The 50441-nt window shown below is 35.2% G+C and carries 49 protein-coding genes, 1 tRNA gene and 1 pseudogene; 27 read left to right on the top strand and 24 right to left on the bottom strand.

Going from position 1 to position 50441, the window contains the following annotated elements; genetic code table 11:
* The first annotated feature begins 257 nt into the window (after nt 1-257).
* The 12 genes and pseudogenes from A9G23_RS01965 (at nt 258) to A9G23_RS01915 (ending at nt 7973) form a co-directional block, all read left to right on the top strand.
* A complete protein-coding gene (locus A9G23_RS01965; RefSeq protein WP_065586021.1) occupies nt 258-1139 on the top strand; it encodes a VENN motif pre-toxin domain-containing protein in 882 nt (293 codons plus the stop codon).
* Complete coding sequence (locus A9G23_RS01960) at nt 1136-1639, top strand: hypothetical protein (protein ID WP_065586020.1); 504 nt, start codon at nt 1136-1138, stop codon at nt 1637-1639. Before A9G23_RS01965 ends, A9G23_RS01960 begins: the two co-directional genes overlap by 4 nt.
* 302 nt (nt 1640-1941) lie before the next feature.
* Nucleotides 1942-2295, top strand: a pseudogene (locus A9G23_RS11805) (VENN motif pre-toxin domain-containing protein); the annotation flags it as partial.
* A gap of 75 nt (nt 2296-2370) precedes the next feature.
* A complete protein-coding gene (locus A9G23_RS01955) occupies nt 2371-3420 on the top strand; it encodes a toxin glutamine deamidase domain-containing protein (RefSeq protein WP_065586019.1) in 1050 nt (349 codons plus the stop codon).
* A complete protein-coding gene (locus tag A9G23_RS01950; protein ID WP_065586018.1) occupies nt 3420-3701 on the top strand; it encodes a YrhB domain-containing protein in 282 nt (93 codons plus the stop codon). Before A9G23_RS01955 ends, A9G23_RS01950 begins: the two co-directional genes overlap by 1 nt.
* Before the next feature lie 20 nt (nt 3702-3721).
* Complete coding sequence (locus A9G23_RS01945; RefSeq protein ID WP_176700585.1) at nt 3722-4027, top strand: EndoU domain-containing protein; 306 nt, start codon at nt 3722-3724, stop codon at nt 4025-4027.
* 43 nt (nt 4028-4070) lie between these two features.
* On the top strand, nt 4071-4490 hold the full coding sequence (locus A9G23_RS01940) for a hypothetical protein (RefSeq protein WP_065586016.1): 420 nt from the start codon (nt 4071-4073) through the stop codon (nt 4488-4490).
* Between the two features lie 519 nt (nt 4491-5009).
* Complete coding sequence (locus A9G23_RS01935; protein ID WP_141674888.1) at nt 5010-6281, top strand: VENN motif pre-toxin domain-containing protein; 1272 nt, start codon at nt 5010-5012, stop codon at nt 6279-6281.
* The gene (locus A9G23_RS01930; RefSeq protein WP_065586014.1) at nt 6268-6537 is read left to right on the top strand and encodes a hypothetical protein; all 270 of its coding nucleotides are present in this window, start codon (nt 6268-6270) and stop codon (nt 6535-6537) included. Before A9G23_RS01935 ends, A9G23_RS01930 begins: the two co-directional genes overlap by 14 nt.
* 335 nt (nt 6538-6872) lie before the next feature.
* Nucleotides 6873-7037 carry a hypothetical protein gene (locus A9G23_RS11435; RefSeq protein ID WP_176700584.1) on the top strand — a complete coding sequence of 55 codons (165 nt, stop codon included), beginning with the start codon at nt 6873-6875 and terminating at the stop codon, nt 7035-7037.
* Entirely contained in the window at nt 7007-7336 is a 330-nt protein-coding gene (locus A9G23_RS01920; protein WP_065586012.1) for a DUF7878 domain-containing protein, read from the top strand. Before A9G23_RS11435 ends, A9G23_RS01920 begins: the two co-directional genes overlap by 31 nt.
* Nucleotides 7337-7682: 346 nt before the next feature.
* Entirely contained in the window at nt 7683-7973 is a 291-nt protein-coding gene (locus A9G23_RS01915; RefSeq protein ID WP_065586011.1) for a hypothetical protein, read from the top strand.
* Nucleotides 7974-8095: 122 nt separating this feature from the next.
* Here the strand turns inward: A9G23_RS01915 and A9G23_RS01910 are convergent, their stop codons facing one another.
* From A9G23_RS01910 to glmU, 5 genes are all read right to left on the bottom strand, one after another.
* On the bottom strand, nt 8096-8647 hold the full coding sequence (locus tag A9G23_RS01910) for an MltR family transcriptional regulator (RefSeq protein ID WP_065586010.1): 552 nt from the start codon (nt 8645-8647) through the stop codon (nt 8096-8098).
* 6 nt (nt 8648-8653) lie between these two features.
* Nucleotides 8654-9817 carry a mannitol-1-phosphate 5-dehydrogenase gene (locus A9G23_RS01905; protein WP_065586009.1) on the bottom strand — a complete coding sequence of 388 codons (1164 nt, stop codon included), beginning with the start codon at nt 9815-9817 and terminating at the stop codon, nt 8654-8656.
* Between the two features lie 79 nt (nt 9818-9896).
* Nucleotides 9897-11774, bottom strand: a complete 1878-nt coding sequence (locus A9G23_RS01900) for a PTS mannitol transporter subunit IICBA (RefSeq protein WP_065586036.1) — start codon at nt 11772-11774, stop codon at nt 9897-9899.
* Nucleotides 11775-12168: 394 nt separating this feature from the next.
* Entirely contained in the window at nt 12169-14001 is a 1833-nt protein-coding gene (glmS, locus tag A9G23_RS01895; protein ID WP_065586008.1) for a glutamine--fructose-6-phosphate transaminase (isomerizing), read from the bottom strand.
* A 3-nt stretch (nt 14002-14004) separates the two neighbouring features.
* Complete coding sequence (glmU, locus tag A9G23_RS01890) at nt 14005-15390, bottom strand: bifunctional UDP-N-acetylglucosamine diphosphorylase/glucosamine-1-phosphate N-acetyltransferase GlmU (protein WP_065586007.1); 1386 nt, start codon at nt 15388-15390, stop codon at nt 14005-14007.
* A 141-nt stretch (nt 15391-15531) separates the two neighbouring features.
* Between glmU and hemG the strand changes: the two genes are divergently transcribed.
* Both hemG and typA read left to right on the top strand, forming a co-directional pair.
* Complete coding sequence (gene hemG / locus A9G23_RS01885) at nt 15532-16065, top strand: menaquinone-dependent protoporphyrinogen IX dehydrogenase (RefSeq protein ID WP_218058786.1); 534 nt, start codon at nt 15532-15534, stop codon at nt 16063-16065.
* Nucleotides 16066-16230: 165 nt separating this feature from the next.
* Nucleotides 16231-18057 (top strand): ribosome-dependent GTPase TypA, encoded by a 1827-nt coding sequence (gene typA / locus A9G23_RS01880; protein WP_065586006.1) that lies wholly within the window; start codon nt 16231-16233, stop codon nt 18055-18057.
* 34 nt (nt 18058-18091) lie between these two features.
* On the opposite strand, the gene A9G23_RS01875 is transcribed toward typA, so the two are convergent.
* Together A9G23_RS01875 and A9G23_RS01870 are read right to left on the bottom strand one after the other, a co-directional pair.
* Nucleotides 18092-18508, bottom strand: coding sequence for an RnfABCDGE type electron transport complex subunit B (locus A9G23_RS01875; RefSeq protein WP_065586005.1), 417 nt, complete (start codon nt 18506-18508; stop codon nt 18092-18094).
* Complete coding sequence (locus tag A9G23_RS01870) at nt 18508-20220, bottom strand: formate--tetrahydrofolate ligase (protein ID WP_065586004.1); 1713 nt, start codon at nt 20218-20220, stop codon at nt 18508-18510. The genes A9G23_RS01875 and A9G23_RS01870 overlap by 1 nt, the downstream gene beginning before the upstream one ends.
* 156 nt (nt 20221-20376) lie before the next feature.
* On the opposite strand from A9G23_RS01870, the gene sohB reads away from it, so the two are divergent.
* A complete protein-coding gene (gene sohB / locus A9G23_RS01865) occupies nt 20377-21486 on the top strand; it encodes a protease SohB (protein WP_065586003.1) in 1110 nt (369 codons plus the stop codon).
* A gap of 170 nt (nt 21487-21656) precedes the next feature.
* On the opposite strand, the gene A9G23_RS01860 is transcribed toward sohB, so the two are convergent.
* The 8 genes from A9G23_RS01860 to A9G23_RS01825 form a co-directional block, all read right to left on the bottom strand.
* Nucleotides 21657-22388 (bottom strand): 3-ketoacyl-ACP reductase FabG2, encoded by a 732-nt coding sequence (locus A9G23_RS01860; RefSeq protein WP_065586002.1) that lies wholly within the window; start codon nt 22386-22388, stop codon nt 21657-21659.
* On the bottom strand, nt 22354-22866 hold the full coding sequence (locus tag A9G23_RS01855; RefSeq protein WP_065586001.1) for an ApeP family dehydratase: 513 nt from the start codon (nt 22864-22866) through the stop codon (nt 22354-22356). The genes A9G23_RS01860 and A9G23_RS01855 overlap by 35 nt, the downstream gene beginning before the upstream one ends.
* Entirely contained in the window at nt 22866-24047 is a 1182-nt protein-coding gene (locus tag A9G23_RS01850) for a beta-ketoacyl-[acyl-carrier-protein] synthase family protein (RefSeq protein ID WP_065586000.1), read from the bottom strand. The genes A9G23_RS01855 and A9G23_RS01850 overlap by 1 nt, the downstream gene beginning before the upstream one ends.
* Nucleotides 24048-24078: 31 nt before the next feature.
* Nucleotides 24079-24495: an acyl-CoA thioesterase gene (locus A9G23_RS01845; protein ID WP_065585999.1), complete on the bottom strand. Its 417-nt coding sequence runs from the start codon at nt 24493-24495 to the stop codon at nt 24079-24081.
* Between the two features lie 686 nt (nt 24496-25181).
* Complete coding sequence (locus A9G23_RS01840; protein WP_065585998.1) at nt 25182-25544, bottom strand: ApeI family dehydratase; 363 nt, start codon at nt 25542-25544, stop codon at nt 25182-25184.
* Nucleotides 25541-26920 carry an AMP-binding protein gene (locus tag A9G23_RS01835; protein ID WP_065585997.1) on the bottom strand — a complete coding sequence of 460 codons (1380 nt, stop codon included), beginning with the start codon at nt 26918-26920 and terminating at the stop codon, nt 25541-25543. The genes A9G23_RS01840 and A9G23_RS01835 overlap by 4 nt, the downstream gene beginning before the upstream one ends.
* A 557-nt stretch (nt 26921-27477) precedes the next feature.
* A complete protein-coding gene (locus A9G23_RS01830; protein ID WP_065585996.1) occupies nt 27478-27735 on the bottom strand; it encodes a phosphopantetheine-binding protein in 258 nt (85 codons plus the stop codon).
* Nucleotides 27736-28332: 597 nt separating this feature from the next.
* On the bottom strand, nt 28333-29052 hold the full coding sequence (locus A9G23_RS01825; protein ID WP_065585995.1) for a beta-ketoacyl synthase chain length factor: 720 nt from the start codon (nt 29050-29052) through the stop codon (nt 28333-28335).
* A 126-nt stretch (nt 29053-29178) separates the two neighbouring features.
* On the opposite strand from A9G23_RS01825, the gene A9G23_RS01820 reads away from it, so the two are divergent.
* From A9G23_RS01820 to A9G23_RS01810, 3 genes are all read left to right on the top strand, one after another.
* Complete coding sequence (locus A9G23_RS01820) at nt 29179-30258, top strand: class I SAM-dependent methyltransferase (RefSeq protein ID WP_065586034.1); 1080 nt, start codon at nt 29179-29181, stop codon at nt 30256-30258.
* A 784-nt stretch (nt 30259-31042) separates the two neighbouring features.
* Nucleotides 31043-32743 (top strand): aspartate-alanine antiporter, encoded by a 1701-nt coding sequence (aspT, locus tag A9G23_RS01815; RefSeq protein WP_065585994.1) that lies wholly within the window; start codon nt 31043-31045, stop codon nt 32741-32743.
* Nucleotides 32744-32772: 29 nt separating this feature from the next.
* A complete protein-coding gene (locus tag A9G23_RS01810) occupies nt 32773-34368 on the top strand; it encodes a bifunctional aspartate transaminase/aspartate 4-decarboxylase (protein ID WP_065585993.1) in 1596 nt (531 codons plus the stop codon).
* A gap of 264 nt (nt 34369-34632) precedes the next feature.
* On the opposite strand, the gene A9G23_RS01805 is transcribed toward A9G23_RS01810, so the two are convergent.
* Both A9G23_RS01805 and A9G23_RS11695 read right to left on the bottom strand, forming a co-directional pair.
* Complete coding sequence (locus A9G23_RS01805) at nt 34633-35148, bottom strand: hypothetical protein (protein ID WP_065585992.1); 516 nt, start codon at nt 35146-35148, stop codon at nt 34633-34635.
* A 463-nt stretch (nt 35149-35611) separates the two neighbouring features.
* A complete protein-coding gene (locus A9G23_RS11695) occupies nt 35612-35791 on the bottom strand; it encodes a transposase (RefSeq protein ID WP_081296894.1) in 180 nt (59 codons plus the stop codon).
* 234 nt (nt 35792-36025) lie between these two features.
* Here A9G23_RS11695 and A9G23_RS11335 point away from each other — a divergent pair, with 234 nt between their 5' ends.
* On the top strand, nt 36026-36553 hold the full coding sequence (locus A9G23_RS11335) for a hypothetical protein (RefSeq protein ID WP_141670015.1): 528 nt from the start codon (nt 36026-36028) through the stop codon (nt 36551-36553).
* A gap of 962 nt (nt 36554-37515) precedes the next feature.
* Here the strand turns inward: A9G23_RS11335 and A9G23_RS01790 are convergent.
* Nucleotides 37516-37603: transfer RNA gene (locus A9G23_RS01790), tRNA-Ser, on the bottom strand.
* 193 nt (nt 37604-37796) lie between these two features.
* Here A9G23_RS01790 and A9G23_RS01785 point away from each other — a divergent pair.
* From A9G23_RS01785 to A9G23_RS01760, 6 genes are read left to right on the top strand one after another with little or no spacing between them, the layout of a single operon-like run.
* Nucleotides 37797-38114, top strand: a complete 318-nt coding sequence (locus tag A9G23_RS01785; RefSeq protein ID WP_065585989.1) for a TusE/DsrC/DsvC family sulfur relay protein — start codon at nt 37797-37799, stop codon at nt 38112-38114.
* Nucleotides 38115-38135: 21 nt separating this feature from the next.
* Nucleotides 38136-38432, top strand: a complete 297-nt coding sequence (gene ftsB, locus A9G23_RS01780) for a cell division protein FtsB (protein ID WP_065585988.1) — start codon at nt 38136-38138, stop codon at nt 38430-38432.
* Entirely contained in the window at nt 38432-39133 is a 702-nt protein-coding gene (gene ispD / locus A9G23_RS01775; RefSeq protein WP_065585987.1) for a 2-C-methyl-D-erythritol 4-phosphate cytidylyltransferase, read from the top strand. The genes ftsB and ispD overlap by 1 nt, the downstream gene beginning before the upstream one ends.
* Nucleotides 39134-39160: 27 nt before the next feature.
* Nucleotides 39161-39646 (top strand): 2-C-methyl-D-erythritol 2,4-cyclodiphosphate synthase, encoded by a 486-nt coding sequence (ispF, locus tag A9G23_RS01770; RefSeq protein ID WP_065585986.1) that lies wholly within the window; start codon nt 39161-39163, stop codon nt 39644-39646.
* Between the two features lie 21 nt (nt 39647-39667).
* Nucleotides 39668-40690, top strand: coding sequence for a tRNA pseudouridine(13) synthase TruD (truD, locus tag A9G23_RS01765; RefSeq protein ID WP_065585985.1), 1023 nt, complete (start codon nt 39668-39670; stop codon nt 40688-40690).
* 5 nt (nt 40691-40695) lie between these two features.
* Entirely contained in the window at nt 40696-41322 is a 627-nt protein-coding gene (locus tag A9G23_RS01760) for a protein-L-isoaspartate(D-aspartate) O-methyltransferase (RefSeq protein ID WP_065585984.1), read from the top strand.
* Between the two features lie 124 nt (nt 41323-41446).
* On the opposite strand, the gene pnuC is transcribed toward A9G23_RS01760, so the two are convergent.
* Nucleotides 41447-42139: a nicotinamide riboside transporter PnuC gene (gene pnuC, locus A9G23_RS01755; protein ID WP_218056179.1), complete on the bottom strand. Its 693-nt coding sequence runs from the start codon at nt 42137-42139 to the stop codon at nt 41447-41449.
* Between the two features lie 3 nt (nt 42140-42142).
* Nucleotides 42143-43375, bottom strand: coding sequence for a multifunctional transcriptional regulator/nicotinamide-nucleotide adenylyltransferase/ribosylnicotinamide kinase NadR (nadR, locus tag A9G23_RS01750; RefSeq protein ID WP_065585983.1), 1233 nt, complete (start codon nt 43373-43375; stop codon nt 42143-42145).
* Between the two features lie 244 nt (nt 43376-43619).
* On the opposite strand from nadR, the gene A9G23_RS01745 reads away from it, so the two are divergent.
* Both A9G23_RS01745 and recD read left to right on the top strand, forming a co-directional pair.
* Complete coding sequence (locus A9G23_RS01745; protein WP_065585982.1) at nt 43620-45203, top strand: mucoidy inhibitor MuiA family protein; 1584 nt, start codon at nt 43620-43622, stop codon at nt 45201-45203.
* 25 nt (nt 45204-45228) lie between these two features.
* Nucleotides 45229-47079 carry an exodeoxyribonuclease V subunit alpha gene (gene recD / locus A9G23_RS01740; protein ID WP_065585981.1) on the top strand — a complete coding sequence of 617 codons (1851 nt, stop codon included), beginning with the start codon at nt 45229-45231 and terminating at the stop codon, nt 47077-47079.
* Nucleotides 47080-47181: 102 nt separating this feature from the next.
* Here recD and A9G23_RS01735 read toward each other — a convergent pair whose 3' ends face one another.
* From A9G23_RS01735 to A9G23_RS01720, 4 genes are all read right to left on the bottom strand, one after another.
* Nucleotides 47182-47907 carry an amino acid ABC transporter ATP-binding protein gene (locus tag A9G23_RS01735; RefSeq protein WP_065585980.1) on the bottom strand — a complete coding sequence of 242 codons (726 nt, stop codon included), beginning with the start codon at nt 47905-47907 and terminating at the stop codon, nt 47182-47184.
* Nucleotides 47904-48584, bottom strand: coding sequence for a glutamate/aspartate ABC transporter permease GltK (gene gltK / locus A9G23_RS01730; protein ID WP_065585979.1), 681 nt, complete (start codon nt 48582-48584; stop codon nt 47904-47906). Before gltK ends, A9G23_RS01735 begins: the two co-directional genes overlap by 4 nt.
* On the bottom strand, nt 48581-49321 hold the full coding sequence (locus A9G23_RS01725; RefSeq protein ID WP_065585978.1) for an amino acid ABC transporter permease: 741 nt from the start codon (nt 49319-49321) through the stop codon (nt 48581-48583). Before A9G23_RS01725 ends, gltK begins: the two co-directional genes overlap by 4 nt.
* Before the next feature lie 93 nt (nt 49322-49414).
* On the bottom strand, nt 49415-50323 hold the full coding sequence (locus tag A9G23_RS01720; RefSeq protein ID WP_065585977.1) for a glutamate/aspartate ABC transporter substrate-binding protein: 909 nt from the start codon (nt 50321-50323) through the stop codon (nt 49415-49417).
* Nucleotides 50324-50441 lie beyond the last annotated feature (118 nt).

Raw genomic sequence — 50441 nt, 5'->3', positions numbered from 1 at the left:
GGGGAGATTATAATATTCGAGTAGTATGTAGGGAAATTAAAGTTATTGAATTAGGTATCTATCCTGAAATATAGTAGCTCAAACCCCAACCCAAACCCAAACCCCCAACCCGATAATCCTAGCTTATGTTAGAGTATTCGTTATTAAAAAGTGGCAGTTAATACTGTCACTAAATCCTGTAATTAATTTTTTAATTGCTAATTTTGGCTTAGCACCACTTAGTCGCCAACACGGTCAGTCATGCCATACTCGGCGCGGTGGTAGCCGAGCTACAAGGCAACTCTGCCCTAGTGGGCGGCTTAGGTGCTGCCGCAAGTGAACGCAGTGCGGATGCTATTGCGGGTATCCTTTACCCCGATAAAGACATCAAAGACCTAAACCAAGAAGAAAGACAACAAATCAGCGCCCTAACCCAACTCGCGACTGGCCTAGCTACCGCCGCGGCCGGTGGTGATATCCAAGATATCAATACTGGCGTTGCTGCAGGGAAGAATGCGGTTGAGAATAATAATTTAGCTAGAGCTGCGTGGTATCTAGTACGCCCAAGTGAAATTGGTGCATCAGTCAGTATTAATGTGGTAGATGTTTTAATGGCTGAAGGTCTTACCGCAGCGGAATCAAAAGCGTTTTTAGAAAGTTTAAATTTGGAACAACGAAGACTAATTGAACTTGCGTTAGTCGATCCAATGGGAGATCAATTCCTTGAAGATGCAGTACTAAAAACTTATGAACGTTATTATAATGATTACCTAAAAGAGAAAGGTAGTAAGAAAGATAATGATAATCCGTTAACAGGAACTGGAAGTAGTTCAGCAGGTGGGGCTTCTGGATTACCACCTGATGATGACGATGAAAATAATAAAGCTTCTAATGAGAAAAATAATTCAGAAACTAAAAATGAATATGCCAATTATAAAGGTAAGCTAGAAAAAGGTGATAAAATAGATCTTAAACAATTTAATAAAAGAGTTTCTGGTTCAAATAAAAAAGGTGAATGGGTAGATCCTAAAACTGGGTGGAGAATTTCTCCTGAAAGATCATCAAGTAGCCCTCACGGAGGAAGTGCGTGGAAATTATTTGATAAAGCAGGGAATAGAATGGGTACTTTAAATGAAAACGGAGTATATTTAAGACCATGATAGAAAAAAACTTTATAGATTTTTTGTTGTCTACAAATTTAGATGATAATGATCTTTTAAAAAAATATTATTTGAATATTCATGTTTCTTACTTTGATCATTTTTTGGATGAAGATGAATATTATAGTACTGAATTAATCGCATATGTTGATGCGATTAAGGATCCTAACAAATTAAATCTATTTAATTCCATTGAACAAAAGTTTGTAAATTTCTATAAAAAATTATACGAATTATCTAATAAAAAAGTCAGTTTATACAATGATGAAGGTAAGATTATTCCAATTGATACATATAATAAGTTTAACCATTATATCCTTGATGCTATGAAAGAAAAACCTTTATGCACAATAGTTTTTCCATCATTAGAGTTATTTACATTAACAGGTTTTGATTTGACTCATTCTTTTTTTATATTAAAGCATAAATGTGAACAGGAGTTTATTATAAAGAGAAAAATAGAAGATATAGCAAATTCTGTTGAGTTACATGTTATTTAATGATCCCATCCTATATTTTGTGTTTTTGCTATTTTAAAAGTGACAGTTAATTCTGTCACTAAATCCTTTTTAAGTAGTAATTTTGATTTAGCATCACTTTAGTGATTATTATTTTTATGCACCATTGTAGTAATTAAAGCCTACTTAACTATACTGCTCATTGTGTCATATCTCCTTCTATTTAAAACATAAAAAACACACTATTTATTTACAAAAAATCGGTCAGGTAAAGTGTTTATTTTATTTAATTTTTTTCTTGGTGTTTTTTTGCATTTTTCTGTGTCAGCAAAGATGGCTTTGACATAAAGGTCGAAAACAATACCGACTTAAAAGCAACAGACAAAGGTATCTTCTTAACTGACGAGCAACATTGCCAACACGGTCAGCCATGCCATCTTGGGCGGGGTGGTTGCGCAGCTGCAAGGCAACTTAGCCCTAGTGGGTGTGGCATAGGCGCTGCCGTAAGTGAACGCAGTGCAGAAGTTATTGCGGGTATCCTTTACCCCGATAAAGACATCAAAGACCTAAGCCAAGAAGAAAGACAACAAATCAGCGCCCTAACCCAACTCGCGACTGGCCTAGCTACCACCGCGGCCGGTGGTGATATCCAAGATATCAATACTGGCGTTGCTGCGGGGAAAAATGCGGTTGAGAATAACTTCTTAACTACGAAAGATATTGAAGAAGCAGATAAAAAATATGCGGCTTGTAAGGGAGATAAAGAATGCCAAATGCAAGTCGTTAAAGAAACAAATGAATTAAGCAAGAAAAAGGGTCTTGAATTACAAGAACTCATTAACCAGCTCAATAATGAAATGGCTGTTGAACTGCGTGAAGCCGCTCAATATTGTGCAGGAGATAAGCAATGTCAGAAAGAAGAATATGATAGAATTAGGCAAGAATTTAATGATAAATTTAATTCATATAGAGAGTTAGTTTTAGACGGAACCGATTGGCAAAAAATAGAGTCTCAATACTATCCTGATAACACGAAGATAAAAGCGCTTTGGGAAGGAATTAAAGATGCACCGGGTAAATGGGGTGAGGGCGTAATTGACAGTGCAGGTAAAGCAATAAGATATATTGACGATAATACGTTAAATCAAATAGGTAGTGATGCTTGGGAATTTGGTAAAAAAATAGCCCAAATTCCAATGGAATGGTTTAATAAGGAAATACCAGCGGATTCATTTGAAACAGCATTAACTGAATTAAGTAGCATGACAGGCCATGATGTTGGAGAGGCGACCTTCTATAATGTGGCTGGAGTTGCTACAGCATCATTAGGTGGTAAAACGATACAATGGATTGGTGGTAAATGGGTTAAAGTTGAAGGTATTGCTAAAGCTGGAAAGGGAGAGACTAATACTGCCGTTAATGATGTAGCTGGCACTATACGTGGTGTAAATCCTGGCTATCCTATAGAGGGGCGAACTCATAACTGTGTCAATTGTGCTATAGCTACTGATGCAACATTAGGTGGTAACCCAGCCTCTGCTTTACCTATTAATTCAAAAAATGGGGTTCCAATATCCGTATTAGAAAAACAATTTGGAACAAAATTTCAAAATGTTAGTGGGCATAATAATATTATTGAACAAATGTCAAATGCAGGACCTGGCGCAAGAGGTGTTGTATTTGGTTCTTATGGTCCGGGGCAACCGGGGCATGTTTTTAATGTTGTAAATCAAAATGGAAAAATACGTTTCTTAGATGGTCAAACAGGTAAAGCTGCAGATATAAGCAAATTTAAATCTTTCAAATTTTTAAGGACTAATTGATGATTACTTTTATTGAAGCGATAAATAAAGCTAAAAGTTATTTATCTGAATACGATATTCCTGTAGAAATTACTGTGATAGACAGGTTTTCTGAAGGATGGCTTTTTTGTTTTCAATCCAGAGAATTTTTAGAAACTGGTGATTTTTCAACACAATTAATCGGTAATTGTCCATTCATAATTGATAAAGATAGTGGGAAAATATATGAGTTGGGAACAGCATACCCTTTAGATATATATATACAAGAATATGAAAATAAAAAAAACAAATCTGAGTTTTAAACTCATAATGGATTATGTATGTGCATATTAAAAATTATAATTTAACCAAATTTTATATAAGTAATTCAAGTGTGGGGGAGACATTAAAATATATAACTCAGTTTGAGGATGGGTATTTGTCAAAAATAAAAACAAGCACCTTATTTCCTGAAAGTTGGTCAGATAAGAGTATTATTGATTCTGTTAATAAAATTGGAAATACTAAGCCTATAGGAGTAAGACCTTCAACTGGTGAAACTCTTCATCGAGGGACTGTTAATGGAGTGGAAATCGATGTTATTAAAAAAGGTAATAATATCACGGCAGCCTATCCAATTGGGGGGTAAACCTGCGCCAGGATTTGATCCTATAAAATTAAAGAGATAAATTATGTATAATAAATTTGATGTTTGTATATCTGATTTTAGCCATGAAAGTGAACCTGGCGATTATTGGTATGATTGTGCCATTTTGGAGGCTACTGAAATACTTAATAAATTTAATAATAATGATTGGGAGTTATTATTAGCTCAGCTAAAGTTTAAGCCTATTTTTTGGCAAAAAAGGCTTGTAGAATGTTTGGGTGATTTACATAACTCACATGAATTAGAAGTTCTCCTAAAAATTATTAACACAAGTAATGAGAACTTATTTATCTCTTGCATTGATTCATTAAGGCTTTTAGATTTATCTAATCTAGATAATTCTAAGAAAGAGTTACTATTATTAAAAATAGATATTTTATTGCAGAATGCTAGCTCACCGGTAAAGCGTGTTTTAGAAGAGTTCATTAAAAAGCTAGTTGAATGAAAGTTAAATCCCCCATCTAATCAGCGGGGGAGGATCTTTTATTGCTTTTTAGAACTTGCCCGCAAGTTCAATAATCAGCTTGTTCTACTCAATTGTAGTAGTTCAAACATAATCCGACAATACTATCCTATATTAGTATATTCATTATTAAAAAGTGGCAGTTAATTCTGTCACTAAATCCTTTTTAAGTGGCAATTTTGATTTAGCATCACTTTAGTGATTATTATTTTTATGCACCATTGTAGTAATTAAAGCCTACTTAACTATATTGCTCATTGTGTCATATCTCCTTCTATTTAAAACATAAAAACACACTATTTATTTACAAAAAATCGGTCAGGTAAGGCGTTTATTTTATTTGATTTTTTTCTTGGTGTTTTTTTGCATTTTTCTGTGCCAGCAAAGGTGGCTTTGACATAAAGGTCGAAAACAATACCGACTTAAAAGCAACAGACAAAGGTATCTTCTTAACTGACGAGCAACATTGCCAACACGGTCAGTCATGCCATCTTGGGTGGGGTGGTTGCGCAGCTACAAGGCAACTCCGCCCTAGTGGGTGGCTTAGGCGCTGCCGCAAGTGAACGCAGTGCAGAAGTTATTGCAGGTATCCTTTACCCCGATAAAGACATCAAAGACCTAAGCCAAGAAGAAAGACAACAAATCAGCGCCCTATCCCAACTCGCGACTGGCCTAGCTACCGCCGCGGCGGGTGGTGATGTTCAAGATATCAATACTGGCGTTGCGGCGGGGAAAAATGCGGTTGAGAATAATGGATTAAGTTGGGCTGATGGTGGATTTGGTGGCGATTTTATTGGTCTTTCACCTGAAACAGGGGCAAATTATGACAGCATACTTCATGCTTCAGCTAATGGTTATCTAACCCCAGAAGAGGCTTCGCAAATCATAGATGATATGAATTCAGGTAAATTTATGTATGATCCTTTAAGAGAGGATTTGATGCGATTGCCAGAAGATCTAGCTATATTGGTGACGCCATATGGTGATTATATCGCCTTTAGGGATGCAGATAGTTGGGGTGACTACGCAATAGCAGCAGCAGGAGTATTACCTTTTGCAAAATTTATCAAAGTAGCGGGAAAAGTAATTAAAGTTGAAACTAAAACTGCACAAGTTTTGGTAAAAGAAGCGGAAGTAGCATATAAAGCGGGGAATGTTGCTGAAGGTAACCGCTTGATGAATCAAGCGGCAAGCCAGTCAAAACAAATTGAAACAACAGTTGTAAAAAATAGTGCAGCTGGAAAGGGAATAGGTGCGAACAAACCATTAGATAAAACAGTCTTAGAAACGCAACATGGAAAAGGAAGTGTTGCACAAGATGGTGGAAATTATAAAGAGATTAAGTATAAAATACATAATAGCCAAGCAGCCAATCAAAAAGGAAATGAGAGTAGCAAATTTGGCGAGCATGTAAAAAAAGAACAAGAAATTAATGCTAATTTAGGTAAGCGCCCAGAAGATAAAATTTGGACAGAAACAAGTAAAAAACAGCCTGTTACAAATGCTTACGATCATTGGGATAAACATAAACACGAGTTTCCAGAATTTCAAAACTCAAAACAATACGTTGATGCGACACATAATTTTGTTAATAATCCTCCTTTAGGCACATTAAAAATAATAAGGAAAAATGGTGATACAGTTCTTTATAATCCTCAATCAAATATATTTGCTGTGAAAAATGCCGATGGGACACCGAAAACAATGTTTAAACCAAATCCAGCAGATCATGGATATAAGACTAATTTGGAGTATTTTAATGCACAAAAATAATGAAGCATATATATGTCGTGTTTGTGGGCTCGAGCAATCAGAGCCTCAATGGGGAGAGGATGGTCAATCTCCTACATATAATATTTGTGAGTGTTGTGGAGTTGAGTTTGGATACGAAGATGCCATTTTAACGGGTATTAAGAAATATCGAGATAAATGGATACAATCAGGAGCAAAATGGAATTGCCAAAAAAGTAAACCTATTGATTGGTCTGTTGATGCACAGTTATTAAATATCCCTAAAAAATACTTATAATAATTTGGTTATTATAAGATTTGAAGTAGCATAAACTATAATTCCCGATCTTATTCTTAACGGAGATTATAGTTTCATCTGTAGTAGCTCAAATTTAACCCGACAATCCTAGCTGGAAAAGGGAGGGTGGTAATCTTGCTAAACAAGAAACTATTGTTCAAAATAATAACTGGGGTGTGTTAGATGACGCTTCTAAAACAGCTTTCAATGCATCAAAAAATAATCTTAACACATGGGTACCAAAGGATAAACATATGGTTGGAACTTCAGCTACAAGATCAGCTCAATTCAATACAAATAATGTTTCAGAAATATGAAAGATTGTTAAAGAAACGTTGGATTCTTCAAAAGCAAGTTTTATTCCAAATAATATTGAAGGTTCTTTCCGCGTAGTTGTTGATATGGGGCGCCAAATTGACACAAAAGAGCAAACAAAGATTAAAGTTATTATTGGAAATGATGGAAAAATATGGAATGCATTCCCTGTAAATTCTCACTAGAGATCAATTATACCAATTTGAATGTTGGTAATATAACCCACGGATCTCGGCTTTTTTCTGTGGTTGAAGGTCAATTAGTAATCTATATAAATAATAAAATTATTTTATCAGCAAAAGGAATTTTGCTACTTGAATTAGCAAAACAATTAAAAAATTGGATCAATAATTCTGATAATGGCTTTTATTATGAATCTATGGATTACGAAAAAGCTCCTATTTTATTATTTAGACACATAAGTTTAAATAATTGGCAAATTAGTGGGGTTAGGATGGATAAAATTTATTCAAATATCAAGTAATCGGATTTGATCGTTGCATCTAATAAATTTAATGAAAAATTAATTTCTTATCTAAATTTGAAAAAAATTAATACCGAAGATTTATTTTAATATTTGAGTTTTTTGACCCTATCTAAAATTTTGTGTATTTACCAGTTAAAAGCGACAGTTAATTCTGTCACTAAATTCTATAATTAATTTTTTAATTGCTAATTTTTGCTTAGCATGCATTTTAGTGATCATTATTTTTATGTACCATTGTATTAAATAATGGCTACCTGTTGTATTGCTTATTATGCCATATCTCCTTCTGTTTAAAACATAAAAAACACACTATTTATTTACAAAAAACCGGTCAGGAAACGTATTGATTTTATTTAATTTTTTATTGGTGTTTTTTTGGTTTTCCTGTGCCGGCAAAGAGGGCTTTGACATCACGGTGGGCAACCATACCGACTTAAAAGGGGCGGTGATAGCCTCAGCAGCAAAAGACACGAGCAAAAACAAACTTGACACAGGCACAATCAGCTTTAGTGATATAAAAAACCAAGCGGACTACAAGGTAAGTAGCAGCAGTGCAGGCGTCAACACCCGTGGTATGCCATCAATACCAACGGGTCTTAACAAACAAGCAAGTAAAAACAATAAAAGATTTTAACCAAAGATCAGTAACAAAAAATTTATATTTCTTTTATATAACGCATGCTGTGATAGCTATTTTTAGTTTACTTTATTTATTTTCAGCCGAAATAACAAAAGATTTAGTAAAGGAGTTGGTTATTATGGAAAGTAGTTGATATGTTCTTTATTTATGATGCGTAACGTTAGATCCGTGATAGCAATAATTAACGCTGAGCGTATCATTTGTTGATAGCGGTTTTGGTACATGGAAGATTTTAACGTATCGACAATGCCAGATTGTTTGGCTTTTTCGTGTTGCGATTCCCAGCTTGGTGGTAATACCATATCATGTAATAAACTAATAGGACCTAAGATTTCATCATCTAAATAAGTATATTGCCTGTCATCTTGCTCTAGCTCGTCCAAAATAGCGATCAGCAGTTCTATATCTTCGTAATCTTCACGAGAAATAATCCCCAATACATAAAGCAGTTTTAAGCAAACAGAAGTATCATTGAGTGGTCCATTTTTACCAACTAATGAAGGAATGACAAATTTAATGGCGTGAGGTTCTTTTCGAAAGACTTTAAGAATTAATTTGTTGACATTATCATTGATTAATTTTATGGCAACAGTGAGCAAGCTGTGAATATCAGCTTGCTGGTTGAGTTTTTCTAATATCGTATCTTCTTGTAATATCGATTCTGGCATTAGGTGTTATGTAAATTGGCGATTTTGCATTGTAGTATAAATTTCTTCAATTTGCTTAACAATAGAATTGTTAACATCAATCCCAGCGATTTGACAAAAAGCGTGTTTAACACCTTTGTCAGTAATGAGTTTTGCCAGTTCAACTGCTTGCTCATCATCACTATTACGATAGTTGAGAGCGGCTGCGATACCGATTAGTAAGTTAGTATTTTTAACTTGATACTCAAAAGTACCGAGTAATGGCTTAATTAAACGATCGCCAGCGCCTAATTTACGCATTGGCTGACGTCCAACACGTGAAGTATCATCATGTAAATACGGGTTTTCAAAGCGGTTTAAGATTTTTTCGATATAAGCCATGTGTTTTTGTTCATCAAAATTGTAACGTTTGATAAGGACTAAGCCGCTTTCTTCCATGGCTCCACGAACAATTAAACGAATTTTTTCGTTTAAAATTGCATCGCGAATGGTGCCAAAACCATAATAGAAACCTAAATAAGCCGTAATTGCATGACCTGTATTTAAGGTAAATAGTTTTCGCTCAACAAAAGCCATTAAATTGTCAACGGGCTGCATACCTGCAATGGTTGGAATCGGCCCCACAAATTGCGTTTCATCAACAATCCATTCTGAAAAAGTTTCGACAGTGACTTCTAGAATATTACCTGTTTTTGATGTTGCAGGCGGTACAATGCGATCCACTGCTGAATCGACAAAACCGACATGGGCGTTTGTCCATTGATGCAGTTCTTCTGGTAGTGATTTGAAGATTTCTTGTTTAAATTGGCTTGTACCACGAACCATATTTTCACAAGCAATAATATTCAGTGGTTTGGTGTTGCCTTGTTGATGTCTTGCCATAATTCCTTGCGCAACACTTGAAGCAATGCGCGCTAAAATTTGCGGACCCACGGCGGTAGTGATTAAATCAACTTTGGCAATATAATCGATCACTTCACTAGAGGTACTGTTAATACCATCGACATTTTTGACTATTTCGGTGATAGATTGTTCGCCAACAACATTGACAGGGTATTGATGACGCTGGGTCATTGCATCAATGATTTGTTGATTGACATCGGCAAATGTGACCTGTATGCCGGCATCTGATAGTAATTTTCCAATAAAACCTCGCCCAATGTTACCTGCGCCAAAATGTAATGCTTGCATTATAATAATCCTTAATTAAATTTAATTTTAAAAGTGGTAATGGTTTCCCACTTGTTAAGTGGGAACGATAATTGTGATATTAACTTAAAATAGCAAGTACCTCTTCAATACTTGTTGTGTTAACCAGTTTGGTAATAATGGCTTGATCATCAAGAGCATTAGTGAGTTTTGCAATGACATCAAGGTGTTCATTATTACGTGCAGCAATACCTATTACAATTTTCGCTTGGTCGTCGTCGCCTTCACCAAATTGAACACCTGCTGGGTATTGGCAAAATACGATGCCAGTTTTAATAACGTCGTTTTTTGATTCAATAGTACCATGTGGAACGGCAATCGATTCTCCTAAATAAGTCGACGTTAATTCTTCACGCGCTAACATTGCTTCAATGTAGGCAGGGGTAACATAACCATTATCGACCAATTTTTGCCCGGCAAAACGAATGGCTTCCTCTTTGTTTTTAGCGGTTAGTCCTAAAAAAATATTTTGTTCTGATAATTTAAATAGAGGTGCATTATCAGTGGATTGATTGCTGCTAGCTATTATTTCACTTGCTAAACTACTCGCTTGAGAACTTAAAAGATCCGCAACCAGTTGGCTATATAATTGACTGTCTAAAAAGTTAGTTAATGAAATATGATGTGCGTTTGGCGCATGTTGTTTGGCGCGATCGGTTAAGTCTTTATGCGTGATAACTATGTCAACATCATTGGGCAGATTATTAATTGCTAAATTAGTGACCAAAATATCGAGATCGGCATCTTGTACTTTTTTGCGTAACACACCTGCTCCCATAGCACTAGATCCCATTCCTGCATCACAAGCCACTATGATTTTTTTCACTTTAGCTAAATCAAGTATTCCATTTGTAATACCTTTTGCTTCGTTTTTCATTGCAGAAACATTCGATTTTGCCTCTTCTAGGCTTTTGTCTGTCTCTTTGGTTGTTTTTAATAAAATCGCAGAAACGATAAAAGTAACCGTAGTTGCAGCAATGACAGAAAAAATTACGCCAAGCATAGATGATTTTGGTGTGACAGCAAGAACGGCGATGATTGATCCGGGTGATGCGGGTGAACTTAATCCTGCTCCAAATAATGTTAAAGTAAATACGCCTGTCATTCCACCTAAAATCACCGCAATAATAAGACGTGGATTCATTAATACATAGGGGAAGTAAATTTCATGGATTCCACCAAAGAAGTGTATGATTGCGGCGCCACTGGCTGAACTTTTTGCCGATCCTTTACCAAAGAACATATAAGCGAGTAATAAACCTAAACCAGGACCAGGGTTGGCTTCGATTAAAAAGAAAATAGATTGAGAATGTTCAGCCGCTTGTTGAATACCTAATGGTGAGAATATACCGTGGTTAATGGCATTATTTAAGAAAAGGATCTTAGCGGGTTCAATAATGATCGACGTTAAAGGTAATAAATTATGCTCAACTAAGAAATTAACGGCTATAGTTAATCTACCGGATGCAATAACGACAGCAGGACCAATTGCGAAAAAAGCAAGCAACGCAAGTAGCATACCGATAATACCCGCTGAGAAATTATTGACTAACATTTCAAAACCGCTTTTGATTTTACCGTCTACGGCTTTATCAAATTGCTTTATTACCCAGCCAGCAAGTGGGCCGACGATCATGGCTCCTAAAAACATGGGAATATCTGAACCAACAATGACGCCCATAGTTGTGATTGCACCAACCACTGCACCTCGTTCACCGTGAACTAATTTACCGCCTGTATAGCCAATCAATAGTGGTAATAGGTAGGTAATCATCGGTCCAACTAGCTTGGCAATCGTTTCATTGGGGTACCAGCCTGTTGGAATAAAAATCGCAGTAATAAACCCCCAAGCAATAAATGCGCCGATATTTGGCATGACCATATTACTTAAGAATCGCCCAAAATTTTGGACTTTCAATTTGATGTTTGAGGTTGTCATAATATTCATCTTTCCTTATTGATTGGTATAATCATTATGCAGTTATTGTAGAGGGATTTCGTTATTCGATTCATCAAAAAAAATTGATAAGTGTGATGAATATCACATTGCTAAAACCATTCCATTTTTTATTTTTGTGATTAAGATCACATTTGTAGGTATAAAAAGCACAGTTTTAAGTCCAATAGACTAAAACGCATGTTTTCCTGAGAATTTTTTATAAAATAAGTGATCTTTGCCAAACGCGTTAACAAAGCCTTGCGCCATGATAAAAAATCACTGAAAAACTTATTACATTAAAAATTTTAGTGTTCGTTGATGTTATGTGAAAACTTTAGTTTTGATGATGATATCAAAACCATACCGTCAGTCCTCACATTTAATCTAGCGGAATTTACTCCACGGTAACCGATTTTGCTAAATTACGAGGCTGATCAACATCAGTGCCTTTGAGCAAAGCAACATGATAAGCGAGTAGTTGTGTGGGCACGGTGTAATAGATTGGTGCGGTAAGTTCTTCAATATGGGGTAGATTGATGATGTGCATGGTGTCATCACTGACAAAACCCGCATCTTGCTCGGCAAACACATACAGTTGACCACCACGCGCTCGCACTTCTTCGATATTGGATTTTAGTTTTTCTAGCATTTCGTTGGTTGGTGCCATCACAATCACTGGCATATCCGCATCAATTAATGCAAGAGGGCCATGTTTGAGTTCACCTGCAGCATAAGCTTCGGCATGGATGTAAGAGATTTCTTTGAGTTTTAACGAGGCTTCCATAGCAATTGGATATTCATCGCCCCTCCCTAAGAATAGCGCATGATGTTTATTAACAAATTGCTCTGCTAATTTTTTAATTTGTGGTTCAGACATAAGCACTTGTTCAATGCGGTTTGGCAAGGTTTGTAAGGCGTGGACAATTGCTTGCTCGGTGCTTTGTGCCATATTATTTAAACGCCCTAATTTTGCAACTAGTAGCAATAAAACCGTTAATTGTGTGGTAAAGGCTTTAGTTGATGCAACACCAATTTCAACTCCTGCTTTGGTTAATAGAACGAAATCAGCTTCACGCACGAGTGTTGAGGCAGGCACATTACAGACAGCAAGAGTGCTTAAGTAGTGGTTTTGTTTAGCTAATCGCAAGGCTGCGAGTGTGTCAGCCGTTTCGCCTGATTGGGAAAGGGTAATAAACAGACTATTTTTGCGACGAGCGGGGTTGCGGTAACGAAATTCTGAGGCAATTTCGACATCGCATGGTATACCCGCTAAGGCTTCAAACCAGTAGCGCGCCACCATACCGGCATTATAAGCGGTGCCACAGGCAACAATTTGCACATGCTCTACTTGTTTAAGTATCGCTTCTGCTTGCTCGTCTAGCTCCGATAAATCCACTTTACCATGCGCCATACGACCTTCAAGGGTATTTTTAATCGCATTAGGCTGTTCGTAGATCTCTTTTTGCATATAGTGGCTATAGCCTGCTTTGCTACCCGCATCATATTTTGCATCAGATTCTATACATGGCCTTGTTACTTCATGATGATTCTTGTCTAAGATTGTTACTTTTCGGTGTGTAATAAGTGCGGTATCACCTTCTTCCAAATAGATAAATTGGCGGGTGACAGGTAATAGCGCTAATTGATCGGATGCGATAAAGTTCTCGCCTATGCCACAACCAATAACTAAAGGACTGCCGGAGCGCGTTGCAACTAATATCTCTGGGTTGCGCGTGTCCATAATGACTGTGCCATAAGCGCCTCGTAGTTGCGGGATAGCTTTTTGCACGGCGTCAAATAAGGAGCAATCTTCGGTTGATATAATGTCATGAATTAAGTGGGCAATAACCTCGGTATCGGTTTCTGAACGGAATGGGTAGCCTTTGGCGATCAGCTTTTCACGCAATGGTTCAAAATTTTCAATAATTCCATTATGCACGACAGCAATAAAGCCAGATACATGTGGGTGGGCATTATGTTCAACTGGTTCACCATGGGTTGCCCATCGAGTATGCGCGATGCCGGTGGCTCCTTGTAGTGGATGTTTTGCAATGGCATCTTTTAGTGCTTGCACTTTGCCAACACGGCGAACGCGTTGCAGTTCGCCGTCTGGTGAAATAATTGCCAGTCCTGCTGAGTCATAACCACGATATTCTAATCGTTTTAGGCCTTCTAATAATATTTCAGCAACATCACGTTTAGCGATAGCCCCCACGATTCCACACATAGTTTATTCCTTGTTAATTAACTTTGTTGGTCGTTTCCAACCAGAAAGTTGTTTTTGTTTAACTCGACTTACCACCAATTCGTTAGCATTTACATTATTGGTAACCGTTGTGCCTGCTGCAATGGTTGCGCCTTTACCGACTTTTACTGGTGCAATCAATTGTGTGTCAGAACCGACAAACACATCATCTTCAATAATCGTTTTAAATTTATTGGCACCATCATAATTACAAGTGATAGTGCCTGCACCAATGTTGACGTTACTACCAATTTCGCTATCGCCAAGGTAGCTTAAGTGCCCAGCTTTGGTGGCTTTGCCCAGATGCGCTTTTTTTAATTCAACAAAATTGCCGACATGGGCTTGTTCGTCAAGTCGTGAGCCAGGTCGTAGGCGGGCGAAAGGTCCGATAGTACACTGTTTAGCGATAGTTGAATCTTCAATAATGCTATACGGGCTGATGTTTGAGTTATCATCAATCGTGCAATTTTTTAAGATACAGCCCGCACCAATAAATACGTTATTACCTAGTGTGACATTGCCTTCAATAATGACATTACAATCAATAGTGACATCTTTACCGTGCGAGAGTGTGCCACGTAAGTCAAAGCGATTTGGATCAAGCAGTGTCACACCAGCGAGTAATAAGTGTTGAGCTTGTTGATATTGATACTGCCGTTCTAATGTTGCCAATTGTTGGCGATTATTGACGCCTTCAACTTCAAATGGTTGTACTGGGTGCGAGGTTAATATGTCATAACCATCTTGGTGCGCAAAAGCAATAATGTCGGTTAAGTAAAACTCTTGTTGCGTATTATTGTTGGTTAAACGAGATAACCAATTTTTCAATAATTTACCAGTAACGAGCATGATACCCGTATTAACTTCATTGATTTTTTGTTGCTCGAGGGTGGCATCTTTTTGTTCAACAATGGCAATCACTTTGCCATTTTGGCGTTCAATGCGTCCATATCCAGTTGGGTTATCAAGTATTACCGTCAATAATGCGATGCCTTGTTTTGGTTTGCTAGCAATTAAAGTTTGCAGCGTTTGAACCGATATAAGAGGCGTGTCGCCATATAAAATTAAGATATCTTCATCATCTTGAATATAAGGGATAGCTTGTTGAACAGCATGGCCCGTGCCGAGTTGTTCAGCTTGATAAACCAGTTGCACATGTTGATTTTTAAGTACATCTTCAAGCTGTGCTTTGCCATGACCATAAACAATATTGATGCGATTAGTATTAAGTTGTTGAACTGTATCAATAACATGTTGTAACATCGGTTTTTCGCCGATTTTATGTAAAACTTTAGGTAGGTTAGAGTACATCCGTGTGCCTTTTCCTGCCGCCAAAATAATAGCACTCAGTTTTGGAGGTGAAATTACCATAATCAGTTCCAGTCTGGTTAAATTAGCCTAATACTATAATCAAAGTTTTTAATGAAATCACCACCAATCTTTTAATTTTTATCATAAAAAAAGTAATATTGATATTTACCAAAGGGTTTAACAAAAGAAGGAAGAGATGTTATGAATTCCATGATGAAAGTTTTATTACTCTATACTACATACGAAAAGCAAACACTTAAGATTATGCAACACATCAAAAAGCGACTTAATGGTAAATGTGATTGCGATGTCATTGAGCTGCTACCCAATACTAAAATCGATTTAACACAATACCAAGCAGTTTTATTGGGTTGTTCGATCCGTTACGGTTTTTATAGCAAAGTGATGAAGACGTTTATCGATAACAATTATCAGCAATTAAATAATATGCAGTCGGGATTTTTTGGGGTAAATATGGTGGCGAGAAAACCCAATAAAAATACACCAGAAACGAATTTATATACCAAAAAATTCTTAGCCAAAATAGCATGGAAGCCAACTCTTACTGCGGTTTTTGCCGGTGCGCTTTATTATCCACAATATAATTGGTTTGATCGCAATATGATCCGCTTTATTATGTGGTTAGGTAAGGGAGATACTGATGTAACTAAGCCGATGATTGAATATACAGATTGGACAAAGGTAGATGAGTTTGTCGATCAATTTTATACTTAAATTCATAGTTTTCTGAAACTTCTTTACAAATAAACCAATATTTTCCTAAAGTTATCAAGTGTTCAAGTTCTTTTAAATAAACTTTGTGATATAGATCAACATTTCGGCTAAAAAGGTGTACAATATCGCGCTTATAGAATCTGTCTCCTAATTGGAATTTTAATTGTGATTGAAAATTTAAGAAATATTGCCATTATTGCCCACGTTGACCATGGTAAAACGACCTTGGTTGACAAGTTATTAAAACAGTCAGGTACGCTAGATAATCTACGTGGTGATGATAACGAGCGTATTATGGACTCTAATGCGCTTGAAAAAGAGCGTGGTATTACCATTTTAGCTAAAAATACTGCTATTGATTGGAATGGTTACCGAATTAATATCGTTGATACACCAGGACATGCGGATTTTGGTGGTGAAGTTGAACGTGTTATGTCGATGGTTGATTCTGTGTTATTGCTTGTTGATGCAATGGATGGACCAATGCCACAAACACGTTTTGTAACGCAAAAAGCGTTTGCTTATGGTTTAAAACCTATTGTAGTTATCAATAAAGTCGATCGTCCAGGCGCACGCCCTGATTGGGTTGTCGATCAAGTGTTCGATCTATTTGTTAATTTAGGGGCTACTGATGAACAGTTAGATTTCCCTATCGTTTATGCTTCAGCATTAATGGGGATCGCCGGTTTAGATCATGAAAATATGGCTGAAGATATGACGCCATTATTTGAAGCGATTGTTAAATATGTTGAGCCGCCAAAGGTTGATTTAGACGGTCCATTCCAAATGCAAATTTCTCAACTTGATTATAATAATTATGTTGGTGTTATTGGTATTGGCCGTATTAAACGTGGTCGCGTTAAACCAAATCAACAAGTAACTATCGTTGATAGTGAAGGTAATAAACGAACTGGCAAAGTAGGGCAAGTTCTTGGCCATTTAGGACTACAACGTTATGAAGCTGAAGTTGCCGAAGCTGGCGATATTATTGCATTAACGGGTCTTGGTGAACTCGGTATCTCCGATACAATTTGTGATAATAGCTGCGTTGAAGCATTACCTGCGTTAACTGTTGATGAACCAACTGTAACTATGTTCTTTAATGTCAATAGCTCACCATTTGCGGGTAAAGAGGGTAAATATGTCACTTCTCGCCAAATTCTTGAGCGTTTAAATAAAGAGCTTGTCCATAATGTTGCGCTTCGTGTCGAGGAAACGCCAGATCCCGATGCCTTTAGAGTCTCTGGTCGTGGTGAATTGCATTTGTCAGTACTGATCGAAAATATGCGCCGTGAAGGTTATGAGCTAGGGGTTTCTCGTCCTAAAGTTATCTTTAGAGAAATCGATGGTAAAAAACAAGAGCCATTCGAACAAGTTACGCTTGATATTGAAGAACAGCATCAAGGTTCTGTGATGGAAGCACTTGGTTTACGTAAAGGTGACCTAACAAACATGCTACCAGATGGTAAAGGTCGCGTACGTTTAGATTATGTCATTCCAAGCCGTGGCCTTATCGGTTTTAGAACTGAATTTATGACCATGACCTCAGGTACCGGTTTGCTTTATTCTACCTTTAGTCATTATGATGATGTTCGCCCAGGCGAAATTGGTCAACGTAATAATGGCGTAATGATTTCAAACGGTACAGGTAAAGCATTGGCTTATGCACTATATGGCTTGCAAGACCGTGGTAAATTATTCCTAGGTCATGGTGCCGAAGTTTATGAAGGTCAAATTATTGGTATTCATACTCGCTCAAACGATTTAACGGTTAACTGTCTAACCGGTAAAAAATTAACCAATATGCGAGCATCAGGTACCGATGAAGCAACAACACTTTCACCACCAATCAAAATGTCATTAGAACAAGCATTAGAGTTTATTGATGATGATGAATTAGTGGAAGTGACGCCATTATCTATCCGTTTACGTAAACGTCATTTAACCGAAAATGACCGTAAACGTGCGTTTAGAAGTGGTAATAAAGACTAATTAGTATTAGTGCTATCGTAATACGAAAACCTCGCTATTTAGCGAGGTTTTTTTTGGCTTTTACTCTAGCAATGGCATCGGCTATCGACTTTTTACGATCGGTTATTGTGCTGATCTTGTTTGTGGTTGGCATGGTGCGTGGAAATAAGATTGTTGGTGGCACTAACAGATTATGACCTAATCGCTGTTGCTTTTTCTGAGTTAGCGCTAACTCTTCTGATTCACTCAATACACTGCCTAATGTGCTTAATGTAATACAGTCTGTTGGACAGGTACTGATACAATTACTACACGAGGTACATAACTGTGGCAGTATTGTGTGCAACACTTGCTTGCTGCCGACAATAGCATCGGTTGGGCAAACACGGATGCATTTGCCACAGCCAATACAGCTTTCTTCATCAATAAATGCTTTGTATTCTTGTTTAGTTTGCATAATCACTTCTTGCATTAACTTAAACCTACAATATTACCATCTTTGTCAATATCGATTTGTCTATAAGCTGGGTTGGTGCCTAACCCCGGCATGGTCATTACATTACCAGCATAAACACGAATAAAACCAGCACCTGCAGATATTGCTAAATGACTGATGTCAACATCAAAATTAGTGGGTACATTTTTTAAGTTTGCATCAGCACTAATTGACATCGGTGTTTTAGCAATACAAAGTGGCAAATGATCAAGTTTTAATGCTTCGATCTCTTTGATGTTTTCCAGTGCGGTGGCTGATAAAAAGGCTTCGTTAGCGCCATATTTTTTTACCATAGTTTGAATTTTATCAGCGAGCGGCATGTTGTCTGAGTAAGGTAGTGTGATTTCGCTTGGCATGTCACACGCTTTGATCACATGCTCAGCCAGTTTTTCAGCGCCTTTACCGCCTTGTGTGAAAACTTCGCTCACTTCACAAGCAAAGGCACCATGTTTAACTGCATATTGTTGTAAGAACGCGAGTTCTTCTTCACTATCATGCGGAAAGCGGTTAATGGCAACGATCACTTGTAATCCATAACTTTTGGCATTGTTGATATGCCATGCTAAATTAGCCGCACCAATTTCAAGTAATTCGACATTAGATTCTGAGATTTCTTTCGGAATTGCTTGCCCTGGTTTGATGTTATATTTACCACTGTTAGATTTTAAGCTACGAACAGTTGCAACCAATACCACACATGAGGCTTTGATCCCTGTTTGGCGGTATTTAATATTGAAGAATTTTTCCATGCCCATATCCGAGCCAAATCCTGCTTCAGTCACAACATAATCGGCAAGTTGCAAAGCAATGCGATCGGCAATGACAGAGGAGTTGCCATGAGCAATATTGGCGAAAGGTCCGGCATGAATGAGTACAGGCGTATTTTCAACTGTTTGCATCAGATTTGGGTTAATTGCATTTTTTAGTAGCACTGTCATGGCACCCGCAACTTCAAGTTGTTCTGCGGTTATGGCTTCGCCTTGAGTATTATAAGCTAGAATAATACGGCCAATGCGCGCGCGCATATCATGTAAATCTGAGGCTAAGGCTAAAATAGCCATCAGCTCTGACGCTGCGGTAATTTCAAAGCCATCTTGGCGCTCAATACCATTAACACCACCGCCAACACCAACAGTGATTTTACGAAGTGCACGATCGTTATGATCTATCACGCGTTTCCATACAATACGATTTACATCGATATTTAAACGAGGCAATCCCGTTTGTGCGGTAAATTCATTGCCTAAACGTTCTTCATGATATAGGCGCGAATCCAATGCAGCCGATGCCAAATCATGAGCTGCGGTAATGGCGTGGATATCACCCGTTAAATGCAGATTTAAAGTTTCCATAGGTAATACTTCGGCTTGACCCCCGCCAGCAGCGCCACCTTTAACGCCAAATACGGGGCCTAAACTTGGTTGACGAATACAAGCAATTGCCGATTTACCAATATAATTTAGTCCCTCACTTAGCCCGATTGTATTCACTGTTTTACCTTCACCAAGAGGAGTTGGTGTGATAGCGGTAACTAACACCAATTTGCCGTTAGTTTTTTTGGGATTAGCTTTAAGTATGGATAGATCGATTTTTGCCACATGTTTGCCATAAGGCAGGACAAATTCTTCAGGAATATTACATTGCTTAGCGATTTCGGTAATTGGGCGTAATGGCATACGAGTTCTCATTTAACAATAAATTGGGTTATCAGTATAAATAATTTAATTTGCCGAATAAAGCGACAATTATATCTTTATTGATTTTCGGCACAATTCGCAATTATCTTGTTATAATATTTCAATACATTCAATCAACGTATATTTAATCAAAGGATAATAAATTAAATGAATTGGTTTTCTGAGTATTCACTTTTTTTAGCTGACACGGCTACAGTTGTTATTGCAATTTTAGCAGTGCTCATTTTTATATTAAGCCAACGCCGTAAGTCAGCAACGGTGGCAGGGCGTTTATCGGTCAAAGATATTAGCCAAGAATACGAACAAGTCAAAGACGATCTGTTAATGTCAAGCATGGATGAGTTAGAAGCTAAACTGTTTATGAAAGATCTTAAAAAACAGAAAAAACTCGAGAAGAAGCAGGCAAAGTTAGCGGCTAAACAAAAAAAGAAACAAGCTAAGAAGCAAGAAAAATTAGCAGAACAAACAGCAACAAATAATTCTGAGAAGTCAGCTGAGAGTAATACAAACCAACAAGTAAAACCTAAATTGTTTGTGTTGTCTTTCAATGGCAGCATCAATGCACATGAAGTTGAAGAATTACGCCAAGAAATCACAGCAGTATTAGCGGTTATTAAACCAGAAGATAAAGTTGTAGTTAAACTTGAAAGCCCAGGTGGTGTAGTCCATGGTTATGGGCTTGCAGCATCACAGCTGTTACGATTTAGACAGCGTGATATTCCTTTTACTGCGGTTGTTGATAAAGTCGCGGCCAGTGGTGGATATATGATGGCTTGCACCGCTAATAAGATTGTGGCGGCGCCATTTGCGATTGTGGGGTCAATAGGTGTAGTTGCACAAATTCCTAACTTTAACCGTTTATTAAAAAAACATGATGTGGATATTGAGTTACAAACAGCAGGTGCGTATAAACGTACGTTAACCATGTTTGGAGAAAACACTGAAGAAGGTCGCCAAAAATTCAAACAAGAATTAGAAGAAACTCATCTTTTATTTAAAGATTTTGTTAAAGAGTATCGCCCAAATGTGGATATCGAACAAGTTGCAACTGGTGAGCATTGGTTTGCAGCGCAAGCCAAAGATAAAGGCTTAGTTGACGAAATCAGTACCAGCGATGACTTTATTTTATCTCATTTAGAAACACATAAAATTATCTCGGTCCGTTATCAACGCCGACAAAAATTATCGGAAAGAATTTCAAAAAACGTCGTAAAAAGTGTCGAAAGATTGTTTTTTAGACAAGAAAACGGGCTGTAATAGCCTGTTTTGTTACTAAGGTAGATAGGGCGATTGTTTTAGATTTGATTTTTGTGAACTTATATACAGGCAGTCATAATTAACTGCTGTATATCGTTGTTATTTAACTAGTCTAGAATCATTTGATGCTAATTGGAGTATTTATTCCACCAGATGCTGGATCAATTTATTTATATCATCCCTCCGTTGATTGAAATGACTTGGCGTGTTATATATCCCGCTAAATCAGACATCAAATAACTTGCTAGTCCTGCTACTTCATCTACTTGCCCCATACGTTTTAATGGTATTATTTTCATTGCCTCTTGTAATACAGTAGGTTCCATATCTAAAATACCGGTATCAATTAAACCTGGTGCAATACAATTTACCGTGATCTTGCGTTTTGCAAGCTCAAGTGCTAGAGCTTTGCTTGCTCCAATTAACCCGGCTTTTGCTGCACTATAATTAACTTGTCCTCGATTACCGATCAGACCAGAAACTGAAGATATAACAATAATTCGTCCACCGTTACGAAGTCCTATCATTGGCATAATGCAAGGATGCAAAACATTATAAAAACTGTCAAGATCGGTATGGATGACATTGTTCCAATCATCTTCTGTTAAAGCGGGGAAAGCACCATCACGAATGATACCTGCATTATTTACAACACCATAATATGCGCCATGAAGTTTGATATCAGTTTCAATATTTTGTTGACATTGTACGCGATTGCTGACATCAAATTGTACTAATCGAGCTGAGCCTCCTAATTGTTCAATAGAGTTTTTTGTATCAATCGCACCTTGTTTATCACTATGGTAGTGGACTGCAATTGCAAAACCATCTTGCGATAGTTTGCAAGCAATCGCTTTGCCAATTCCTTTACTGGCGCCAGTTACCAGAATTGTTCGTTTCATTTTTTTCTTCTCCTAATCGATTTTGGCCAAATAAATAATCTATTTCAGTTTGATCGGGTTCATAAACATTGAGTTTTCCTGAAACGACACATTGTTCATTGATCTTTATTTGACAATCAAAAATAGCTAGTTTGCTATCAAAAAGAACTAAGTTTGCTTGAATAATTAAATCGCTCTCGTGAGGAAAGGTTGGTAGTGAGGTTTTTATGGTTCTTCCCCCTAATAACATACCTAATTGTGGTTTTTTATTGTTAATAATACCGTGGTAACCATTCCATACACCAATGGTTTGGGCCATTAATTCAACAGCATATAAATTAGGCAAAGCATTATCTTCATTTAAAAAAGGTGCCAAAATACCATTTTTATTGACTTGAACACTACAGATGCATTGTTCATCATCAATTAAATGAACTTTTTCTAACATGACCATAGGTTCTTCATGTGGTAAATAGTAAGTCGCTGGATAATATTGCATTATATTTTCCCAATAATTAGAGATGCATTGCTACCACCAAATGCAAAAGAATTTGACATGACTACAGGGGTATTTAAGATCATGCGATTTGTAACAATATTGATTTTATCGAGAGTTTCATCAAATGGTGATGTTGAAAAATTTTGTTGTGGTAAATAAATATCTTGGTTAAGTAGTAGAGCACTAATGGCTAATTCTGTCGCTGCAGCACTACCTAAAGTATGTCCCGTTAAATGTTTAGTTGAGCTGCATGGTGGTAAATTCTGATTGAATAGGCGATAAACGGCTTTACTTTCTGCAAGATCATTCAATATAGTTGCTGTGCCATGAAGGTTAATATAACCAATGTCTTTGGTCGTTAATTTAGCATCATCTAACGCTGCCTGCATTGCTTTTTCAGCCCCTAATCCTTCAGGATGGGGAGATGAAATATGATATGCATCGGATGATTCGCCAGCGCCCAAAATAGCGATATTGCTTGTTTCATCTTTGGTGAGTAAAAATACAGCACTTGCTTCACCAATATTTATTCCATTTCGATTTTGTGCAAAGGGTATACATGGGCTTGTAGAAAGTGATTCAAGTGCATTAAATCCATTAATTGGCATTCGGCTTAGGCTATCAGAGCCCCCAACAATTGCTGCATCAACTATTCCTGATTCTATCAATCTTTTACCACTAATAATTGCTTTAGCACTAGATGTGCAGGCCGTTGATATTGTGTAACTAGGACCTTTTAAATCAAGTAAAGCGGTTAAAAAACATGATGGATCGCCTAATTCTTGTTGATTATAAGAAAAAGTAGACAAATGGCTATTTGTCTGTAAGTAATGTTTTAAATTGACATCCCCTTCAGCAATGCCCGAGGTACTAGTCCCCATAATAATTGCTATTCGTTTATTTCCATAGCGTGATATAGCGTGATCAATTTCAGTTTGGATTTGTAAGTAAGCGCTATACAGTAATCGGTTATTGCGAGTTGCGTATTGTGATAAATGTACGGGTAATTTGGGTAAATCAGATTTGACTTTTCCTAGCCAAGTTTTTTGGTTGTTGAGTAACCAATTGTTTTCTTCAATTAAGCAGTGCGGTGCACAATACTGTTTAGTTAGATTCTGTCTAACTTCATTTAGAGAATTACCTAAAGTATTGATTGCCCCAAAAGATGTAATATAAATCATTTATTTTGCATCCATACTTTGTATTGCAATTTTATAATCTAATTAGTTCTAAAAGAAACGAAGGTGTAACAAAACTCATTTTGTGGGTTGATGTTGACACAGCTACTTGAATTGTGTAGCCAGATGTTATTTTTTTACCTGTTAAACTATCTATTATTGTATAACTGATTTTTATGCGATGTTCATACTCTTCTAAGGTTGCAACAATTTGCAAGGTCTGTTCAGCCAATGATGGTGCAATATATTTCACTCGTGCATCAACAATAGGCCAAATATAACCTGACTCAATCATCTGCTTGTAGCCACAATTGAATTTCTGGAATAAAGCCTCTCTAGCTTTTTCAAAAAATTTTAAATAGTTACCGTGCCAAACGACTCCCATTGCATCTGTATCATGGATTGAAGTGGTATATTCGATAGTTGCACTATGTTTAAAATTATTTTTCATCTTTATCTATATCCTTATTTACGTTATTTGACGTCAGTGAGCTAAATCGCCAGAAATTATAATAGTTAAACCAATCCAGAGGAGAAATAAGACATTAATGTTCTAATTTTTTACATGATCTTGTATTATTTTATTCAGTTTATCTTGACGATTTTGTCTTGGCAACCGAATTTTATCGGAAAAAAGTTTAAAATAATCTTGAAAGCGCCCTTTAGTTTTTGACCCCAAATTAAATAAACAGAAAACCTAAAACTGGAGATAAAATAAAAGAAGCCTTTAGATAAGGTGAAAAGTTACTTAGTAAAAATATGTTATATATTTAGATATTAATCGATTTTTACGCACAAAATCATCAGTGGTAGGCTAGCCCAAAGTTTAAGATATCAGCTGATGAGTTGTGATTGTTCCAGTACCTGTTTAACAAATTTTGGCTATTATCTTGCTCGTCAGCATCTATTTGTCTTGTATTCATGAAGTCTAGGGTATTTGCTAAGTATAATAGTGTTTTTCAAAGATATAAGCCTGAGTCATGTTCAAGTTTTAGTATTGTATTAGTAAGACTACCATCATCAATTAAAATCTATTTTAACTGATAAGGTTCATATTTTTCAGAACGGTAGGTAAATCTTCACTATTACAGTAAGATGAAATAATAAAATAATAGTTAGCGAGTAAGGGCAATTATGTTAATGGCATAATGTAAGCGTCCCTGTGCTTGCTACTTTATTTCTGTTGTTTGGTAAGATAAAAGTATAGATAAATTCTAATTTTTTTATTTTTTCATGCCATGTTAGGTGTAACATAAGGCGATCTTCGGGAATAACTGGACACTGAAATTTGATTACATCGACGGATAATAAACACAATGAGTCGTCAAAATATTTTTGTGTGTAATAAATTACCCAGTTAAGCTGGGCAACTCCTGGTAATAAAGGTTGCGATTTAAAATGACCTTCAAACCAAAAAAGATCAGGTGATATAGTTAGTTCAATATTAGCAGAGTTGTTACTAATATTAATCGTCTTTTCCTTTGCAAATTTTTTTTTCATTGTTTTTTCGGTGTATCAAATAATATTTTTAAATCAATATAAGAACATTTCCCTTGAGAGTTTTTGGGTAAAACGTCAACAAATCGCCATTTTTTAGGCATTTCGATCAATGATAATGTATCTTTCAATAAAAGTCGAAAATATCGTGTTAATTCGAAATGGCTATATTGTTGTAACAGCTGTTTGTAAGAGGAAGATAACTCAATAACAGTACCAAGTATAGTTCGATTATTCTGTTCTAGTGGAATAACAATAGCTTGAGCTACTTCATCAAATTGATTAAGTTGTTTTTCAATGAATGTTAGTGATACTCTGTTCTCTGATATTTTTATAATTTTATCTATTCGTCCGTTTAAATAAAATTGTCTTTCATTCAGTTTCTTAATTTCATCATTTAAAGGTTCAGGTTGGGGTAATAAAGGAGAATTTAATAAAGGTGATTTTGATTGGTTATATTCTATACGAATTAATGAAAATAATTGCCAAGGTGTATCGGCTTGTGTTTGTTGTCGAGTTGCAATAATACCTGTTTCGCTTGAACCATATATTTCATTAGGTAATACACCGTAACTTTTTCGGCATAATTGAGCTTCTTCATAAGTCAGTTTACCACCAGATGAAATTACTTTATCACAATTTATTGTTGGTAATTTATCATCTAAATTTTTGATAATTGATGGTGTTGTGATGTAAATGATTTTTTTATGGCTATAAGTGGTTAGCTGTTCTTGATAAAGTACTGGTTCACAAATAAATGGAATTTTACAACTAAGAGGCAGCATTATTTTGAATGTTAAACCATACATATGGTGATGGGAAACTGATGCAACAAATAGATTATTCTTAAATTTCCCCCAGTCGAATTCCAGCATCTGAATCTCTAATTCAAGTTGAGAAACTGATTTTTCAATTGGTTTTGGTATTCCAGTTGAGCCAGAAGTAAACAGTGTTAATGTGTGGTGTTTAAATCCTGATGTTATTAATTGATGTTCTGTAATTATATTGTTTTTATCAATTTTATTGATGTCGATGAATTGTTTGTCTAGAAACTGTTGTTTAGGAAATTTGATATCATCGATTAATAGAGCATCATAATGATGTTTCATTTCTTTTTGGTAAGGATTTATTAAGATTGGCTGCTTATTAGAATAGAAAAGCGCCAATAGTCCTGCAATAAAATTAAAACTATCTTGCATGTATAATGCCCAATATTTGTTAGGGTGATTATTTAATGCATTAGTTATGTTTAAAACTTGTTTCTTTAATTCGCCTATCGTTAATGATTGGTTATTTCTAAATGCTACAATTTCATGTTCTGGTCGTAATAGTTGTTTTGATAGTAATATTAGTCTTGTACTTCCTGATGTATTGACCATCTTCCCCCCATAAATACACCAATCAAAATATAGCTCATTAAACGTTATAATAATCCGCTAGTTTATATATTGTTTATCAGATAAGTTATCAAAGCTATAGAACCATTGAAAATAAACACCAACTCATTAATACTAAAGATAAACTTATACAAGCAATAAGTTTCACCGTTCAACGAATATTTGAAAATAGATTTGGTAAAGTTATTAACCATAAAACAAAAGAAAAAACTAAATCACAAATAGCTAAATTAACCCGCTATAGCGTAAAGATAAGCAAATTATAAAAGGATAGCTGACAAATAAGGTATTCATCATGATATTAATTATCTACTTATCTTTATTTATATTCATTATTTAGTTTTAACTATATCAACAACACTTTGTACTGTTCTGGCAGATTCGAAAGCTTTTAGATCAACTTTTTTATCAATCTTTGTTCTGAAAATGCGCAAGTAAATTAACAGTATCAATGCTAGTAAGATCTGCTTCTTCGATGAGGTTTAGACTCGGGTTAATATCTTCTGCAGTTACTTCAAAAAGTTGTTGTTATGTCTATTTTATTTTTGTTGTGATGATATAAAATTAGCTAATGATTGAATTGAGTAAAACGCTTTTTTTGTTGCCTCACTTTCTTCTGCTAGAACGATCCCATATTTGTTTTTAATAGCAAGCCCAAGTTCTAAAGCATCAATTGAATCTAGCCCTAATCCATCACCAAATAATGGGGCTTGAGTGTCAATATCATCTGGAGTAATAGATTCTAAATTTAGTACATCAATTATGAGGGTTTTAATTTCTTTATGTAGTTTTTCCATTAGTTTTCCTTTTTCACTGAAGCTGTTTTAATTTATTCTTATTTTAGTAAATACTAGGACAAATTCCTTACTAATCATCTTATAACTCCACTAGTATTTGGGCTAATAACATCAGCAATTGAAATTTTTCCCAGCAATAATATTAAAACAAGCTTTACTATTAAACAACTTTTTATTGATATATATTGCCATTTTTTTAAAAGATAATGAGAAGCAAATTTTAGATGAATGATCCGCATTTCTACTTGGCAACGCAATGTTATATTATCTTTATCTATTTGTAATTTAATATTTTTAGATCTGTTTCTTGGCGGATTGGAGTGAGTTAATCTTCGGCTACCATTTTGCCAATATTTGTTGGCTCTGCAGCAATATTTGTTTGATTCAGCGTAAAATGTATCCCTCAGTTTTTATGATACGGCTGATAAAGATATTGTTGAGATGTTCGCTTTTCATTAAGCAATCAGAACGTGATCAACTTCAAGTAAAGGAGGATTTGCCACAAACAAATTAATTTATCTTGTTTGATTTTTACCAAGTCTAAATCAGTAACCCATAAATGCCAGCATTAGTTTAGATTATAAGTGATATTTTTCGCTACAAATTTAGTGTCCATTGCCAATCTTGAGCATTTCCTGGTATGATAAATTTTCTTTGTTTATTCAAATAAGCATGTAAAAAAGCAAGAGATTGCGGATAATCAGCTTGATAAATATTGGATGTTTTTTCAATACTTTGGCAATTAACTTCATTACCACTTGTTAATATGTATCCAACAGCATAAATAGGAACGAATTGTTTTACATCCGTTCGATAAGGCTCAGGGATAACACCATCAAAGTCTATCAATAGTACTTTTTTATTTTTTTGGCATAATATAGGTAATGCTTCTATTAATCCTTGCTGAAAGCTATCACTATGTGCCGATAACGAAGTGATAGGAACTGTTTGATTGGCAATGATTGTTAGTAATCCAGCAGTTGTATTATGAACTGACAGGGCAAAATCAGTAGGAGAAATTTCACTATTTTGGCTAAGCGCAGATAGTATTTTATAAGTTCTTTCTAATTCACCATGTCTACTAGTAAAAATGGCTAAATCAACGCTGTTATTGTTTATAAGTTCAAGACCGACTTCAACGGCTAAGCGCGACGATGTACTCATTCGACGCGCTTGCATCATAGGCAGTTTATTCAACTTGGGTATAGGTAAATCCCAATCATGTTCTAATTTTTGTGACCACATAGCCCAATCATCTTTATTAGATAATCCTGGGGATAAGGCAAACCAATTTTTAATAGAAAAAGAAAAATTCATTTTATTAATATTTTTTAATTAACTCTTTACTTAACAATATTTTGTAATATTATTTATAATAAATTTACTTAAATATACAATACATTAAAAATTCAAAAAGGCAAGAGATTGACTGAACAAGAAAATATAAAATATGGATATCATAGAGATATTTATACGGCATTAGAAGCAATAACTGAAGCTCAAAAGATCGCATTTTATCCTATCTTTTTTCAAGCAATAGTTTGTATGAAAAACAAAGGTATATTAACGTGCATAGATCAAGCGGGAAAAAAAGGTGTTACTTTTGATGAAATAGCAAAAGAAATTTCTTTATCTCCTTACGCAATTGAGCTTTTGTTGGATGTTGGATTAAGTATGCATGTTATTTATAAAAACGATGGATACTATATTCTTGGTAAAGTAGGGCATTATTTATTACATGACAAAATGACAGAAGTTAACCTTAATTTTACTCAAGATATCTGTTATCAAAGTATGTTTTATTTGCAAGATGCGCTTGAATCTGGTACTCCTGAAGGATTAAAAGTTTTTGGTGATTGGAAAACAATATATCCAGCATTACAGTCATTGCCAGAAAAAGCTAAAAAAAGTTGGTTTGAATTTGATCATTTTTATTCTGATCACTCATTCCCGATTGTTTTTTCCCATATTTCCACTTTAAAGCCTAAACATATTTATGATGTTGGCGGCAATACAGGAAAATGGGCTATTTATTGCGCTAAACACTCTCCTGACCTCAAGGTGACATTATTAGATCTGCCTGAACAGATTGAAGTTGCTGAAAAAAATGTTAAGCATGCTGGTTTTGCTGATCGCATCGATAGCTATCCCGTTGATTTATTGACTGCAGAAATATTACCTAATAAAGCTGATATTTGGTGGATGAGCCAGTTTTTAGATTGCTTTAGTATTGAACAAATTACCCATATTTTAAAATTGATACATCGTAGTATGAAAGATGATGCCATGATATGTATTATGGATCTATTTTGGGATAGGCAGAGTTTTGAGGCCGGTGCATTGAGCTTAAATGCCTCATCTTTATATTTTACGTGTTTGGCGAATGGTAATAGTCGATTTTATCACTCTAGCGTGTTTTACCAATGCCTTAAGAATGCCGGCTTTTATATTGAAAAGGATATTGATAATTTAGGTTATGGACATACTTTGTTAATTTGTAAAAAGTTAATTAGTAATACATAAGGCGTAAATAATAAGGTTTATAAAAAATATTGTTAGTACATTATTTCTTTCGCAATTAATTGGGTGTGCTAGTAACTATCAAAAGTCTAAATATTATGTTTTCAATAAACGGACGGACAAAATAGCAAGTAAAAAAGCTATTCTAACTTTTGCTACTAATGGTCAAACTAGTTGCTTTCAATACATGAATAAAGAATGTTATTGATGGTAATTGGTAACTCTATCCATGGTCGTTTATTCAACCATAAGTTTTAAGCTGTGATAAATATACCTTATTCTTCAAAGAGCTATTCTATTAATTATGTGTCCGTTAGCAACAATTTAAAAAATAATAATGGTAAAATTCATCGAAATTATAATCATTGGATAAATAACCTTGATACCAAAATTCAAGAAAATATTTTTAGGTTTTCTTAACTCTAAAATCAAGCTCATTTGATAAACTGAGCTTACACAACACCTAATACACTTATTTTTGAATTTCTCATCTTTAATAATCAATAAAAATGTTTAACTTTGAATAAAATTTTACTTAAAAGCACGCAAAATTTTGTCTTATTTACAATACAACTAATCTCAAATTTATCTATAATTTACCTAAAAATTTGATAAAAAGAACGCTTATTAACAATTTTTTAACGATAGCATTAATTGTTAAAACTGAATATCTATTAACCTAATTATAATTTAATATAAACTCATATTCATACAAATTTATGGATATAGTTCCATTCTATTTCATATCTTTTTTATTCACAAATCATTACGTTTGGGGACAATTATTATGTTTCAATGGCTTTCAAACTGGATTTTAGATGGACTTAAACACTCTCCAGAAATTTTATTATTTTTATCGTTGAGTTTAGGATATTTGATTGGCGGCATTCGGATGGGTAAATTCCAACTCGGTGGTGTGGCTGGTTCGCTACTTGTTGCTGTCGCTTTAAGCATTTTTGGCGTGACTATTGACGCTGGCGTTAAATCGATTCTTTTTGCACTATTTATTTATGCTGTGGGTTATGAAAGTGGTCCTCAGTTTTTTCGCTCTTTGGGCGTTAAAACATTACGCGAAATCTTCTTAGCATTATTTATTGCGGTTGCTAGTTTTGTGACTGTTGTGGTATTAGCTAAAATATTCAATTTAGACAAAGGTCTTGCTGCCGGTTTAGCGGCAGGCGGGTTAACCCAATCTGCCATTATGGGCACGGCTTCTGATGCATTAAGTCAGCTTGGATTAAGTGCCGAAGAATTAAGTAAAATGCAAGCAAATGTCACCATTGGTTATGCGGTGACTTATATATTTGGTTCTCTAGGTGCCATTATTGTGTGCGTCAACATTTTGCCAAAAATCATGGGTAAAGATATTGGTGATGATGCAATTAAAGCACAGGCTGAACAGCTCCATGGTTCGCTTTTATTGGGCTCTGATCAAAATTTAGCTTTATCAGATATTAGTGGTCGTTTATACCGTATTACCAATAAGATCAATCAAACGGTTGCGCATGTTGAACAAACGGTTAATGGCATCAGTATTGAGCGTATTAAGCGTGGTAATAACATTATTGAAGCAACGCCTGAAACAATATTAAAGTCAAAAGATATTATTTTGGTTGTTGGTCACCGTGATGCAATGATTAAAGCACAAGATCTACTGGGTACCGAAGTTAATTCAGCATCAGGTATGGATGTCGTGATGAATAAGCTAGATGTTGAAATGCGTAATAGTAATTATGTGGGTGAAAATCTGGCACAATTGCTGGCTTCTGACGAAGTGATGAAGTTAAAACATGGCATATACCTTTTAGCTATTCATCGTGATGGTCAACCTTTACCTATTAATAACGATATCTATTTAAAATTAGGTGATGTTATTACCATTTATGGTGCTGATGGAGATCTTCGTCGAGTTGTTGATAAAATTGGTGCACCAATTACCAAAAGCGAAAAAACTGACTGGATATTCCATGGTTTAGGGCTTGTGGTTGGTCTTATTATTGGCTTAATTGTGATTCGTATTAGTGATATCCCGATCACTTTAGGTGCAGGTGGTGGAGCACTTTTATCAGGTCTATTATTTGGTTGGTATCGTTCTCTTCATCAAACTATCGGTAATATTCCAACTGGCGCTGTGCAACTGTTAAAAGACTTTGGTTTGGCAGGTTTTGTGGCGGTTGTGGGGCTCAGTTCTGGTCTTCAAGCAATTAATACTATTAAAGAACAAGGTTTATCCTTATTTTTAATTGGGGTTGTTGTGACCTTATTACCCATGTTGCTTGCCATCTATTTTGGTAAATATGTGCTTGGCTATAAAAATGCAGCAGTGTTTGCCGGTGCGTTAGCTGGATCGCGTAGTGCTAATCCCGCCTTTGGTGAAGTGCTCAATAAAGCTGGTAATTCAACACCAACTAACTCTTTTGCTATTACTTATGCTTTAGCTAATGTGTTCCTAACTTTATTAGGACCATTGGTTGTTGCTTTTGTTTAATTGATATATCAAATTAAGGATACAAATGTATGAAAAACAATACACAATACAGCCAATACGCTAATTTAAGTCCTTTTGAGTTAAAAGATAACTTAATTAAACTGGCACAAAGTCATACTGATCGCGTAATGTTAAATGCAGGAAGAGGTAATCCCAACTTTCTTGCCACTTGGCCTCGACAAGCTTTTTTTCAACTAGGTGTGTTTGCAACCCAAGAATCCGAAATGTCATTTTCATATTTAAATGAAGGTGTTGGCGGCATGCCAATCAAAGCTGGATTAACAGGACGCTTTGAGCATTTTATTTGTCAAAACTATAATACCCCAGGAGTTGCCTTTTTAGGTAAGGCTTTTTCTTATATTCGTGATCAACTTGGATTGGACGAAAATGCCTTTTTACAAGAAATGGTAGAAGGTATTTTGGGATGCAATTACCCCGTACCTGACAGAATGCTACATTTTAGTGAAGATGTAGTTAAAGCCTATGTATTACAACAAATGGGCGCACAATATTTAGAGCGCGATAATATCGATTTATTTGCCGTTGAAGGCGGCACAGCTGCCATGGCTTATATTTTTAACTCCATGAAAGAAAACGGTTTAATCCAAAAAGGCGATAAAATCGCGATTGGTGCGCCAATATTCACACCTTATCTTGAAATTCCCGAATTGAACGACTATCAATTAGTTGAAGTGTTAATCAATGCTGATCCTAATGCAAATTGGCAGTATCCTGAGTCAGAATTGCGTAAATTAGAAGATCCAGCAATTAAAGCCTTTTTCGTTGTTAATCCATCTAACCCGCCATCAGTTAAAATTGATAATAAAAGTCTAAAAATTATTGCTGATATCGTTCAAAAACGTCCTGAATTGATTATTTTGACTGATGATGTTTATGGTACATTTGCCGATGACTTCCAATCTTTATTTGCGATATGCCCAAAAAATACCATTTTAGTTTATTCATTTTCGAAATATTTTGGTGCGACTGGTTGGCGTTTAGGTGTTATTGCCACAGCACGCGATAATGTCATCGACAAAACCCTTAAAGCGTTACCAACTAAAACTAAACAGATCTTAAATAAACGCTATAGCTCAATTGTTACTGATCCAGAAAATCTAAAATTTATTGATCGATTAGTGGCTGATAGTCGTGCGGTTGCACTAAACCATACAGCGGGTCTTTCAACACCGCAACAAGTACAAATGGTTTTATTTGCATTATGCGAAATGATGGATAGCGATCAAAGTTATAAAACCGCTTTAAAATCACTAATCCGACGCCGTGCAGCATCACTTTATCAACATTTAGGTCTTAAACATCAAACAGATGAAAATAGTGTAGATTACTATACGCTAGTGGATCTTGAACATATTTGCCGAGAATTATATGACGATAAATTTGCTAAATGGATTCTCAAAAATAAAAATCCATCTGAAATGTTATTCAGAATTGCTGATGAAGCGGGTGTTGTATTATTACCAGGCAAAGGATTTGCTGTACAGCATCCTTCTGCTCGCGCCTCGTTAGCAAACTTAAATGAATATCAATATGCTGCGATTGGTTTATCAATGCGTAAATTAGCCGAGGAATATTATTCAGAATATAAAGTAAAAAATAAATAGCTATACTAATAAATCCACACAAAAACCCTAGAAAATCTAGGGTTTTATTTGCTCAATAAAACATTACTTCATCATTTATTATAAAAACAAACAAATGTTTTATAAAACAGGTCAGAAAACATATTGATTTTATTCAATTTTTATGAAATAATAAAGCCGTTTACCAAATAGATATCACAGCCCTAGCGGGCAACTTGATCAACAACTTTAATGAGTTAAGTATTGCTGTCCATTTACTAGCCATAACAAATTAGTTTTCTATTTTTATGGGCTAACTTTAGGACCATAACTCCAACCTAACATATGTGGTATGTATTGTTCAACATGACTATTTTCATCATATGAGGCATCCATATCATCTTCTTCATCGCTATAAACACCAACAAAGTCTTTTAAATCACCTTGCTCCGGGATTGGAACTAATTGGTCAGTTGAAACTATGTCATCATTCTTAACATAAGTAATACGCCAAACTAAGTCTTTAGCTGCTTCGCTTCCATATAAATCATCAGCCAATACTTCTAACGGTTTTAATAGGGTAGTGATATCACCACATAAATCAGTTTCAGCAACACAATAATTAACAGAAAGTAATCGATATACTTTTTTGCCAACAATATATCTTGTAACAGCTTGTTTTGTTTCTTTATATTCATCAATAATAACGACAAAACGACCCTCATCAATATCTGCTGAGTAAGTTAAATATTCAATACCATCATTTAAAACTTCATGCTGTTTTTTTAAATATAGAAGCTTCTTCTGTATTTGGGGCTGCAAATATGGTTGCTGTAAAAAATAAAGATAATGCAGTTACTAATTTTAATAGCTTATTCATGTTGTTTATTCCTATGTTTTTTAAGAGCATACCACTAAAAATTAAACGGAATATAAATTTAAGATTAATTACTTATCAAAATAAACTAGGATTTCTGGCTATCCTATAAAAACAATATATTAGCTGATTATTTAAAAATAAATTCAAACAAAAATTGGTCGGGGAAATGTTGATTTTATCTAATTTTTTATTTTGCTATTTTTAAACACAGATAGAAAATCACTTAAATTGATTTGAATTAAAGTGGTATATTAAATAATGCTAATGATATCTCTTATCAAGTTTACGGCTATTGGCTAAATCCAGATCAGCTAAATGATATGTATATTTATAAAAGCAATTGGCTAACAAATGATCCTCACAATAGTAACAGAATGACTTTCTTGCAATTGCACTGCCCAAGCTTTACGTGCCTTGGTAGGCACTAGAGCTTTTTATGATTTCCTCCTGAAGTTGAGCTTTGAAACTGAGCTGGGCAAACATCTGTTTAAGCTTACGATTTTCAGCTTCCAGTGCCTTTAAACGTTTAATGTCAGAGGTTTCCATACCACCGTATTTATCTCGACATTTATAGCGGGTTGTCATAGTGGCGCCTACATTAAAAGTCAACCATATGTTGCAAATAAATTAATTTTTTTACTTGTTTCAAGGCGGTATTATGAACGTTGTACAATACAATAGGATATTAAACAAATCATGCAGATAAATAGAGATAATGGTACGGAATTATCAATGATTGTTAATATATTTTAATTATTTACTTTTAATTTAAACTAACTTAACATAACAACAGTAATCATCATGTTAATAGAATGTTAAATGTTTAAAAAATCATTAGCAGTATTTCTTTGTTTATGCACTTTTTCTTGTTATGCCTCAGAATCAGATATAAAGAGAAATTTTGGCAATTGGTCTTTAATAACCTCAACCAATAAATTAACGAATGAAATTAGGTATTTTGCGAAAACAGAAGATCCGAGTAATTCTCGTTACTTCTCATTCAATAATAAATATTACGCGTTCTTTTGTATGAAAGGTAAATTAACTGAATTGATTTATGTAAAAAATTTGATTACGCTTGATAGTAATAAAGTTAAATTAGATTTAAGAATTGATAAAGAAACACCGTTTCAAAGAAATGCAATTACTTTAGGCCCTAATTTTATAAATATGAATATAACAGCGAAAGAAATTGAACAATTAAAAGGTAAAAACTCAATTTTTATCAGAGCGAATGCACCTACCCAAACTATCGATATGGAATTTAGCCTAAAAGGTTTTGACGAGGCAATTCAGCCCCTTCTTGATGCGTGTAAGATTAAGCAAGCAAAGTTTAACGCCGAATAGGCGGTTTAAAAAGGGGCTACTAAATAAACGTTGATTTTATTAAATAAATTTCATGCCATTTACCAAAAACATTAAGGAGAATGGTATGAAAAATTTGTATTGTTTGGATTAACTGGGCTTATTTTATTAGGTTGTGGTAAAAAAGTAAGTGAGGAAATGCTTATCGGGAATTGGGAATTGGGAATTGGGAATTGGGATTGTAGCACAACCGAACAAAGGGTAAAATAGAAGAGTGGGGCGTTTCAAGACTATTCAACATCAATTGACTATGAAAATCAGTAATTACGTATTTAAAAGAAACGATGACTTTTTCGTAAAATGATCAGATAGTGATGAAAAATAAAGCAGGATTTTAAGAAATTGAGCGGAAGTTACAACAGTTTTTTAGGTGGCATGAGATTTGCTGGCTTATATATCAGACAATAAGTTTAAGATAATTTCTGGGTTAGTAATAACGCAAGATAAGCAAAGAAAATAATGAGAAAAGTAAAATATTAATGTACTGCACTAGAATAAAATAACTATAAAGCGTGAAAGGGCGTATTTTTTATCTAGTTTTATTTTATCAAACCCTCTAAGAGATTTTTTATTATCCGCTATCTTCATCATGAATGCGACCTGTAGTTGCTAAGATAACTCTTTTTGTTGTTTTGGATAAAAAAATCTAATCTTCGCTGTTAATAATGTAATACTCGCAGGACAATTCATTTTCAAAATCTTCGGGCGTTTAACGTATGTAAATTGGTCGTGTGTAGTTAATTGTTATCATGATTAGCGAAAGCGAATTTATTTGAGGTATTTTATATTGATTGTTTTTTTGGAGTGCAGTAGCGAAGTGAAATTTTGAGGAAAAGGTCACAAGAAGTGACAATGTATTCTAAGTTAATTCTAGGCAATTTATTTGATAAATTTAACTTTATGTTTTTCTGAATTGTAATTAATTGACTCATAGTGAAAGAAGATGGCGGAAGCGCAGAGATTCGAACTCTGGGAGGGTCGCCCCTCGCCGGTTTTCAAGACCGGTGCTTTCAACCGCTCAGCCACACTTCCGCAATGGCTGTGAATATTAAAGGAGACTTGCTTATTTGTAAATAGCTATTTTAAGATTTTTTATCGTTTGCTTTAAATTTCACCAAATTTTATGGGAATTAAGCAATCGATGAGGTATTTGCCCGCAAAATTAGTGTTGGATTGTGATTAATTGGGTATAATACAACACACATTAAATAGCGTACTTTGAAAAATGTTAGAACAGATAGCAACCGATGATAAAGGTTATTTAAAAAATTGGCGGGATTGGTCTGTTGATTTGGTTCCTGAGTTGGCAGCCAAAGAGGGCATCGAATTAACTGATGCACATTGGGAAGTGATTTTATTTGTTCGTGATTTTTACTTAGAATATAAAACCTCACCAGCTATACGCGCATTAGTCAAAGCGATGGAAAAAAAGTTTGGTACAGAAAAGGGCAATAGCCGTTATTTGTATAAGTTATTTCCTGATGGTCCAGCTAAACAAGCGACTAAGCTTGCTGGCTTACCAAAACCCGTTAAATGTATATAGATAAAGGATAAGACTAAATTCATGAGAAGATGGAAGCTCCCTTTATTACTATTGGTTGTACTGGGTTATCTGCAATATTCTTTGTGGTATGGCAAAAATAACGTGTACGATTATCAAAATAATTTAGAAATATTAGTGAGCTTGCGTGCCGATAATGAAAAATTAAAGGCTCGTAACGAGCAGATGTTTGCTGAAATTAATGATTTACAACGTGGTCATGAAGCAATAGAGGAGCGTGCACGCAGTCATTTAGGCATGGTTAAACCTAATGAATATTTTTATCGAATTATAATTGATTCGGATACAAAAAAACGATAATGCATAATGTAAATAATCTCAATGATATCATCGCTATTGTGCCGGCAGCAGGAATTGGTTGCCGTATGAATAGTCAAACCCCCAAACAATATCTAGAAATCGGTTCAAAGACGATTTTAGAACATACGCTAAATAAATTATTAACGCATCCTCAAATAAAACAAGTTATTGTTGTGATCAGCCCAGAAGATAATATATTTAATACTCTTTCAATTGCCTTGCACGATAAGATTAAAGTCACTTTAGGTGGTAAAACTCGTGCTGATTCTGTGTTAGCAGGATTAAATTTATTGAATGATGAACAATGGGCTTTGGTTCATGATGCAGCAAGGCCTTGTGTTGAGCATGATGATATTACGCGCCTGATTGAAACGGTAATAAATAAAAATCAGGGTGGTATATTAGCCATTCGTGTTAGCGATACGATTAAGCGAGCGTATCAAGATAATGAAACTGTTATTGATTATTCTGAAGATCGAACTTATCTATGGAGCGCTGCAACGCCTCAACTATTTAATGCTGGTGAACTAAAATCATGTTTGCAACAAGCTTTAAATCACCATGTTACCATTACTGATGAGGCTTCGGCCATTGAATATTGTGGTGGGCATCCTTTATTAATTGAATGTCGTCGAGATAATATAAAAATAACGTGCCCTGAAGATTTAGCATTGGCTACTTTTTATTTAACTAATAACTAAGCAAGAAGATTGCAAATAGGTAAAAATATGAGAATAGGTCATGGATTTGATGTTCATAAGTTTGGTGGTGAGGGGCCAATAACCCTTGCGGGTGTAAAAATTCCTTATCAATATGGTCTTATAGCGCATTCTGATGGTGATGTTGTATTACATGCTATAACCGATGCCTTAATTGGTGCATTAGCATTAGGTGATATTGGTAAGCTGTTTCCTGACACTGATCCTAAATATAAAGGCATAGATAGCCGTGTATTATTAAAAGAAGTGTACAGCTTAGTTCAAGTTAAAGGCTATGAACTTATAAATCTGGATACCACTATCATCGCACAAGAACCCAAAATGCGATCTCATATTGATCAAATGCGAGTTAATATAGCAGAAGATCTAAAAGTGCATTTTGATCAAATTAGTGTAAAAGCGACAACGACCGAGCAGTTAGGGTTTACTGGACGTAAAGAAGGTATTGCTTGCCAAGCGGTAGTGTTATTAAGTAAAAATCCCAAAGCAGATTAAATTTAAAAATAGGCAATACAAGTGTTAGCAAAACTTAATTATTTATATGGAAAACCAACCACGACAGGGCAGTATAAACAGCAATACGAAGATTTTATGGTTACAGAAGATCTTGGATTTGATTTGACTGGCGATGGTGAACATGTTTTAGTTTTTTTGCAAAAACGTGATTGTAATACTATTTTTGTGGCTGAGCAGTTAGCTAAATATGTTGGTATTTCAGCAAAGCTTGTGAGTTATGCTGGATTAAAAGATCGTCAAGCGATAACTCAGCAATGGTTTAGCTTACATATGCCTGGTCAGAAAACGCCCGATTTTTCGGCATTTAATTTAGCCGGTTGCCAAATACTAAAAGTCACTCGGCATAATAAAAAATTAAAAATAGGTGCATTAAAGGGTAATTATTTTAAAATTACCTTAAGAAATTTAAATGCTCAATCTGAAATCGAATCTAAATTAGCGTTAATCAAACAGCATGGCGTGCCTAATTATTTTGGCGAACAACGTTTTGGTCGGGGTGAAAATAATATTATCCAAGCCATAAAATGGGCCAGTGGCGAAATTTCGGTTAAAGATCGTAAAAAGCGTAGCTTTTATCTTTCTGCAGCACGTAGTGCGATTTTTAATGATATTGTCAGCCAACGAATAGCTCAAAATTTACATCAAATTGTGTTAGATGGCGATATATTACAACTCGCACAGCGTGGTAGCTGGTTTGTTGCACAAGAAGATGAACTCGATTTATTACAGCAGCGACTTGAAAATGGTGAAATTAATATTACTGCACCAATGGTGGGTGATTCACCACTTGGAACACGCTTTAAGACACTTGATTTCGAGCAAAAATGTTTAGAAGGTTGGTCTGAATTTATTGACCTATTCAAAAAAGAGCGTGTCGAAACAGCAAGACGGTCAATATTGTTACGAGCAGAGCAACTTAATTGGCAATGGTTGGATGATAGCACTCTTGAGATCGATTTTTATTTGCCATCAGGTTGTTATGCAACAAGTGTGATACGTGAATTAATAATGGAAAATGAGTAGCCCAAATGCAAAATCTAAAAATGCAATCCCTAATTAAATTCTTGCGTCAGCAAGGAATAAAAGACGAGTATGTTTTAGATGCTATCGCTTCAATTCCACGGGAACATTTTGTTGATGAAGCCCTTTCGCATCAAGCTTACGATAATCGCCCACTCCCAATAGGCAATGGCCAAACTATTTCTCAACCCTATATTGTAGCAAAGATGACGGAACTATTAAAATTAGAGCCTACTTCTAAAGTGCTTGAAATTGGGACTGGCTCTGGATATCAAACCGCTGTTTTAGCAAAGTTAGTTGAGCATGTTTGTTCGGTGGAACGAATTAAAAGCCTACAGTGGAATACGAAACGTCGTTTAAAGCAACTTGATATTCACAACATTTCAACGCGTCATGGTGATGGCTGGTTAGGTTGGCCTGAGCGAGGGCCGTTTGATGGCATCATCGTTACCGCAGCTGCATCCGAAGTGCCACAAAACTTGTTAGAACAGTTGGCAGATAAAGGACGATTAGTTATTCCAGTCGGTAACAGTAAACAGGCTTTACAATTAATTGAGCGTGATGGCAATAAATTTGTAGCCAAAAATATGGGCGAGGTGATATTTGTACCTTTAGTTAAAGGTGATATAGAATAATTTATGTTCATATCAAATAAAAAATAAAAAATAAAAAATAGAAAATAGAAAATAAAATACTTATTTTCTATTTTTATACTGAAACATAGTGTTTTCTGAAACTTTTTGACAAAATCTGGTATTTCTATTCTTCCTGTTCAGAACGTTTCCATTCACAAATTCCATAAATAGCATTAAACAGATAAATTAAGTACTGTGTTGCGATAATGATATTGTCGGTATAGATATTTAAGCCAATCACCAGTACGTTTAATATGACCCACAAATACCAATTAAACGCATATCGCATCATTAGTAATAACTGAGCAACAATGCCTAACCCAAAGATAAAACAGTTAGCCATGAGTTGATAGGTTGTATTGGTAGCACCAACTTCATTGGTTAAATAAATATTGAAAAAAGCCGCAGCAATAAGAAATATGAGTGTATATAAAAATGCGGTTTCATTGAGTGAACGAACTTTAACATTTTTATGATTATCAAGGTTTTTTTGCCAAGTAAATAGCCCATAGATATGTGAACAAAAATAGTAGAGAGGTGGCAGTCCCGCACCAATATTGCCACCAAGAACATTAGCACAACATTCTGCAACTACAGCAAACATACCCAATACATTGCCCATATTTTTACGTTTTGCTAATAAAATGACACAAAGTAGGCCACAAAAAGCGCCTATGTAAGAAGCTGTATAGCGTAAATTAAATTGCGTAAATGGATCGGTGTATAAGAATGCTAGCGTGACACATAATATACAAAAAAATGGATAAAATTTATTGCGTCCGATTGAAATGGTAAGATCGTTTAATTTATTCATCATTTATTACTCTTCATCGTTGATAAGTTGATTAACTAGTTCAATACAGCGTAAATATCGCGCCTCGTAATCAGGAGAATCTATTTGTATATAGTTAATATTGTTTTTTTCTAATAATGTTATCAATAATTGTTGAAAATCTTTGCGCTGTTTTGGACTGCCTAAATGGCGTAAACCATCGGCAACCCATGGTGTGTTATTGCCTAATAAAATAACCAAATCAAAACGATAATTATTGATCATCGCTTGTAAAAAGGGGTGTTCTTTGCCCTCATATTTTTTACAAAAAGCTTGAGTTGTGACAAAATCAGTATCAATAAACGAAACTTTATTGGCATGTTTTATCGCAAAATCAATATATTGAGCATGTCCTAGTGCAATTTTGTCATAGTCAGCATATTGTAAGGCGCGCTCATCACCGCCTAAGTGAGAAAATACATAATCGCGTCCATACTCCCACGCACTAGTGGTATTAAATACATTCGCTAGTTTATTCACTAACGTCGATTTACCACTAGACTCGCCACCTAAAATGGCGACGGTTCTGACAAAAAATGGTCTAACTTCAGTTGGGATGTACTGCCAGTTTTTCAGTGGTGCTTGGCGAATTTGAGTGCCACTGACTTGCATAAATTGTCGTTTTGGATCAATGAGCATTGTATCTAAATCAAATAAATCTTTATACATCTTAACATCTTGTGGTTCACTTGAGTAAACGCAATCTGGCTTGATACCTTTTTCTTGAAACAGTTTTTTAACTCGTTCACTCCACTCATGCCAACCATTAGGATAAGCAGGAATGCCGTCTTCTTCTAATAATTCAATATGGATATTTTTTTGATATTTAAAGGTTTGCAGTAGCCAGCGAATTCTATCATTGATCGTTGGCTGGCGAGACATCGCACTTTGTTCAAATAATGCCATATCACGAATAGTATCGGAACAAAGCACGACATACAGTTCATCAACTTGGCTAATTGCGCGTTGAATAAGATAGATATGCCCAGTATGTAAAGGATAAAATTTGCCAAAAATGATGCCTACTTTCTTATTTTTGGTGGATTCTTCGATTTGTAAATATTGGTGGAGCGATTGTAATTTTTGTGCGCTAGGATTTTTAATTTTATCGTTAATGAGTTGACTTAAGTAACCCTTAGTCATTTGGCAAGCATCGGCAACTGTCTGTAATGATATATTTTTTCGTTTTATTGCTTTTTTTAGATAACTGAAGCTATTCATAATAGTCTCCTTATTTGGTGTTTTTTATTTTAAACAAAATATAAATCATTTTTATTTATTGTTCAATATATTAAACATAAAATAATTTATTTTTATTTAGCTTCATTAAAATTTATAGCAATTAAGCTGAAAATAGTGAATACTCTTTTACTATTGATGATTTTAGGTATTGCATATTGCTATGCTTACTTATAATTTAAATAAATTCCAATAGTTAATATCTCAACTAGATTGAAAAGGAAATATGAAAATTCAAAAATTAGCTTTTTTCATTGCATTTGCCTCTAGCAGTGTCTTAGCAAACAATAATGTTACACTCAATAAAGTAACACTTTTTTTGCAAGGAGCTGAATTGCAGGGGCAATCAACGGTATTACTAAGTAAAGGGGAAAGTGAAATTTTATTGACTGGAATTGCCGATGGTGTCAAAGCTAATTCAATTAATGTGGGATTTGGTAATGATGCTAACGTGAAAGTATTATCAACGTCATTAAATGATAACTATGTTGGCGATAATAAACCAAGCGCAGATATTAAGTCTTTACTTGACGAGTTAAAGCAATTACAAGAAAAACATGATACCACCGAAATACAATTAAAAGCCGTATCTGAACAAGTTACCCTTTTACAGGGGAATCGCTTGGATCTGTTAGTTAAAAATGGAAATAACGATTTAAACGGAATGAAAAATGTGTTGGAATTTGTTAAAACAAATTTAGTCACAGCCTTAAATGAACAAAACAAGCTACAGAAAGAAGTCGATCAGATTAATGCACAAATCGCACAATGCCAAGATAAGATTGATAAACAAAAAGCGTTGACCAAGGGTTTAACCAATGCAATTACCGTAAAAGTTTATTCTGATAAAGACATTAGCTTGCCAGTGACTTTATCGTACGTCACCAATAAAGCGGGTTGGGCGCCTGTTTATGATGTGCGCGTTGCAGATATCAATTCTCCCTTACAACTCACTTATAAAGCAGATGTTTATCAAAATAGTGGTTTGGATTGGCAAAACGTGGATTTTAGTTTATCGACTTCTAATCCCAGTGATGGAATAACTGCTCCTGATTTAATGCCATGGTATATCGATCTGTATACTGCAAAAGGAGGATTCTTTTTTTCTAAGAGCGAAAAAGATGATGATGAAATAAGTGCAAACGCGTCAAGTACAGCGCATCCTGATGATAATGTATTCACTAAAACGTTAGGTATTAATACCCGCTTTGAGGTCAAATTGCCTTATACCATTAAATCCAATAGCCAAAGTAATATTCTTACTTTACAAAACAAAGAAGTGGAAGCGACATATCATTATATTGCTATTCCTAAATTAGATAGCAGTGTGTACTTACAAGCACAAATTGCTGATTGGGATCAACTTAACCTTTTACCAGGAAAGTCTACGGTATTTTTTAACGGTAATTATATTGGCGAAAGTTTTATTACTACTAAAGATCTAAAAGAGACACTCGATATCTCTTTAGGTAAAGATAACAATATTTTTATTTCACGTAATCGTAATATTAATGAAACATCAAAACCTTCGTTATTCGGCAATAATATTTCACAAAAATATGCTTATACCATTGATGTAAAAAATACCAAATCGCTACCCATTGATATTGTTGTTTATGATCAGCTACCTAATATTATCAATAAGGCAGTCGTACTTGATGAGGCTAAATATGATAGTGCAAACTATAATAAAGAAACCGGCCAATTAATGTGGCAGTTTAAGTTGAATCCAAATGAAAATAAAAAACTTAGTTTAAACTTTAAACTGACTTATCCAAAAGATAAAGTTAACGATATAATTGGATTATAAATGAGTAAATCACAGAAAATACAGTATGTTAAACGAATGGTTAAACCAATTTACACAAGACAATCAAATTAGTTTGCTAGATATTCATTTGGCAGCATTTTTAACGAATAAAGCAAAGTTAAATGACGATATTACGATTAAACGATTCAGTTTTTTAGTGATAACGCTAAGTAAAGAGGTAAGATCTGGTCATGTTTGCTTAGATCTTCGTTATTTAAAACAACCAACGATAGAAGCGCAGCTTTGGTTAGCCTTAGGCTCACCAAACGAGCAAGATTGGAAAAACGCACTTGAACAAGCACAAAATAGCCGAGTTGTGAGTGATGGAACAAATTTATCTCCGCTTATCCTTATTGAAAATAAACTCTATTTTCAAAGGATGTGGTTGGACGAGAAAAATGTTGCTCAATATTTCAATCACACAATCCTTAATAAAGAGTCAAATTGCGATGCTGATTTAAATACTATACTTAATCAGCTTTTTACCGATAATCACGCTGAAATTGATTGGCAAAAAGTGGCGGTTGCTGCGGCATTAACGCGTAAAATCGCGATTATTTCGGGCGGGCCTGGTACAGGTAAAACAACCACTGTCGCTAAAATTTTAGCCGGAATTTTGTTAACCACGCCCAATGCGCGAATTATTACGGCGGCTCCGACAGGGAAAGCCGCATCAAGGTTAACCGAATCATTGAGTCAAACAATTGAGCAACTCGCTTTTGCTTCACTCAATATAAAGGCGGAAGCGATAACTTTACACCGTTTATTAGGCGCAAAAGCAGATAATCGTTCATTCAAGCATGATAAAAATAATCCGTTGCATGTTGATGTATTAGTCATTGATGAAGCCTCAATGGTTGATTTAAATATGATGGCAAGAGTCATTGAAGCCTTACCCACTTCTGCACGTTTAATTTTGTTGGGTGATAAAGATCAGCTCTCATCGGTTGAAGCCGGTGCGGTATTTGGTGATCTTTGTACCTTTATTACGCATGGCTATAGTGAGTCACGAGCAAAAGAGCTAAGTCAATTAACTGGCTATGTTGTGCCTGCTTGCGAGCAAACAGCAACAATTACGGACAGTATTTGCCTATTACAAAAAAGTTATCGTTTTAACGAATCGTCTGGTATTGGATTGTTGGCTAATGCTGTTAAAGAGGGGCGATCAACTGTCGTTAAAAATTTATTAACCGATGAGTCATTGAGTGATATCCAATATCATGCACTTTCATCCCAACAAGCTTATGAAGATGTTTTACATGATAGTATTAATCACTATAAACATTATTTAAATTTTATTAAGCAATATGGCACTAATGATATTGCGGCAGTTTTAGCTAAATTTGCCGAATATCGCTTACTTTGTGCTGTAAGAGAAGGACATTTTGGCGTAGAGGGTTTAAACAAGCAAATTGAATTGCTATTATCCAAAAATAAATTGATTCGCTTGCAAAATAAAGAGGCTTGGTACGTTGGTCGGCCAATTATGATTTTACGCAATAGTACTTCATTAGGGCTGTACAATGGTGATATTGGCATTACATTAATGGCTGAAAAGAATAGCTCAAAATTACGTGTGTATTTCCCGTTTGCTGATGGATCTATTAAAGGATTTTCGCCATTTCGATTACCTGAGCATGAAACAGCTTACGCTATGACAATCCATAAATCGCAAGGTTCAGAATTCGATGATGTGAATATTATCTTACCAACTAGTTATTCACCGTTGCTTAACCGTTCTTTGCTTTATACAGCAATTACTCGCGCTAAAAAAAACGTGTCAATTTATGCGACTGAACCAATTTTATTGCAAGCAATTAAATCACAAACACCAAGGCATAGTGGTTTAGTTAGTTTATTACAGAATAATGATTAAGTAGATTTTCTAAATGTGCTAACACGAATGATTCTTTATAAAATGATGGATAATTCGAGGAAGAAATAATAAAACAGGGCGATAAGCCCTGTAATAATTAACTTAATGAATAATCTTAGCTAAAAAGTCTTTAGCACGATCTGATTGTGGATTAGTAAAGAACTGTTCTTTTGATGTATCTTCAATAATTTCACCTGCATCCATAAAGATAACACGGTGCGCCACTTTACGCGCAAAGCCCATTTCGTGAGTAACCACCATCATGGTCATGCCTTCATAAGCGAGCTCAACCATCACATCTAATACTTCATTTACCATTTCAGGATCAAGTGCTGAGGTTGGTTCGTCAAACAGCATGACAATAGGATCCATACATAACGCGCGAGCAATGGCAACTCGTTGCTGTTGACCGCCGGAAAGTTGTGCGGGGTATTTATCTGCATGAGCAAGTAAACCAACACGTTCTAAAAGATTAAGCGCTTTTTCGCGAGCTTCTTCGTCTGTTCGACCTAATACTTTAATTTGAGCAAGTGTCAGATTTTTTAAAATAGTTAAATGGGGAAACAGTTCAAAATGTTGAAACACCATCCCCACTTTAGAACGTAATTTAGCTAAATTAGTTGATTTACTGGTTATTTCTGTTCCATCAATAATAATTTTGCCTTCTTGAATAGGTTCTAAGGCATTGACTGTTTTTATCAAGGTTGATTTACCTGAACCTGAAGGACCACAAACGACCACAACTTCGCCTTTACCGACTCGAGTTGTGCAGTTTTTTAATACCTGAAATTGTCCATACCATTTTGATATATTTTCTAAGGAGATCATCGAGTAATCCTTTTCTTAAAATAATTAACTAGACGTGAAACGGTGAAGCAAATAACAAAATAAACTGCTCCTGTAAATAATACCATCTCAACGATTAAACCATCTCTATTACCCACAATATTAACCGCACGATAGAAGAAATCAGCTAAATTTAAGGTGTAAATAAGCGTCGTATCTTGGAATAAGATAATACCTTGTGTTAATAATAATGGTGTCATAATACGAAATGCTTGTGGTAAAACCACCATTCGTAATGCCTGACCTTTAGTCATACCGAGTGCTAGTGATGCACTGATTTGACCTTTAGATACACTTTGAATACCAGCTCGAATAATTTCCGAATAGTAAGCCGCTTCAAACAAAGCAAAAGCGATTAATGCCGACACAAAACGTATATCTGTTGTGGGTGGAAGATTTAAAATCCTTTCTAATAGTTGAGGCACAAGCAAATAAAACCAGAGCAAAACCATCATTAATGGAATTGAACGGAATATATTTACATAGCATGAAGCAAACCAATGTAGTACTTTAATAGATGAAAGTCGCATAATGGCAAGTAGCGTTCCCCAAACGATACCAAAAATTACAGCGGTAATGGTTATCTCTAAGGTTAATAGCATACCACGCATGATATAAGGTAAATTAGGCAGGATTTGACCCCATTCTAAATCGATCATGATTTACCTCCTAATACGCCAGGAAGTCGCACTTTTTTCTCAATATATTGCATGGCAAACATGATAGCGACATTGATAATTACATATCCAAATGTAATAGCAATGAATGATTCATAAGGTTGGCCTGCATGTTCAAGCAATTGGTTTGCTTGTTTTGTTAATTCAATATAACCAACAGTCGAGGCAACAGCCGAGTTTTTAACCATATTTAATATTTCAGATGTTAATGGTGGTAAAACACGTCGATAAGCATTAGGTAATAAAATATATAAATAGGTTTGTTTTAAGGTTAGTCCTAATGCAATTCCGGCACTTTTTTGGCCAGCAGGAATTGACTGAATAGCTGCTCTCACTTGTTCACAAATACGCGCACCCGTAAATAATCCTAATCCTATAGTAGACATTAATAAAGTAAATACTATAGGATCAAGATCATATAACCAAATGCGGATAGATTCAGGTACCAGTGCGGGTACAACTTCAACCCAAAAGAATAAATGAATGATTAGCGGTATATTCCTAAAAACTTCAACATAACATGCACCTAAGCTAGATAAAAAACGGTTAGGTAATGTTCTTAGTACACCAAATAACGAACCCACAAAAAAGGCAACCGTTCCTGATGTAATAACTAGCAATATGGTCATTTGGAAACCTAGCCATAACCAGCCCAGATACGTAGTATCACCAAATGGTGCTGGTTGCAGAAAAATCCCCCAATTCCAACTTGTTGTCATAAATACTCCAACATGTAAAAGATATTTTGTAAATAGTACTAAATAAGATGACAGACGTAGTTACCTACGCCCTTTGGGAAAAATATCAGTGTATTAGTCTAATGCTTTATCATTAGGATGAGCGAAAAGCTCTTTCATCTCAGGAGACATATCAAAGTTCATATTTAACCCTTTTGGTGGAATAGGTTCTTTAAACCAACGGTTATATGACTTTTCGGCGACACCTGATATTTGTGCATCAGCGATTGTTTTATCGACTAAAGCTTTAAATTGCGGATCTTGTTTACGTAACATACAACCATAAGCTTCATAAGATAATGGTTTACCCACAATTTCCCATTGTTCAGGTTTTTTCGCTTTTGAGCGTTCACCTGCTAACAACGCATCATCGATAAGAAATGCTGCTGCTCGTCCACTTTCAAGTGTGCGGAATGCATCACCATGATCCTTGGTCGCAATAATACGAATATTTAACCCTTTTTCTGTATTGTTTTTGTTGAGCATAACTTCTGATGTCGTGCCTGAAGTTACCACAACACTTTTGCCTTTTAGATCATCAATATCAATAATTTTGCTATCGGCTTTAACTAAAAAGCGTGTACCAACAATAAAGATCGTATTTGAAAAATCAACTTGCTGTTGGCGTGATAGATTATTAGTGGTTGAACCACATTCAAAATCGTACGAACCATTTTGTAATAGTGGAATACGATTTTGAGATGTAAGCGGTAAATATTTAACTTGCAAGTTAGGCATATTTAACTCTTTTTTTACCGCATCAATAATAAGATCTGAGTAATCTTGAGAATAACCCACAACTTTTTGGTTATCGCCATAATATGAGAACGGGACAGATGATTCTCTGTGTCCTACGACAATCACACCATTTTCTTTTACTTTAGCTAGCGTACCAGTTAGTTCATCGGCAAATGCGGCACTACTCAATAGACCTAACATTGCAAATGATAACACGAGTTTGGTTAATTTTGTCTTTCTGTTCATACTCATCTCCTACTGTTTAGTTTGTATCATATTAAATAATTTTAATATTTTTACAAAGGGCGTATATTATAACTTATTTTTTAGCATAAAAGTACTTTTTACTGTTTATTTATCTATC

This window comes from Gilliamella sp. App4-10 (assembly GCF_001690495.1).
Taxonomy (GTDB): domain Bacteria; phylum Pseudomonadota; class Gammaproteobacteria; order Enterobacterales; family Orbaceae; genus Gilliamella; species Gilliamella apicola_G.
The sequence above is the reverse complement of the archived record's forward strand: the minus strand, read 5'-3'. Positions and strand labels throughout refer to the sequence as shown.

What these genes read in the sequence shown, in the direction of transcription:
- A9G23_RS01960 (WP_065586020.1), top strand. Translation starts at nt 1,136, where the DNA reads ATGATAGAAAAAAACTTTATAGATTTTTTGTTGTCTACAAATTTAGAT.
- A9G23_RS01955 (WP_065586019.1), top strand. Translation starts at nt 2,371, where the DNA reads ATGCAAGTCGTTAAAGAAACAAATGAATTAAGCAAGAAAAAGGGTCTT.
- A9G23_RS01950 (WP_065586018.1), top strand. Translation starts at nt 3,420, where the DNA reads ATGATTACTTTTATTGAAGCGATAAATAAAGCTAAAAGTTATTTATCT.
- A9G23_RS01940 (WP_065586016.1), top strand. Translation starts at nt 4,071, where the DNA reads ATGTATAATAAATTTGATGTTTGTATATCTGATTTTAGCCATGAAAGT.
- A9G23_RS01930 (WP_065586014.1), top strand. Translation starts at nt 6,268, where the DNA reads ATGCACAAAAATAATGAAGCATATATATGTCGTGTTTGTGGGCTCGAG.
- A9G23_RS01920 (WP_065586012.1), top strand. Translation starts at nt 7,007, where the DNA reads ATGGAATGCATTCCCTGTAAATTCTCACTAGAGATCAATTATACCAAT.
- A9G23_RS01910 (WP_065586010.1), bottom strand. Translation starts at nt 8,647, where the DNA reads ATGCCAGAATCGATATTACAAGAAGATACGATATTAGAAAAACTCAAC.
- A9G23_RS01905 (WP_065586009.1), bottom strand. Translation starts at nt 9,817, where the DNA reads ATGCAAGCATTACATTTTGGCGCAGGTAACATTGGGCGAGGTTTTATT.
- A9G23_RS01900 (WP_065586036.1), bottom strand. Translation starts at nt 11,774, where the DNA reads ATGACAACCTCAAACATCAAATTGAAAGTCCAAAATTTTGGGCGATTC.
- glmS (WP_065586008.1), bottom strand. Translation starts at nt 14,001, where the DNA reads ATGTGTGGAATCGTGGGGGCTATCGCTAAACGTGATGTTGCTGAAATA.
- glmU (WP_065586007.1), bottom strand. Translation starts at nt 15,390, where the DNA reads ATGGTAATTTCACCTCCAAAACTGAGTGCTATTATTTTGGCGGCAGGA.
- hemG (WP_218058786.1), top strand. Translation starts at nt 15,532, where the DNA reads ATGAATTCCATGATGAAAGTTTTATTACTCTATACTACATACGAAAAG.
- A9G23_RS01875 (WP_065586005.1), bottom strand. Translation starts at nt 18,508, where the DNA reads ATGCAAGAAGTGATTATGCAAACTAAACAAGAATACAAAGCATTTATT.
- A9G23_RS01870 (WP_065586004.1), bottom strand. Translation starts at nt 20,220, where the DNA reads ATGAGAACTCGTATGCCATTACGCCCAATTACCGAAATCGCTAAGCAA.
- sohB (WP_065586003.1), top strand. Translation starts at nt 20,377, where the DNA reads ATGAATTGGTTTTCTGAGTATTCACTTTTTTTAGCTGACACGGCTACA.
- A9G23_RS01860 (WP_065586002.1), bottom strand. Translation starts at nt 22,388, where the DNA reads ATGAAACGAACAATTCTGGTAACTGGCGCCAGTAAAGGAATTGGCAAA.
- A9G23_RS01855 (WP_065586001.1), bottom strand. Translation starts at nt 22,866, where the DNA reads ATGCAATATTATCCAGCGACTTACTATTTACCACATGAAGAACCTATG.
- A9G23_RS01850 (WP_065586000.1), bottom strand. Translation starts at nt 24,047, where the DNA reads ATGATTTATATTACATCTTTTGGGGCAATCAATACTTTAGGTAATTCT.
- A9G23_RS01845 (WP_065585999.1), bottom strand. Translation starts at nt 24,495, where the DNA reads ATGAAAAATAATTTTAAACATAGTGCAACTATCGAATATACCACTTCA.
- A9G23_RS01840 (WP_065585998.1), bottom strand. Translation starts at nt 25,544, where the DNA reads ATGAAAAAAAAATTTGCAAAGGAAAAGACGATTAATATTAGTAACAAC.
- A9G23_RS01835 (WP_065585997.1), bottom strand. Translation starts at nt 26,920, where the DNA reads ATGGTCAATACATCAGGAAGTACAAGACTAATATTACTATCAAAACAA.
- A9G23_RS01830 (WP_065585996.1), bottom strand. Translation starts at nt 27,735, where the DNA reads ATGGAAAAACTACATAAAGAAATTAAAACCCTCATAATTGATGTACTA.
- A9G23_RS01825 (WP_065585995.1), bottom strand. Translation starts at nt 29,052, where the DNA reads ATGAATTTTTCTTTTTCTATTAAAAATTGGTTTGCCTTATCCCCAGGA.
- aspT (WP_065585994.1), top strand. Translation starts at nt 31,043, where the DNA reads ATGTTTCAATGGCTTTCAAACTGGATTTTAGATGGACTTAAACACTCT.
- A9G23_RS01810 (WP_065585993.1), top strand. Translation starts at nt 32,773, where the DNA reads ATGAAAAACAATACACAATACAGCCAATACGCTAATTTAAGTCCTTTT.
- A9G23_RS11695 (WP_081296894.1), bottom strand. Translation starts at nt 35,791, where the DNA reads ATGACAACCCGCTATAAATGTCGAGATAAATACGGTGGTATGGAAACC.
- A9G23_RS11335 (WP_141670015.1), top strand. Translation starts at nt 36,026, where the DNA reads ATGTTTAAAAAATCATTAGCAGTATTTCTTTGTTTATGCACTTTTTCT.
- A9G23_RS01785 (WP_065585989.1), top strand. Translation starts at nt 37,797, where the DNA reads ATGTTAGAACAGATAGCAACCGATGATAAAGGTTATTTAAAAAATTGG.
- ftsB (WP_065585988.1), top strand. Translation starts at nt 38,136, where the DNA reads ATGAGAAGATGGAAGCTCCCTTTATTACTATTGGTTGTACTGGGTTAT.
- ispD (WP_065585987.1), top strand. Translation starts at nt 38,432, where the DNA reads ATGCATAATGTAAATAATCTCAATGATATCATCGCTATTGTGCCGGCA.
- ispF (WP_065585986.1), top strand. Translation starts at nt 39,161, where the DNA reads ATGAGAATAGGTCATGGATTTGATGTTCATAAGTTTGGTGGTGAGGGG.
- A9G23_RS01760 (WP_065585984.1), top strand. Translation starts at nt 40,696, where the DNA reads ATGCAAAATCTAAAAATGCAATCCCTAATTAAATTCTTGCGTCAGCAA.
- pnuC (WP_218056179.1), bottom strand. Translation starts at nt 42,139, where the DNA reads ATGATGAATAAATTAAACGATCTTACCATTTCAATCGGACGCAATAAA.
- nadR (WP_065585983.1), bottom strand. Translation starts at nt 43,375, where the DNA reads ATGAATAGCTTCAGTTATCTAAAAAAAGCAATAAAACGAAAAAATATA.
- A9G23_RS01745 (WP_065585982.1), top strand. Translation starts at nt 43,620, where the DNA reads ATGAAAATTCAAAAATTAGCTTTTTTCATTGCATTTGCCTCTAGCAGT.
- recD (WP_065585981.1), top strand. Translation starts at nt 45,229, where the DNA reads ATGTTAAACGAATGGTTAAACCAATTTACACAAGACAATCAAATTAGT.
- A9G23_RS01735 (WP_065585980.1), bottom strand. Translation starts at nt 47,907, where the DNA reads ATGATCTCCTTAGAAAATATATCAAAATGGTATGGACAATTTCAGGTA.
- gltK (WP_065585979.1), bottom strand. Translation starts at nt 48,584, where the DNA reads ATGATCGATTTAGAATGGGGTCAAATCCTGCCTAATTTACCTTATATC.
- A9G23_RS01725 (WP_065585978.1), bottom strand. Translation starts at nt 49,321, where the DNA reads ATGACAACAAGTTGGAATTGGGGGATTTTTCTGCAACCAGCACCATTT.
- A9G23_RS01720 (WP_065585977.1), bottom strand. Translation starts at nt 50,323, where the DNA reads ATGAACAGAAAGACAAAATTAACCAAACTCGTGTTATCATTTGCAATG.